The sequence below is a fragment of the uncultured Agrobacterium sp. genome (assembly GCF_913777885.1).
Lineage (GTDB): Bacteria > Pseudomonadota > Alphaproteobacteria > Rhizobiales > Rhizobiaceae > Agrobacterium.
The window spans coordinates 1-43,795 of record NZ_CAJYTV010000004.1; the positions used below are offsets into that span (position 1 = coordinate 1).

Here is a 43,795-nt window from a genome sequence, read left to right on the forward strand (position 1 = left end):
TTTCCTTGTTAAATAGAAACAGTTCTGTTGGTTCAAACGGGATCGACTGATTGTCCGGGCGGCGCGTGCCGTAGCCAACGCATACGGCCAAGCCGTCCGGGCAAGCAGGTGGCCCGTTTCAACCAACCCGAAGGGCCGGTCATCTTTCCGCCAGGCTCAAAGGCGATCGGCTCGACCGTACCTTTGGGTATGCCCTTCGCCAATCGCCTTTGCCCTGACGAAAACCTGCTCCGGCAGAACGTTTCTATTTAACAAGGAAACGCTCTAAGTCGCCTTCCGACAAGCTTCTGGGCTGTAGATCAAGTATCGATCGTTAGCTATGCCTTGGTCGACGATGCCGACTGGTCGTAAGCGTTCGGCTCCCCCAATCGTTGTCTCACGTTACGTAAGGTCATGATGTATAACGATTTTTATTTTTAACGTCTTCGTCGGCGCCCTCCCGGTTAAACTTTTATACATTCGTCGCGGCATATAACGATCATCGGTTTTCGCGCTATGATGGTGCGTCTCATCAAGATCGACGAAGCAATGATCCGCAGCCCAAGGAGGGGTGGCGGCTGGCGGTCGCTATTGTCATCTGCAGCCTGTCTTAAGCGAGGGCATATGTCGTTTTTTGAGAATGCTAAAATTCGGACCAAGATACTGAGTCTCATTCTTCCGGTTTCATTGGTCGGTCTGGGCGGTGTTGGCTTCGTTGCGGTCAACTACAAAAATGCCGATACGACGTACTCCAACATCATTGCAAACAATAGCGCCGCCGCGACCGAGCTATTCCGGGCAAACACATCCCTGGTGGCCTTGGGCTATGACACGACGCTTGGTTTGTTGCGGTCAGAGCAAGGCCTCAAGCCAACCGAAATCCAGGACGAATACAAAAAGGATGTCGCCGCGCTCCTGTCCCGACTTGAGAGTGCGCCGAAACTTCTTCCGGAAATCAGTACCACTCTCTCTGGCATCACCGATCGGGCGAATGCCATCGTCAGGGCCACAGATGAAGTGTGGGTGATGATGAAGAACGGTGATTTTTTGACCGCGCGCCGCAAGCTGACCGAAGTCAACGCGCAAATCGCGTCCTGGCGACTGGATATCCGCGCGTTGAATGAGAAGACGCTGCAGGATGTCGTGGCTAATTCTAATACTCTTTCTGCTACCACCAACTCAACGATACTCTACTCCCTCGCCGCGCTTGGATTACTCTTCGCATCCGCAATAGCCGTTTCATTGCTGGTATCGTCGCGTGGGATCACTGGTCCCATCGACCGGCTGCGCAAGCGGATGGAGACACTGGCTTCGGGCAACGTCACCGACGAGGTTGAGGGTCTTGGCCGTAAGGATGAATTGGGCGAAATGGCGAAAGCGGTCGCGGTTTTCCGCGATAACGCGCTTGAGCGCGTTCGCCTCGAACAGGAAGCAGACGCCAATCGCAGCCTGTCGGAAAAGGAGCGAATTGCGCGCGAGGAGCAGAAGGCCAAGGAAGCGGCGAACACGCAGTTTGCGGTCGATAATCTTGCCAATGCGCTTTCGCGTCTTTCGGAAGGCGATGTGTCCTACCGCATCAGCCAACCTTTCGTCGCGCATCTCGATACCGTTCGCGAGAACTTCAACTCTTCTGCCGAGAAGCTTCAGTCGGCTCTCACCCGTGTCGCGGAAAATGCCCGTGGTATCGATGCCGGTGCCAACGAAATCCGCGCTGCGGCTGACGATCTTGCCAAGCGCACTGAGCAGCAGGCAGCCTCGGTCGAGGAAACCGCAGCCGCCCTGGAAGAGATTACCACTACGGTGAAGGACTCGACCCGTCGCGCTCAGGAGGCCGGTCAACTGGTCGCCAAGGCGCGCACCGGCGCGGAACAGTCCGGTGATGTCGTTCGCAAGGCCGTGGTTGCCATGGAGCGTATCGAGAAGTCTTCCGGTGAGATTTCCAATATCATCAGTGTTATCGACGAGATCGCATTCCAGACCAACCTTCTGGCTCTCAATGCCGGCGTCGAAGCGGCACGCGCAGGCGAGGCGGGCAAGGGGTTTGCCGTTGTTGCCCAGGAAGTGCGCGAACTGGCTCAGCGTTCCGCCAGCGCTGCCAAGGATATCAAGGGCCTGATCTCCACCTCGAACAATCAGGTTCAGGAAGGCGTCGAGCTTGTTGGCGAGACGGGCCGGGCGCTGGAGACGATCGTGTCGGAAGTGCAGGAGATCAATCGCCACGTGATGGCGATTGTGGAGGCGGCACAGGAACAGTCTTCCGGTCTGCAGCAGATCAATACCGCTGTGAACCAGATGGACCAGGACACGCAGAAGAATGCGGCGATGGTGGAGGAGACGACGGCTGCGAGCCATGGTCTTGCTCGCGAAGCTTCGTCGCTGAACCAGCTTCTCGGACAATTCAAGCTCTCGGATACGTTCGAAGCTCCGGTTCGGCCTGCAACCTCCGCCGAACGTCCGGCTGCGTCGCCGGCTCGCGCTCTTGGTCGCAAGATCGCTACGGCCTTCAGTGGTAACGCTGCCGTCAAGCAGGACTGGGAAGAGTTCTGATAGGACTTTGAGCCATCGCTAGACTAAAAAAGCCGGGCGCCCAAATCGTCCGGCTTTTTTTGTGCGGCGACATCGCGCGGTTTTCGTTCCTCTCGAGTGTCGCGTCACATTGTCTTGCGAAACCGATTCCGCTGATCACGCCAAGTCCATGAAGATGCTTTACAACATTGCGAGCGAGGTCTTCCTGGTTGGCGGAGGAAACGCGGCGTCGAGAACCGCCCAATCGTCGTCGCTGATTTCCAGATCGGTGGTGCCTCGGTTTTCTTCGACCCGTTCGGGTCGGGCGCTTTTGGGAATTGCGAGCAAGCCGTCTCGCTCAAGCAGGAACGCGAGTGCAACCTGTGCCGGGGTGGCCTGATAGGCTTTGGCGATCTTGATCAGATCATGATTGCCCAAGATCCGTCCCTGTTCGATCGGTGAGTAGGCCATGATCGGGATTCCCTTATCCTGGCACCAGGGCAGAAGGTCAAATTCTATTCCGCGCCGGGACAAATTGTAGAGCACCTGGTTTGCAGCGCAATTGGTGCCATTCTCGATTGCAAACAGTTCCTCCATATCCTCGGTATCAAAATTCGAGACACCCCAATCGATGATCTTGCCGGACCGCTTCAGCGTTTCGAAGGCCGCTACAGTTTCTTCCAGCGGATGAGAACCGCGCCAGTGCAGGAGATAGAGGTCCAGTTGTTCTACGCCGAGGCGCGAAAGGCTGCGCTCGCACGCCTCGATGGTGCCTTTTGAGCTGGCGTTGAATGGGTAGACCTTGCTAACAAGAAACACGTCCTGGCGTAGATCGCGAATTGCCTTCCCCACAACGTCTTCGGAGCGCCCGTCAGCGTACATTTCCGCCGTGTCGACGACTGTCATTCCTAGTTCGACTGCCTTGCGGATGCTTGCGATCTCCTCAGCCTCGTTTGTCTGCCTTTCGCCCATGTTCCAGGTGCCTATGCCTAGTGCTGGGATGTTTTTTCCCGAAGGAAGAGTGAGGGTTGGTATCTCGTCATACATGGAGGTCTCCTCAGACTGATATCCGTCAGTAAACCGAAAGGTTCGCCTCCCGATCCATCAAAAATTCTGTGCCATCCCATTCTTGGCGCTTGCTGGTTCTAGATGCGGCCAACGCTTAAATTGGTGCGCAAGGGGACCTTCATGACAATAGAGACTTTTATCGCACTTCTGCTCTTCGCCTTCACGACATCGATAACGCCAGGGCCGAACAATATGATGCTGTTTGCCTCAGGGGTAAATTTCGGGTTTCAACGGACGATCCCACATATGTTCGGTATCGCTGCAGGCTTCTTCTCGCTTTTGATCGGCGTCGGGTTAGGGCTTGGCGCGCTACTGCACGCCGTTCCCTTATTATACACTGTGCTTAAATTTGCAGGCGGCGCCTATCTCATATGGATCGCGTGGAAAATCGGAACGTCGCGAACCTTGAGCGAAGGTGAGGCCGTTGGCGAACCGATGACATTCCTGGCGGCAGCCGCGTTCCAGTGGGTCAACCCAAAAGCGTGGGTGATGGCGGTTACGGCAATGGCGACCTATACCGATGACAACGCTTATACAACGACGGTTGTCCTTGTCGGCATCGCTTTTGCAGCCGTCAATCTTCCGAGCGTTTCGACATGGGCAGCGTTTGGCTCTGCGCTACGCGAATGGCTGTCCGTTCCGGTGAGGCTCAAATGGTTCAACATCACCATGGCGGTGTTGCTCGTCGTCAGCCTCTGGCCGATGCTGAAGTGAAAACCTCCCGTGAGGAAAGCTTTAGCCGAGGCCGAACGGGATGTCGGGCTTCGTCAGCATCAGCCAGATAATGGCGATGACGGCGAAGAAGGCTGGAAAACCGCAGGCAAACCAGATGCGATACAGACTGAACCATCGCGGCGGAAGGGGGGAGCCGGCGGCAGCGGAAGCCCTGGCGATATCGCGCAGCTTCATCTGTATCCAGACGACGGGAAGCCAGAAAAGGCCGACAATAACGTAGAGCAGAAGTGAGACCCACACCCACCCTTGCGTCAACGGCCAACCAATAATGCGTGCGAGAATGTATCCTGTTATCGGCTGAAAGATCGCGGCGGTTGCGGTGAAAACCGTATCCGCGATCACCACTGTTTCCGCAACATGGGCGATGAGGCTTGGATTTTCGGTCCGGCGCGCCATGACCATGAAGAAAGCAATGCCTGCTCCCGTGCCCAGAAGCACCGTAGCACCGATGACATGGGCCGTACGGATCAATTCCTCCAGCATGGAGCGCTCACCGTTCTTCCAGCGTCGCGATTGCGGCCAGCGTCAGGACGATCGACGGCAACACCTTAAGGAGGGGGCCGAGCGGATCGAGCCAGAGCGAGGGTTCCACAAGCGTGGCGCCGAAGAGGTATGAGGCCGTCACCAGCAGCATGCCCTGCATGGCTTTTCTTGAGAACCGCTTGATGACGACAGCAAGGCCGAGGCCGATGTCGACCGCGCAGGTGACAAGTGTGAGCGCGGTGGCTAAGGGTCCAGACAAAAGTGCAGAGAAATGGCTTGCTGCGTTTTCGACGTTGGCCAGCGGAACGAGGCCCGACAGCAACCAGAACATCGACAGGCATAGGATTATGAGCGGCTTCAAAAGGTAGAGCCGCGCAAACCAGAGATCCTGTACAGCTGAAGGATGACGCGCGAGAGTCTCGGATGCCGTCGCGACTGCAAGCGTATTTGCCTGCGCCTTTGTCGAGACGCCCTCCGACATGACTGCCATGGCGGTGGACCGAAGCGGTGAACGCCATCCCAGATGTCCCGCAAGGTCGGCCATCAGGCTGACGGCTTTCGCAATGGCAGGCGAGAGGGCTACAGACTTCGCAGGAGGGAGACCAAGCCACTGGCGATGCAGTGCTACGAGTTGGCTCAACGTCATGACTTCATCGGCTGCCAGGTGCAGGTCGCTTCCCGGTGCGATATGACCGCTGACAGCGCGCGACACGGCAGAGGCGACATCGTTGACCGAGACAACGCGCACGGGACTGTCTGCATGTGCGAGCGGAACGACGCGGGGAAGACCGGCCAAGGCCCGGATGAGGGCTGTACCCCCATGGGCGTTGCGGCCAATAACGAGGGCGGGGCGGAAGATGACGTGCGGCAATCCACTTGCGGCAAGGGCATCATCGGCACCGCGTTTGGTCGCCAGGAACGGTAAGTCGGCAGCGGTGCCAGAGGTTTGCGCTGAGATTTGAATGACCAGCCTGCCGTGTGCCCGGATGCACGCCTCATAGAGCGCAAGCATCGCATCCAGCTGCGTCGCGGAGAGATTGTCCGCCAGACCATCCTGGAGCGCGCCTGCGCAATTGATGATGACCTCGTGATCCGCAACAAGCTCTGTCCAACTCGCAGCGTCCTTCATCTGCGCCAGATCGCTCTCGATCCAGTTGGCAAGAGGAAATTTTCGGCGGGCGGAAACGGTGTTGCGGGCCAGGCCCGTCACTACATGGCCGTCATTGTGAAGCCTGCGAAGAATATCCGAGCCGATGAAGCCGCTTGCGCCAAGAATCAATATCTTCATGCCTCTATCTAATCAAATGTGACGTTGCATGCCATCGTCTGCCTCCGGCAGTTGCGATTTCCAGTCGCTTTCGCGCGCGACATTCTTCTTTCGTTCTTTTTCTGTTGCGCTTGCCGCTCGAATCCTGCGAAGAGGAAGAATGCAATTTTCTCCGCAACAGGATGAGGCCCTCAAGGCTGTTTCGCGCTGGTTGAAGGAAGGCCGCTCGCCGGTGTTCCGTCTCTTCGGCTATGCAGGCACGGGCAAGACCACACTTGCAAAGCACTTTGCCGAACACGTTGACGGCGAAGTGCTGTTTGCCGCGTTCACCGGCAAGGCCGCGCAGGTTTTACGTTCGCGTGGGGCCTCCAATGCCCGCACCATCCACTCGCTGATCTACCGGCCTCGTGGCGAAGAGGCCGTCGAAGACGAGGAAACCGGCAAGACGTCGATCGCGCCGATGTTCACGATCAATCGGCAAAGTCCGCTTGCCAAGGCAGCGTTGATCATCATCGATGAATGCTCGATGGTGGATGAACAGCTTGGCAAGGACCTGATGAGCTTCGGCACGCCTGTTCTGGTTCTGGGCGATCCAGGCCAGTTGCCGCCTGTTTCGGGCGGCGGTTTCTTCACCGAGCAGGAGCCGGATTATCTTCTGTCGGAAATCCATCGTCAGGCGAAGGACAACCCGATTATCCAGCTTGCCATGGATGTGCGTGAGGGACGCGAGATCATGCGCGGAGACTACGGCACCGCGCAGGTGATCTCCAAGTCGGAAGTGACGCAGTCGCTGGTTCTGGATGCGGATCAGGTTCTGGTTGGCACGAACCGAACGCGCAAGCGCTACAATCAGCGTCTGCGCGAACTGAAAGGATTTTCGGCGGATTACCCGCAATCCGGCGACAAGCTCGTATGTCTGCGCAACGACCCGGCAAAGGGGCTGCTCAACGGCTCGCTCTGGCAGGTGATGAGTTCATCCCGGGAAACGGTCAAACCAGGCATCAATTTGATGATCAGGCCGGAAGACGACGATATGGATCGCGGTGCGGCGAAGATCAAATTATTGAAGGCTGCCTTCGAGGAGAGCGAGACAGAGATACCGTGGTCAACGCGCAAGCGTTACGACGAGTTTGACTATGGCTACGCGCTGACGGTTCATAAGGCGCAGGGTTCGCAATGGAACAATGTCGTGCTTTTTGACGAAAGCTATGCTTTTCGAGATACGCGCGAACGCTGGCTCTACACCGCTGTGACGCGTGCTGCGGAGACACTGACCATCGTTCGATGATGCTCAGGCCTGCATTACGATTGGATGACACCCATGGTCAGAGCTTTTGCGACAACCTGAAATCGGTTGTTGACGCCAAATTTCCCGAGCAGACTTTCCTCCAATAGGTTCAGCTCGTCAGCCGAAATGCCGAGAGTGCGGCTCATACGGGTGGAGGAGTAACCTTCCGACATCAGTTCAAGGCAGGTGGTTTCCTGCTCTGTCAAATCGGCAATCGAGTCCTGGTCGGGATCGCAATCGTGGTCGTCGCTGAAATCCAGAAGGTTGCGGATTTGATCGATCTGGCGATGAACGGAAGACATTTCTATTGCAAGCTCGCCCTTGCGCGTCTCGAGTGCGACCTGGAAGATATCATCAGCTTCCTCCTGTGAGGATGCGTTATCCAGTTGACCCATAATGTCCTGGATGGCTGCGACCGGAACACCGATTTCACGCAGGAGGTTTATAACGGCCATGCGATGTACGTCTTGGTGAGAATATACCCGCATCAGCCCCATTCGACCTGACGACAGGATTTTCTTTTCCTCATAGAAATGCAATGTCCGGTGCGTCACGCCAAAAAGATTTGCCATATCGGCGATGACGACAGGCTCGCTTGGAAGAGAAGACGGAATTTTGACCTCTGGAAGAAAGGCTCTCTGAGCCTTCATAGGCGATGACATGGACGGATTATCGACCTTACTCACGGACTTATCGCTCCATGGTCGGTTTTGGGCTGCAACACCCGGTCGAACCGGGAGATCAGCCACCGCGTTTACATCAATATCATCCAGAAGAACCGCGTCTAAAGTCAAGTCAACGTTAGCATTATCTAATGAAATAGATTGCGTCATATTAGTCCCCATCCAGAACCTGCATAATGCGCTGGATGGATAATGGTTCCATGGAGAGGTAATTTTTTTGGCACTTGCGTGTTGCCGAAATAATTGGGAACAGATGAAGCCTTGAATGGCCATCATCATAAGGTCCGGGATTAGGAAAAATGCCAACGAAATTGTCCGTCAATCTGAATGCCATCGCCATGCTGCGCAATCGCCGCGATCTGCCTTGGCCGGATGTGGCGTCTTTTGGGCGCATTGCTCTTCACGCCGGGGCAAGTGGGCTGACGGTTCATCCTAGACCGGATCAGCGTCACATTCGCTTCTCCGACCTGCCGGTTCTGCGCGCCTTGATCGATGATGAATTTCCGGGGGCGGAGTTCAATATGGAGGGCTATCCGACCGAGGACTTTCTCCTGCTGTGCGAAGAGGCCGAGCCGGAGCAGGTAACCCTGGTGCCGGATGATCCGTCGCAGGCGACATCTGACCACGGTTGGGATTTCCGCGAACACGCAGATTTTTTGAAGACCGTCGTCTCGCGCCTCAAGGCCCGCGGCATGCGCGTTTCGCTGTTTGCGGATGGTGACGGAGACCGGACGGCGCTGGAACTGGCTGCCGCCACAGGTGCCAGCCGTATCGAGCTTTATACCGGGCCCTATGGTGGCTGCTACGATAGTCCCGAGGCTGCCGCCGAGTGGATCGATAAACTCGGACGGACCGCCGATATTGCCACGGAATTAGGACTGGGCGTGAATGCCGGTCATGACCTGACCGTCGCAAACCTGCCCGCGCTGGTAAAGCGTATTCCCGACCTTGCCGAAGTATCCATCGGCCACGGACTTACAGCGGATGCGCTGGAGTTCGGTATGGCCGAAACCGTCCGGCGTTTTTGCCGGGCCTGCGGTCAGGCCATTTCATAACTAATGTCAGTTTTTGCCCTTACAATGAAACCGCGTAGAACCTGCGCGGTTTGATTTTCTCATTGCAGTGAGGGCAAGTGTCATGCAGGAACATCATGTCGTCGTCGTTGGCGGAGGCTTCGGCGGGTTGCAGACGGTTCATGGTCTGAAAGGCGCGCCAGTGCGCATCACCCTGATCGATCGTCGTAATCATCATCTTTTTCAGCCGCTTCTTTATCAGGTCGCAACGACCGCGCTCGCGACATCGGAGATCGCCTGGCCTATCCGCCATCTGTTTCGTGACAGGCCGGAGGTCTCTACTATGCTGGCCGAGGTTTCCGGCGTCGACCGGACGAACCGAACCGTTCATCTGACCAATGGCGATAGGGTCTCGTTTGATACGCTGGTGCTCGCCACCGGTGCGCGCCACGCCTATTTCGGCAATGACGCCTGGGAAAAATATGCGCCCGGCCTCAAGACATTGGAGGATGCCACCACCATCCGTAGGCGACTGCTTCTTGCCTTCGAACGCGCCGAGTTGGAGAAGACGCAGGAGGTGAAGCAGGCTTATCTCACTTTCGTTGTGATCGGCGCCGGCCCGACGGGCGTCGAAATGGCGGGGATGATTGCGGATCTCGCTAAAAAGGTGCTGCCTCCGGAGTTTCGCAATATCGATACGCGCAAGACGCGGGTCATTCTGGTGGAGGCTGGACAGCGCGTGCTGCCTGCCTTTACCGAGGATCTGTCGGAATATAGCAAGCGGGCGCTTGAAGAACTCGGCGTGGAAGTCATGCTCGGCACACCTGTCTCGGATTGTACCGAAGAGGGGGTCAAGATCGGCGATCATTTCATTCCGGCGCGGACCGTTATCTGGGGGGCCGGGGTGCAAGCTTCCCCCGCCGCGCAGTGGCTTGGCGTCACGGCAGATCGGGCTGGTCGTACCGAGGTCGGCCCGCATCTTCATATTGCCGATGACCCGAACGTCTTCGTCATTGGCGATACGGCGCTTGTTCAGCAAGAGGGCGGCAAACCCGTGCCGGGTATCGCGCCCGCCGCCAAGCAGCAGGGCAGCCATGTTGCCAAGGTCATCAAGGCCCGACTGACGGGACGGTCACAGCCAGCGCCGTTCAAATATGTGCATCAGGGAAATCTTGCCACCATAGGCAAGCGGGCGGCCGTCATCGATTTTGGCAAGATCAAGCTGAAGGGCGTTGTTGCCTGGTGGATATGGGGACTTGCCCATATTTACTTCCTGATCGGTACTCGCTCCAGGCTTGCTGTCGCCTGGAGTTGGCTTTGGATTTACCTCAGCGGCCAGCACAGTGCGCGTTTGATTACCCAGCGCGATACACTGAAGGATGAGACGCAGCCTGTCGGGAAGGCGTCTTAACGAGAAGAGGCGGGCACAGCCGGTGCCCGCCTCTCTCTGATCTACCGGTAATCGCGGCGAGTTACGCGTCAAGCGTTGCCATATCGATGACGAAGCGGTAGCGCACGTCGCTCTTCAGCACGCGCTCATAGGCTTCATTGACGTCCTTGATGTCGATCTTCTCGATTTCGGAAACGATATTGTGCTCACCGCAGAAATCCAGCATTTCCTGGGTTTCCTTGATCGAGCCGATCATCGAACCGGACAGGCTCTTGCGGCCTGGGATAAGCGAGAAAGCGTGGACGGGAATCGCGTTTTCAGGTGCGCCGACCACGACCATGGAGCCATTGACCTTGAGCAAGCCAAGATAGGCGTTCCAGTCGATTTCTGCCGAAACGGTGCAGATGATGAGGTCGAAGGTGCCTGCAAGCTTCTCGAAGGTCGAGGCGTCGCTAGTCGCGTAGTAATCCTTCGCACCGAGCTTCATGCCGTCTTCCTTCTTGGAAAGCGACTGCGACAGGACGGTGACATCGGCACCCATGGCCGCGCCGATCTTCACGCCCATATGGCCAAGACCGCCCATACCGACGATAGCGACCTTCTTGCCAGGACCGGCGTTCCAGTGCTTGAGCGGCGAATAGAGGGTGATGCCGGCGCACAGAAGCGGTGCGGACGCGTCGAGTGGCAGGTTCTCCGGAATGGAAAGAACGTAGCCTTCCTTGACGACGATATGGTCCGAATAGCCGCCCTGAGTTGCCGTCTTGCCGTCGCGTTCGACCGAGTTGTAGGTCTGGACGAGGCCTGGCATGTATTGCTCATTATCCACGTCGCGAGTGGCGCAGCCAACGCAGCTATCGACGAAGCATCCGACGCCGACATGGTCTCCGACCTTGAAGCGGGTGACCTTGGAGCCGACGGCGGTGACGATGCCGGCGATTTCGTGGCCGGGGACGATTGGGTAGACCGCATTCTTCCATTCATTCCGGACGGTGTGAATGTCCGAATGGCAGATGCCCGCATATTTGATGTCGATGACGACATCGTCTTCGTTCGGCTCGCGGCGCTCGAAGGTGAAGGGCGTTAGCGGCTTGGACGCGTCTGTTGCAGCATAACCTCTTGCAGTAGCCATCTGAAGTTCCTTTCAGCTGTGGAATGGGATGGTTGATCATGCGCCCCTAACGCGAAAGAGCGGTAGAGCGATCCTCCGAGCTTCTTGCATAATTCTACAAAAGTAAGACGCGCCCTCTTTGCGAGAAGGGCAAGGCATTTTAGATATGTCTCAACGGAACTGCCGTTTGCCTCAAGGTTTTCGCTCGATGACGCTGCCTTTTAGCCCTTACCAGGAAATCGTTTCCATTGCCGCCCGCTACGCGCAGGATGAAGGGGAAGTGACGACCCAAATCGACGCTCTGCGGCTCAGCAAACGTTTCAGCCCGAGTGCGCCCTGCCACGGCAGTTATCATCCCTGTTTCGCCATGGTCATTCAGGGCGCCAAAAGCCTTCAGCTCGGCACCGATACCATTAATTACGGGGCGGGAGATTATCTCCTGACGTCATTCGATCTGCCGGTGGCGTGGCGCGTGGTGGAGGCAAGCCGCGAGGTGCCGCACTTCTGCATATCGATTGCTATCAGCAGTGAGAAGCTTCTGGATGTGATGAGCCGTGCGCAGATTGCGCGCTCGCCAACTGCCGTTCCCAGCCAGCGCGGCATCGTGGTGAATGCCGCAACGCCCGAGCTTCTGGACGCCACGACGCGCCTGTTGCGTTTGCTCGATCGTCCAGCAGAGATCCCTGCCATGGCGCCGCTGATCGAGCAGGAAATCCTTTACCGCATCCTGACTGGACCTGCGGGCGGTCAGCTGATGAATATTCTGGCGGTCGATAGTCACGGAAACCGGATTGCCCGTGCCATCGCGTGGCTGCGAGAAAATTACGCCCGTCCTATCCGCATCGAGGATGTTGCCGAAAGGGTGGGCATGAGCGTGTCGTCCTTCCACCAGCATTTCAAGGCGGTGACCGCGATGACGCCGGTGCAGTATCAAAAGCAGTTGCGCCTGCATGAGGCGCGCCGCCTGATGCTGCTAGAACGGCTGGATGCCGGAACCGCCAGTCATCGAGTGGGCTATCAGAGCCCGTCGCAGTTCAGTCGGGAATATGCCCGAGTCTATGGCATGTCACCAGCGAGAGATGTCGAGGCGTCGCGCGAAAGCATGAGCACTGCTGCGGAGTAGAGTGCGCCTTTCACGCAAAGCTTAAGCTTGTGTCTTCCGCCGTGCTGCTGGAGGCCAGCACGGCGAAAAACGTTCGTTCTTAGCCGGCCAAAGCTGCCTTGTTTGCTTTAAAAAAGTCTTCGGAAGGCTGAGGCTTCTTGCCTGTCAGGGTTTCATAATCATCCGTCAGGATCTCGAAGTTGCCGACGGCAATATTAGCATCGGCGGAAGCCAGCATAGCCGCGACGAAGCCGGGTAGGCCGGCGCCTTCGATGCCCTTTTGCAGATCCTCCGGCGATACCTTGACGACCTCGAGCGGCTTGCCAGCCGCTTCGGATACGAGCGCTGCGATCTGGTCCGCATCCAGAAGTTCGGGTCCTGTCAGCGTGTAGGTCTTGTTTTCGGCCTTGCCCTTGGCCAGCGCCGCTGCCGCAGCGCGAGCGCAGTCGTCGCGCGAGATATTGGAAACCTTGCCGTTGCCCATCGCGGTAAACCACTGGCCACCCGCCAGATTGTGCGGCATCCCGTGCAGGTAGTTGTCGAGATACCAGGCGTTGCGGATGATCGTGTAGGGCAGGCCGCTTGCCTTGACGGCGTCTTCCGTGCCGAGATGATCGGGGGCAAAGGTCACGAGCGACTTGTCCGGGTTTGGCATGGACGTGTAGGCGAGGTGCTTGACACCCGCCCTTGCAGCAGCGGCAACCGCCGCCTTGTGCTGCTTCAGACGTTGACCCGGAACGGCAAGCGCATCGGTGGAAATAATGAGCAGCGTGTCGATGCCTTCGAACGCTTTCTCCAGCGAGGCCATGTCGTCAAAATCGGCTGCGCGCGTCTCGACGCCCTTTGCCGCAAGGCCTGCGAGTTTGGATGTATCGCGGCTGGCGGCGACAACATCGGAGGGCGGGACGTGATAGGTTTCCAGGAGATGACGGATGGCGGCCTGGCCGAGATGACCGGAGGCACCGGTCACGAGAATCTTGCTCATAATATATTTCCTTTGCTGGTCTCGAAAAGAGAGTAGCTCTAAAATAGGAATTGACTGACCGGTGTAAAGAAGGCAGTTCTAGCGCCCTACGTTACCAGAAGGGAACCACCGCCATGGGCGCGACAGTCTCACGCTTGAAACCGGCCGCAACCTCGGGTCCAGCCCAAAGGTCGGCACCCCTGCCGGATTTTGCCAATCTTGATTTCGACAATTGCCCGGTGCGCGATCTACTCAATCACATTGGTGGGAAATGGTCGACGTTGCTGTTGCAGGCGCTCGCGGAGCGCCCCTATCGTTTCGGCGAGTTGCGCCGCATTGTACCCGATATCTCACAACGTATGCTGACCCAGACACTACGCGACCTGCAGCGGGATGGTTATATTCACCGTGAAGTGTTTCCCACCAAGCCGCCCAGCGTCGAGTACAGCATGACGGCGTTGGGGCGGTCCCTTTATATGCCGTTGTCGCAGGTCATCAATTGGGCGCTCGATAACCATGATGCGGTAAAGAAGGCGCGAACAGAGTTCGACGCCACCCCGTAAGTCTCTGTCTTAGCTCGCAATTTGAGCGTGTCTCATATTGCGGCGCATCAATTCGTAATCTTCGATCAAAAATCTTCTTGACCCTGACAAGCGCTCCGCTTAAATGTCGCTCGAACCGTACCGTACGGTACATAATTGAGAGTGGAGTGGACAAGGTGGGGACCGATCCGATCACAGCGCAGGAATTTTCGCCGCGACAGAACGCCGTTCTGGAGCAGGCATTGCGTCTTCTGGTCGAGGGTGGAGAAAAGGCGCTGACGACCTCTGGTCTGGCACGCGCAGCCAACTGTTCCAAGGAAAGCCTCTATAAGTGGTTTGGCGACCGAGATGGTCTGCTGGCGGCGATGATCAGCTTTCAGCAGAGCAAGGTTCGCACCTTCGAGAAAGCGGGCGATCGTGTCACGGCGCCGCAACTCGTCGATCATCTTGAAGTCTTTGCGCATGACCTGCTCGACGTGCTGGCAGGCGATGTGTCGCTGGCGTTGAACCGTCTTGCCATCGGGCAGGCGAGCCGTGAAGGCTCCAAGCTCGGCAATCTGCTTCTGGAGCGGGGGCGTCGTCAGATCGACAAGCGTGCTCGTGGTCTGATAGAGGCCGGGCGCCGTTGCGGTTACCTGCGCTTTGACGATCTGGAAGATGCCTATCGCAGTTTTTACGGCCTGATCGTTACCGATCTGCATGTGCGCATGTTGCTCGGCGAAGCGCAGGCAAAGGATTTTTCCGCTCGGGCGCGCAAGGCGGTTGCTGCCTTCCTGACGCTCTACGGGACGGAAAAGGTACATTCGGAAAAGGGCGGCAAACTCGCCTGAGTTCCGGCTTCAATCATCTGGTTTTGAATAGGGAAGGACCAAGAAATGCGCGTTTATTACGATCGTGATGCCGATCTCAATCTCATCAAGGCGAAGAATGTCGCCATCGTCGGTTACGGTTCGCAGGGCCGCGCGCATGCGCTGAACCTGAAGGACAGCGGCTCCAACAATGTCGTCATCGCTCTGAAGGCCGGTTCGCCGACCATCAAGAAGGCAGAAGCCGATGGCTTCAAGGTCATGACGGTTGCCGAAGCTGCCAAGTGGGCCGACCTGTTGATGATGGCAACGCCTGACGAACTTCAGGCCGACATCTACAAGGCTGAGATTGCCGGCAATATCCGCGACGGCGCTGCCATCGCATTTGCCCACGGCCTCAACGTTCACTTCGGCCTCATCGAGCCGAAGGCTTCGCTCGACGTCGTCATGATCGCACCGAAGGGCCCAGGCCATACGGTTCGCGGCGAATATCAGAAGGGCGGCGGCGTTCCTTGCCTCGTTGCCGTTCACCAGAATGCTTCCGGCAATGCTCTTGAACTCGCACTCTCCTACGCCTGTGGCGTTGGCGGCGGTCGTTCCGGCATCATCGAAACCAACTTCAAGGAAGAGTGCGAAACCGACCTCTTCGGCGAACAGGTCGTTCTGTGCGGCGGTCTCGTAGAGCTGATCCGCGCTGGTTTCGAAACGCTGGTCGAAGGCGGTTACGCGCCTGAAATGGCTTACTTCGAGTGCTTGCACGAAGTGAAGCTGATCGTTGACCTGATCTATGAAGGCGGCATCGCCAACATGAACTACTCGATCTCCAACACGGCTGAGTGGGGCGAATACGTCACCGGTCCGCGCATCATCACTGCTGAAACAAAGGCTGAAATGAAGCGCGTTCTGCACGATATTCAGACCGGCAAGTTCACCTCCGACTGGATGCAGGAATACCGTTCGGGTGCAGCCCGCTTCAAGGGTATCCGCCGCATGAACGACGTTCACCAGATCGAAGAAGTTGGCGCGAAGCTGCGCGGCATGATGCCCTGGATCGGCAAGAACAAGCTGGTCGACAAGGCCGTCAACTAAGACGGTCTGGCGCCTGCGCCGTCAGGCCAAGCAGACGGAAATATGCGAGGGCGCGGAGGGAAACTTCCGCGCCCTTCTTCTTACGGTCGAGAGAGAAAGCTGGTTTCGTTTTTCGGGATTGCAAAGGACGTGATTATGCACGAACACGACACACTATTGCTGACGTCCGAGCTGGATGGCATCCGAAGACTGGAAGAGAGCCTGTGGATCGCTGAGACGCGCTTCAACGTTTCGCTGATGGACGAAGTGTTTTCTCAGGATTTTTTTGAGTTTGGGCGATCCGGGAGAACATATGATCGCGCGGAGATGCTGATCGAAGCTGAACCCGGGCAGGACATAAAATCGACCATCCCGCTTTTGAATTTTCATGCGCGCCATCTCTCTCCAGACGTCGTGCAAGTGACCTATGTGAGCGAAGTGCTCTACGGCGAGAAGATTGAGCGGGCCAATCGCTCTTCCATCTGGAGCCGTCACGGTGATGGCTGGAAACTACGTTTTCATCAGGGGACACCTATTGGCGTCGATCTGGATGACGCGTCCCACCTGCTGTCCAGCAGCGCGAACGGAAAAAAGCTGCGCGAGTCCATCGCGCAGCTTGAGAACGATGACGTGACTGGGCGAGAACTGCCACAGGCTTGATGTGTCACCAAACCGTAACTTTCAGTTCAAGCTGCGTTCACGGTCAAATCATGCCTCAGGATAAATCACGCCCTTGGTCAGGATGAAGCAGCCGTAGAACCGCAGCTCACCTGTGGTGATGATGCAGTAGGCGTCCTTGGCCTTCTCGTAGAACGCAAAGCGCTCGATGCCATACATGGGCGCGGACTTGCCTTCGGCAGCGTCGATTTCGGCCTGAACCTCCTGCTGGACCGGCTCGATCTGGTCCGGTGCGCCCATCACTTCCATGCGGCCGACCGAGGGCTGCAAGGGCGTGTCGAGCGGGAAGACCGAGAGGATGGCCTTGATAGCCTGAGCGGAGGTGAGGTTTTCCATCCGCAGCACCTGACCAACGGCGGTGTGCTGGGCAATGCTGTCCGACGGGAAGTTGGTGTCGGTGATGACGAGCGTGTCTGCATGACCCATGGCGCGAAGCGCGTGCAGCACATCGGCGTTGAGCGCGGGGTGGATATTCTTGAGCATTTTGTCTCCTCCGGACAGCAAATCAGTTGGGCCGCAATCCATCCTTAAATTTGTCGCCCGTCAATCCATCGGCAAGCAGATTGTGAAGTCTTTGAAGAGATTGTATGGGATGTCCGCAACTTGGGAGAGGACGCAAAAAATCTCGAAAAACCGTACCGAAAACTGATAAGTCAGTATTGCTGACCTATCGATGTTTCTGTACCTATTTGCGTCATAAAACGAAATATGAGGAAAAAGACCCATGCTCGATTGGGAACAAATCTTCGCCACGCGGTCATCGCGGATGAAAGCCTCCGAAATCCGTGAGCTCTTGAAGCTTCTGGATCAGCCGGACATCATTTCCTTCGCAGGCGGTATTCCCGATCCGGCGCTGTTCCCCGATGCGGATTTCAAACAGGCCTATGCGGATATCTTCTCTGGCGCCCAGGTCAGCTCCGCTCTGCAATATTCGGTGAGCGAAGGCTACAAGCCACTGCGCGAGTGGATCGTCAAGGACATGGCGAAGATCGGCATCGTCTGCTCGGTCGATAACGTCTTCATCACCTCCGGTTCGCAGCAGGCGCTGGATTATCTCGGCAAGCTGTTCCTGTCGCCGAACGATACGGCACTTGTCACTTGGCCGACCTACCTCGGTGCGCTGTCTGCCTTCAATGCTTATGAGCCGACCTATGACCAGCTCAATCCGGGTGGCAATCGCACACCGGAAACCTATCGCGACAACGCCGCCAAGGCTGGCGGTTCGGTCAAGTTCGCTTATCTCTCTGCCGACTTCTCCAACCCGACGGGTGAGACGGTCGATCTTGCAGGCCGAAAGAAGCTTTTGGAATTGGCTGATGAGCTGGACATTGCGGTTATCGAGGATGGCGCCTATCAGAACCTGCGGTTCGACGGCGAGCCGGTCACGCCGATCCTGGCGCTCGATATCGAGCGCAATGGCGGCATCGAAAAGACCCGCACCATCTATTCCGGCAGCTTCTCCAAGACGCTGGCGCCAGGTCTTCGCGTCGGTTTCGTGGTTGCGGCAATGCCCGTCATCCGCAAGCTGGTGCTGATGAAGCAGGCGGCGGATCTGCATTCCTCGACGATCAATCAGATGGCGATCGAGCATGTCGCATCGCGCGGCTTCGACAAGCAGGTCGCCAAGATCAAGGCGGCCTATAGTGCGCGCCGCGATGCCATGCTGACGGCGCTCGACAACTACATGCCGAAGACTGCACGCTGGACAAAGCCGGAAGGCGGCATGTTCATCTGGGTGACGCTGCCGGAAGGTCTCGATGGCGCGGAGCTTCTGGCGCAATCGCTTGCCAGCGAGCGTGTGGCCTTCGTTCCGGGCAAGGCTTTCTTTGCCGATGGTTCGGGCAGCAACACGCTACGCATCAGCTTCTCCTGCGCCAATGAGCAGATGATCGATGAGGGCATCAAGCGGCTTGGTCGTCTGATCGCCAATGCCGAGACCACCACCAAGGCAACAATGCCGATCGTATAAGGCAAGGGGCGGGCTTGTTGCGCCCTTAACCGACGAGCCTTTGCTGGCCGATTTGAATGCGGCCAGCATTTGACGTGATGCTTTGCTCCGTCATCCACGCGTTACGGCATTGCTGTTACGACGCTTCGCACAGACACAACGCCACCCATTCGAAGGATATGCGCCATGGCGAGAACCTATCCATTTCATCAGGTCGATGTCTTTTCCGCCATGCCTCTGAAGGGCAACCCGCTTGCGGTCGTCTGCGACGCGCATGACTGGTCCGATGAGGAGATGGCGGCTTTCGCCAACTGGACCAATCTCAGCGAGACGACCTTTCTGATGAAGCCGACGGTGGCGGGAGCGGATTACCGGGTGCGTATCTTCACGCCCACTGGCGAGTTGCCCTTTGCCGGTCACCCCACACTCGGCACCTGCCATGTCTATCTTGCGCATTCCGGGCAGACAGGCAAAGACGAGATCGTCCAGCAATGTGCGGCCGGGCTGATCAAGATCAGGGTCACCGGCGAAAGCTTGGCTTTTGCAGCGCCTCCACTGCGCAAGTCCGGTCCGGTCGATCCGACCTCTGTTTCGCAGATCGCGGCGGCACTGGCGCTGGCACCAGAGGTGATCCTGGATGCAAGCTGGACGGATAATGGTCCAGGGTGGGTATCGCTGCTTCTCAGAAGTCGCGCTGATGTTATCGGCATCGAGCCGGACTTCGCGGCGCTCGGCGGGTTCAAGGTGGGCGTGGTTGCGCAATGCCAGCCGGAAGATGGGATCGATGCCGATTTCGAAGTGCGCGCTTTCTTCGAAGGTGGTGAAGACCCCGTGACGGGAAGCCTCAATGCGGGCGTTGCACAGTGGCTGATCGGTGCTGGCGTGGCTCCAGAACGCTATGTCGCCAGCCAGGGTACGGTTCTTGGCCGGGCAGGGCGTGTCAGCGTCGACAAGATCGGTGACGATATCTGGATCGGCGGGCAGGTCACCTCCTTGATTGAGGGAAAGATCACGCTTTAACGGCGAATGTGACAGACAAATCCTGTCTGTCACATACATGTTATGCAGGTATGTTTTAGCGGTCCCAACTCCAAACAGGGACTGGATTCATGAAAACGCTTCTTTCCGCCTTCACCGCCATCGTGTCGCTCGGCTTTTTGATGAGCGCCGCGAATGCCGCAGATCTGGTGCTTTACACCAGCCAGCCGAATGAGGATGCCCAGGCGACTGTCGACGGCTTCAAGTCTGCCAATCCCGGTATCGACATCGAGTGGGTTCGTGACGGAACGCCGAAGATCATGGCCAAGCTGATGGCCGAGATCGAGGCGGGAAATCCGGTTGCCGACGTTCTTCTGATTGCCGATACGGTGACGCTGGAACGCATGAAGCAAGCCGGTCAGTTGATGGCCTACAAGTCGCCGGAGGCCGCCCATTACGATGCCTCGCTCTACGATGCGGATGGCTATTACTATTCCACCAAGCTCATCACCACCGGCATCATGTATAACACGCAGGCCGCGATGAAGCCGACGAGCTGGAAGGATCTGGAGAAGCCGGAAGCCAAGGGGCTGGTGACCATGCCAAGCCCGCTGACCTCGGGTGCGGCTTTGATCCACGCGCAGACGATTGCCGCTGTTCCAAGTCTAAGTTGGGATTACTACAAGGCACTGAAGGACAATGGCGCGATTGCCGCCGGTGGTAACGGTGCTGTGCTGAAATCCGTCGCTTCCGGTGAGAAGGCTTACGGCGTGGTTGTCGATTACATGCCGATCCGCGAGAAGGCAAAGGGCGCTCCGGTCGAGTTCGTCTTCCCGACAGAAGGCGTGTCCGCCGTCACCGAGCCCGTCGGCATTCTGGCCCACACCAAGCATGCCGATGCCGCCAAGAAGTTCGTGGATTATGTGCTCTCCACCAAGGGTCAGGAAGGCTTCGTCAAGCTCGGCTATATTCCGGCGCGCAACGATGTTGCCCTGCCAGCTGGCTTCCCGTCGCGCGACCAGATCAAGGTGCTGCCACTGAACCCGACCGAAGCGCTGAAGAATTCCGAAAAGGACCTCAAGACCTTCTCCGATATCTTTGGCGGCTCCAAGGGCTGATCCTTTTTCATGCCAGTCATATCAGCCAAGGGAAGCAGCCAGCCGCGCTGGCTGTTTCCATTTGTCATTATCGTCGTCTTCATGCTCAGCGCGTTGCCGCTGGGACGGTTGGCCTATACCGGCATCCTTTCGTCACTGAAGGGTGACATGTGGCCGCTTCTCAGCGATCCGGCGCTGTGGCAGGCCGCGGTCAACACGCTCTCCACCTCGTTTTTCGGCATGCTGATTTCGCTTGCGATCGGCGGTGTTTTTGCGCTGGCGCTGACGCTCTGCAATATTCGCGGCAAGTCGATTTTAAGCTTTCTCTTCATGCTGCCAATGATGATCCCGCCGCAGGTGACGGCGCTTTCCTGGATCGGCATGACCGGACCGTCCAGCACGTTGTTGAAGGCCATCGGGATGGCGCCGGCGCTTGGCTCTGCCCAGCCGCTTTACTCGATCTTCGGGATTTCGCTGCTTCTCGGCGTCCATCATGCGCCGCTCGTCTATCTGTCGTTGCGTTCAGGGCTGCTGGCGCTTCCGCAGGACGGGATCGAGGCGGCGAAGCTTTCGGGTGCATCCTCTTGGCAGGTGCTGAAAGATATCATCCTGCCGCTCTCCATGCCGGGGCTGATTGCAGGCGCAGCCATCGCCTTCGTTTCGGGTGTGGGCAATTTCGGCATTCCCGCCATTCTCGGCATCCCGGCCTCCATCTTCACCCTGCCGACGCTGATCTACAGCCGCTTCTCCAGCTTCGGCAGCAGTACCTTTGGCGACATCGCCATGCTGTCGGGCATGATTGCCATCATCTCCGTTCTCGGCCTTGCCATTCAGGAACGGGCGATGAAGGGGCGAGACTACCGCATCATCGGTCTTTCCGGCAAGGCTGCGACCTTCCAGCTCGGCGGCTGGCGCTTGATTGTCGAGGCGTTTCTGTGGCTCGCGATCCTCATTATTCTCGTCGCGCCGCTGGCCGCGCTGGTGGCAAGCTCGCTCGCGCCCGCCTATGGCGTGCCGCTGACGTTGAAGACGGCGACCATTCATGCCTATGAGGAAATCCTGTTTCGTCAGTCGGTGACGCGCACGGCTTTCGTCAACTCGCTGTTTCTGGCGACGGCCACATCCTTATGTCTCCTACTGGTGACTGTGCTGACCGCTTATTTTCTTGTGATGGGCAAAAGCCGGTTCATGTTCCTGCTGTCGGCGCTGGTCGATATTCCCTATGCGCTGCCCGGCGTGGTGATTTCCGTCTCCTATGTGTTGCTCTTCGCTGCACCCATCCCGCTTGTCGGCATCACGCTTTACGGCACGCTCTGTATCATCCTTCTTGCCTATTTCTCCTCCTTCTTCGCCGTTAGCCTGAAACCTATGGCCAGCGCCTTTACCCAGTTCGATCCGGTGCTGGAGGAAGCGGCGCGGCTTTCCGGTGCCGGGTTCTGGCGAAGGATGAAGGATATCATTCTGCCGCTCGTCGGCCCCGCAGCGGGTGCCTCCGTCATTCTGGTCTTTCTGATTGCCTGCAATGAACTGACGGTCTCTGCCTTGCTCTGGTCGGCAGGCACCCAGACGCTCGGTGTTGTGATCTATAATCTCGATGATAGCGGCAGCTTCGATCTTGCCTCGGCACTTTCCGTGCTGGTGGTGGCGATGGTGATCGTGCTGATGCTCTTGCTCGAACTGCTCGGCCGCAAGCTGCCGAAGGGAGTTGTGCCTTGGCGAAACTGATCCTCAATCGCCTTTCGAAGAGCTTTGGCGGCGGCAAACCCGCCGTCAACGATGTGTCGATGACGATCCGCGATGGCGGCTTTCTCGCTCTGCTCGGCCCGTCCGGCTGCGGCAAGACCACGGTTCTGCGGATGATCGCAGGCTTCGAGCAGCCAAGCGACGGCGCGATCCTTCTTGGCGAAAGGGTGCTGGCTGATGCTGGCAGCATGGTGCCACCGGAACGGCGCAATATGGCAATGGTTTTCCAGTCCTACGCGCTCTGGCCGCACATGACGGTGGCGGAGAATACCGGTTATCCGTTGAAGGTGAGGGGCATTTCCGGCGAACGTTATCGCCGCAAGGTGATGGATGCGCTATCGACCGTGCGGCTCGATGCCTATGCCGATCGCCGCCCTTCGGATCTTTCCGGCGGTCAGCGTCAGCGTGTGGCGCTGGCCCGCTGCCTGGTCACGGAGCCGGACGTGGTGCTTCTGGACGAGCCGCTTGCCAATCTTGACCGGCATCTGCGCCAGGAGATGGAGGAGACCTTTCGCGAATTCCATGCGACCTCCGGCGCGACCATGGTTTATGTCACGCATGATCAGGCCGAAGCCATGGCGCTTGCAACAGACGTGGCTGTCATGTCGGAAGGCAGGCTGTTGCAGATGGCTGCACCCGCTGAGCTCTACGCAAGGCCGGAAGGCCGGCTTGTCGGTTCGCTGGTGGGGCAGGGCGCCATTATTTCACTCGGTCTGCCGGACGATGCTCCGCGAGCATTGAGCTGGGACATGCTGAAGCCAGCCATGCGGAACGATGCGCCTATGTCCCCAGTGAGGGATATTCTCGTTCGTCCGCAGGATGTGTTGCAGGATGCCGAGGGCATTGTCTGCCGCATCAGCAATATCCTTTACGAGGGAGAACGATACGCCCTGCGCCTGACGCTACCGGATGGACAGGTGCTGCGCGCCTATTCCCGAGAGCCGGCAGCGCTTGGGGCGGCCTATCCCGTCATCGTACGCTCGGCCTGGCGTTTGTAATGTCGGTGACTTGGTTTCCATTTGAAAGCGGCTAAGCTGGACGTTCATACGGGAATGATTCATGTCGCTTCGGCTTGCCACCTTTAATATCGAAAACCTGATGACCCGCTTCGATTTCACCGGGTTTCGCAACCAGACCCGCCGCGACCGCGCTATGCAGCTTTTCGATGTGCGGGATGAAGCCACCTATAATGCGCTGGAAAGCGCGCGAATGCTCGCTTCCACCGATGACACACGCCAGCTTTCGGCACTCGCCATTGCCGATGCGGATGCCGATATTCTGTGCCTGCAGGAAGTCGATAACATGGCGGCCTTGCAAGCCTTCGAATATGGCTATCTCTATCGCATGGTCGGCAATGGTTATCGGCACAAATATCTGCTGGAAGGCAATGACAGCCGCGGTATCGATGTGGCTGTTGTCATGCGCGACGAAACGCGTGACGGCGAGAAGATCGAACTGGTCGATATTCGCAGCCATGCATCGAAAACCTACCGCGACTTCGATCTCTTCAATGACGAACTGAAACTGACCAACGCTATCGATGACAAGATCTTCAAGCGTGACTGTCTCGAGCTTGATCTGAGGATCGGCGGCAAGCCTTTCTCGCTCTTCGTTACCCATCTGAAATCGATGAGCAATGCCCGCGAATCGACTGATGCGAGGCTTGGCACCATGCCGGTGCGTGAGGCGGAGGTGCGCGGCATTCGCCGCATCATCGAGGATCGCTTCGGCGTTGACCAGGCGCGGCATGTGAACTTCGCCATTTGCGGCGATATGAATGATTATCAGGAGCGGGTCGTCATCAAGGGCGACCGCCGGAGCGGCTACAGCTTTACGCCGGTGGCGGAGGCGCGCAGCGCGCTTGACCTGCTGACAAGAGACGACTTTGCCATCAATCCGATGCAACGCCGCGATGTAATGGACCGGTGGACGCTTTATCATTCCCGCGGCCCGCAGGAGCAGCATCTTTGCCAGCTCGATTACATCTTGCTTTCGCAGAGCCTTGCGGAGCGGAATGTGGAGCGCGTGCCGGAAATCATCCGCGCCGGTCAGCCATACCGTACGGTCTTTCCGCCGGGGCAGGAGGTGGAGCGCTATCCACGAACCGGCTGGGACCGGCCCAAGGCATCGGACCATTGCCCGGTGGTAATGACGCTGGATCTGGAATAACCCGACGCCCCAAGCCACTGCGGATACCGCGTGGTTCAGTTCGAAGTCGCACGACCTACGACACCGTGTGTCGAGAGGCGTGTTAAACGCCGTCGAACTTTACGGTTACGCCGCGCTGGCGAAAATAGGCCTGCATCAGCTTACGTCCGGAGCGGTTGTTATGCGAAAGCTTGGACGCGTCGAATGTTGCTTCCTTCAAGCCTTCCCTCTTCAGCGCGGACTTGAGATTGGCGATGTGCAGATCGATATCGGCGTTATCTGCGCGCAAGGATTCGTAGATGCGATCCGTTGCGTCCTTTACCGTCAATTCACTCACCGTCATGCTCCTATTCGTTCAGGCTGATGCTCAGCTCAAGTGCGGTTGTCAGAGCCACACTTTTTCCAGCAGCGCAAGCTTTTTGGCGGTTGGACCCAAAAGGATAGCAAACGCGCAGGAGAACGGAACTGGTGCCGTGCGAAAGCAGCATAGATGTTTTCGAGGAGGAGACTTACAATAGGGAAATATAACTGGTGCCCCCGGCAGGGTTCGAACCCGCGACCCCCTGATTACAAATCAGGTGCTCTACCAACTGAGCTACAAGGGCAATCCAGTGCCGCCGAATTAGCAGATTCCCCCTTCTTGTAAAGGGAAAACTTTTCTGTCGCGTCAAAAAGCAGGTCGGTCGAGCGCGATTGATCTCGTCCAAAGCGTGTATGATGCCTTTTCCCGCGATCATTCATCCGATCGCGGATGAGGAAAGACTGAGAAAGCGCAAGCTCGTCAGCCAGATGCCGACGAACCATAACCGTGAGAGCATCCTTCGCAGGACCGATCTTGCGACGAAAAACCGAGTGGGCGTAGCGGCTCGATGCAACGCAACGTAAAACCTACACGAGATTCAGCGTTCCCGGAGCGGAATGACGTTAAACGACGCCTGAACTGTCAACAGGCGGCTGCATCAGCTCTATGGTAATACCATCCGGGCCGGAGACATACGCGACGATCGTTCCGCATCGAGACCCGGCTGGTATCGGTTGTGGCGAACCCTTCACTGCCCACCCGGCCTTTTGGATCCGAGAGATGGCCTTGTTTATATCCGTAACCGTGAAGGCGATGTGCGCGGCGCCGATCGCGCCGGCGCTACGAGGTGTCTGGCCGAGCGTGGGGCCTGTCGAGTATTCGAGAAGCTCGATAGGGTAGCCATTTGGAGCCGTCACCAGCGCCATTCGGCAGCGCGGGTCGGCAACCCCCGTGGCTTCCCGTAGGAACTCTCCACCCATCTCGCCCCGGCGAGCAAGGTCGAAACCCATCGCCTCAGTCCAGAACTGGATCGCCTCCTCCAACGAAGCGACCGAAAACCCTGTATGATCGACAGCTATCACGCCTGCATCTTCGGCCATTTTTGGGTCCTCTCATATCGGGCAGTTGCGTCACGCTACAGTAAGCCATTCGGCTACAAGTCACAGCACTTTCAATCCCTATAGCAACTTATAGCCTGGGTTCGATCACCTTCAAGGCGGCCAGGGCCGACGATGAATGTGGAATGGATAAGGTTCTCGCTGACTGTGCAGAATAGCTTTCAGGTATGATTTCGTAGCAGCTTTCCACAATTTTGTCCCTCCTTCGCCTATCATGGTCACGCGCTGAACAAATTTGCGGGCGAAGGCGCTTTGGGCGCTTCGTTGGGTCGAGCGGTTTGGCCTTTTACGTTCAAAACTGCGGGCGAGGGGTGCCGTGGCTGGCGAAATTGCGTATGATCCCGCCAGCCTTTGTGCGTGGCATCACCCACAAAGGCGGATTTCGGTAATGCGAGTACAGGTGTTTCGGTGATCGATCCTTATGTTTTGCTGGGTGTTGAGCGCGAGGCGGATGAGGCTGCTATCAAGGCTGCCTATCGCAAGGCGGCGAAGAACGCCCATCCGGACAGCGGCGGCGATGCCGACCAGTTTGCCAAGCTGCAACTGGCCTATGATCTGTTGAAAGACCCGGTGCGCCGCAAGGTGTTCGACGATACCGGTTACGATCCGCAACTGGCCGATCCAAAGGATTTGAAGGGTCTGCTGATGCTGGAAACCCTGGTAAACGAGTTCATTCTGGATGAGCGAGAGCCGGGCAGTTTCGATCCCGTCGCGGCAATGCGGCGCAAGCTGACCGACGATATTCTCAAAAGCCGCTTCCATATTCTGGAGCTGGAGCGCCACCGCACCCGCGTGCGCAAACACATGGACCGGCTGGGCAAAAAGCCGGAAACGGATGTTCTGGGTTCGATGCTGCGCGCCCGCAGCCAGTCGATTGCCGATGCGATCCGCAATGCCGAACACCAGATCGAGGTCATAGAGCAGGCCTATACGATGCTGGAAGGCTATTCCTACGAACTTGAGCGGGTGATGATGGTGGAACCGGCGCTGAAGGGCGAAGCGGCGGAGTAGGGCGCTTATCCAACGGGGGGCTGCTCAAGGCCTTTTACGCTTTTGCCGATCTATGCCCGATGCTTCCACACACTCTTTCTCTCGATGATCGTCGGCGCAGCCACGTCATGCTTTCAGACGCCATCGATTCTCAAGGGCCGTTCACCAGTGCCAGAATGAGTTGGTGAACCGCGCCGCCATCGGTGAGTTCGACCTTGTCGAAATCGCGCCCGCGCTGGCGCTGTTCGTCTGACAATTCCTTCAGTCGCTGCTGCAACACGGCGCGAACCTTCTGGCATTTTGGATCATCTTGCGCCCTTAGACCCACACTATAGGCCTCGATCTTCCTCACCATGTCGAGAATATGCTCGCCATGCACCCGTTCGTGCTTTTCCACGCCAGCAATGAAGCGTTGCCAGCTCGCAGCGACCTCCGGCGACAGTTTGGCGGGCGCCTTCGGCCATGTGTAGATGATCGTGAGATTGGGTCGCGCCGTCGCCAGGACGCAGGCACCATCTGCCTGCGGGCGATAATCCCGCCGCCAGGTGAGCTTGAACGTGGTGTGCGCCACAGCCTGGACACCGGCCTGTGGCCCGCGCTCGCCGATGGAACGATAAAGCTCGATGCCGGAATTGCCGGAAATCGCATAGGTTTTGATCTGTTCGGAGGGCTTCCAGCTACCACTTTGAGCTTGGGCGGCAATGGGTGTCAGAAAAGCGGTGACAAGACCGGCCACGGCAGCGGTGAAGCGGAAGGTGAGCAACGCAAAAGTCCTCTTTGATCATGCGCCGGACGATAAGCGAACTGGAGTATGGCGGGCAAGCGGCCTTTTGGATCTCGCAAGGTCTGGGTGGCGACGAAGAACTCACTGCTTCTTACCACGCTCGGGCGGTGTCGCTACTGCCCGTTTAGGCTAGGCGGGTCGCAACGGACAAATGCCGTTGTCGATCTATCGGCCGAAACTGAGAAAGCACAAGAAAAAGGCCCCTGCGCATGAAACGCAGGGGCCTTTGATCGACCGCCCGAGGGCACGTGCGATCAATCAATCGTCAAGCTTGTCATAATCCAGCTTCGGAGCGTTCTGAAGCGCTTCCTTGGTGGTATCGACGTGAGCCTTCCACGTGCCATTGTCGTTGTTGATGGCAACGGAGGTCGGGTCGAGAACGACATAGCTCTCATTGATGCCGAGGAAGCCGCCGACGCTTGCGACGATGCCGATGACAGCCTTGCCGTCGCCGATGACGACGTCTTCGATTTCGCCGATCTCTTCGTTCTGGGCATTGTAGATGTTCATGCCTTCGAGCTGATCAGCTGTCAGGTCGGTCTTCTGCACGTTGACGAACTTCAGCGGGCCAGCCGGCTTGGTGCCCATGGTGAAGCCTGGACCAGACATCATCGCATCAGAGCCAGCAGCGGCTGGTGCAGGTGCTGCCGGAGCGGCAGGTGCAGCCGTCTGGGCGAAAGCGACGGAGGAGGTCAGGGCTGCAACGGCGGCCAGTGCGAAAACCTTGTTTTTCATGAATGTTTCTTCCCTTTTGTATGCTGAACATTTTGTTCGGGGGAAGAACGGGTGGGGGTGGATTTGGTTCCCGGTCGCTTATTACCTTCTTTTACGCCAAAACTATTTTTGGCTGATCCTTTATTAGAACTTGCTTGATTTCCTGTGGCATGATTTCAAACTAGGGTTGTTTAATCGCGCCTTACAATTCGGAGGAAAGCATGGGGCAGCCCTTAACTCTTTATCTGTGCACTAATGAGGTGCAGGCTCCTTCGGACGTATTATCTAAGAAACTAACCCAGCAAATATCGGACCATGTAGTTTTTTGGAGTAGAAAGGAAATCGACGAATTTGAAGATGTTCAACTTTTGAAATTAAGAAAAATTAAAAAAAGCCCAAAGTGGACGGAATTCGTTGAAAATTATTTTCCTGAAGTCGAGGACATTGAGAATACTCTGAACGGCGTCATCCTTTACATAAAATATAAGGGACGTCATTTCGTCGTGCCATTTGGGACGGGAGCCTTCGGAATAAATGATCAAATGGTTGAGGCAGATTTCGGTCTCATGGTCACGGTGAATGAGATCGAGGAATCAAGTCTCAGGTTTATTGATTCAAACAATCCTTCGGCTGGGATGAAGTCGCGCTTTCAGGCGGATCGCTTATCTGCGATGACTATGTTCGATATAGACACTGCATTGACATTCATTAAGCGTTTGGGCGGGAAATCAGAAGGGAATTTGGGGAAGTCATTGTCCGGTTCTTCGGGCTTTAAATTTTCTGGCCCAGACGACCTATCGCTTTTACCTACTATCCTCGACACTGTTTTACTTCAATATGAGGCAGAGGCATACAAGACCAAAGGGCTTGAATTCATACGGTCAATGAAGCCCATTAAAAAGCCAAAGCTGGTGAGGACGCTTGATGGGCTCATGTTAGATAACATCCTTGGCGACAGCCCAGATTTCTTGCTGTGTTCTCCAGATATTGTTGAGTGGGATCAGTTTGGTGTTTTCTCTTACAAGGGGCTTAGAAGTAAAAAAACTTATGAGGAGCTCAATATTGAAGACTACATCGATCAACTTAAAACCGCATTTGATGACTTAAATGATCAAAGAGAACTTATACTAAAAAACATAAAGAATAATCACACTGTCAAAGTGATAGATGCGGCTTCTGATGTCCCAAAAAAAATGTGGAAAGTATATAGGTGCTTACAGGGGTCGGTAGAGCATGACGGGATGCTGTACACTCTCGACGATGGTAAATGGTTCAACGTTGCAGATCAGTTTCGAACCGCTATCCAAGAAACATTTACATCTGTGCGATCTGGCGTGAACGACGGCGAACTTCCGGCGGCGAAAATCATTGAACAAGAAGAAGCGGGAAAAGTTAAGAAAGGTTTAGAGCCCGAAGGCGAATATAATCAGCGCGTGGCGCTGGATCTAGGTCTTATTTATCTGGATAAGGAAACCGGCTCAGCTCCCGGTATCGCCAATCAAAGAAACGAGTTATGCGATCTCCTTATACCCGGCGAAACTCCCCGTCTACTCCACGTAAAAAAGGGGTCGAGAACATCAGGTCCGCTGCACCATTTGTTTCGTCAGGGGGCTACCGCGTCTCGCATGTTACGTGACCCAAAGTTTCTTGAATCGATTTCTGTTAAGCTCAACGCGACGAACCGTGAAAAAGACGCTCTATCTGTGAGCAACTTGGGCAAGGGAACTAATACAATTGAATTTAGGATCATCGATAAGCCACGAAAAAACGGCGACTTTGACATTCCCTTTTTTGCGAAGGTCGCGCTGCATTATGCGGTCAGAGAAATACATGTGTCTGGAGCAAACGTCGCCTTAGGTTTCATAACACAGGAAGATTAGACGCCACATTCAGAGATCCCCATGCACCTATGTCCTGCAAATCGCTGTGGGCAAAGAGTACGATTCATCTCCACTCCCCGTCCACAAACTTCAACGCATCGACAATCGACACCTTCCACAGCGACCAAACGTGATCGCCATCGGTAATGCGCAATTCCGATTTGCGGTTGTCGGCCTGTAGCGTTTCATGCAGCGCAACGGCGCCGCGCCAGAGGAAGAAGCCGTCGTGGTCTCCGACGGTCAGGTAGGTGGCGGGGAGGTCCTGGGATTCGGCGACGTGCTGGGCGACGAGGGTGAAGATGTTCTTTTCGTTGAAGAGCCTTGCATCGAAGGGCGTGCCGAAAGCGCCGGAGAAGTGGTCGCCGGTGGAGGGCAGGACGATGCCGCTGGTGACGGTGGTGCGGTCGACGCGGTGGAAGAAGGCGCTGTCCTGAATGAGTTTCAACTCCGCCGGGGTCTTGTCGAGATCGGAGGCGGGAACATTCTGCCATATGGCGCCCGACAGGCTGGCGACTGCAGCGTAGAGGTCTTCGTGGGCGTAGGCCAGGTGCAGCGCGCCGAAGCCACCCATGGAAAGGCCGGCAATGGCGCGGCCTTGCCTGTCCTTGCGCACCGGTAACCTACTTTCGACATGGACGCGCAGATCGCCGGTGAGAGCGGTTTCGTAATCGCCGGGGCCATCAACGGCGGCGGAATCGACATACCAGCTGTTCTTTACGCCCGGCATGACGACGACCAGTGGGCGTATCGTGCCGGCGGCGATCATTCCGTCCAGCGTCTTTTCGATATTGCCAAGATCGCGCCAGCTGTTCTGGTCGCCATCATGGCCGTGCAGCAAATAAAGAACCGGCCAGCCATTTTCTGGCGGCTCGCCATCCGGGCGGTAGATAATCACCGGCAAATCGGCGTTTAGCGCATTGCTGTGGAACGTGGCGTCGCTGAGGGTGCCGGACAGGGCGGGCGAAGTGAGGCAGGCGAATGCCAGTGCCGAAAGAGCAAGTGTGTGCAACCGCATAGCGCTTCTCCTTCCGGTTCATTGCGCGCAACGGCAATGTCGTTGCGCGCCTGAATGTTCCCGCGAGACGTTCATCTGCGCGCGGGCTACCGTCCCGGACGGCCCGTTTTGCCTTTCGTGCGGCCCTTTCGCTTCTGTTCGCCGGGATCCTCATAGGAGCCGACGCCGACCTTGCCACGCTTCAACGGGCGAGGATCGTCCTTGCCGCCATTGGCGGGTTCGGGCAGCCCTTCCAGAAGGGGGGAGACTCGCTTGCCGGTTTGGGTCGCAGGCTTTTCCGGCGCTGCGCCGCGGACGGGTTTTTCCGTGCGGCCAACGGTCATTTCGTCCAGCGTGTTCTTGCGGAAGAGAGGCTTGGCCGTGTCGGTGCCAGGGCCCATGTCGTCCAGCGAGGGTTTTGCGAAGAGGGATTTGCCGTTGGCTTCTGAGGACGGGGCGTCCCCCTCCGGTCCCGTCTTTCTGGCTTTGCCCGAGGTGTCTTTCCCCCGTACGCCTTCTGCATTCGACGCCTCTTGCTTGGCGATCGGGTCATCCATTGCCGCAAGCTCGACGGCTTTGAGGCGCTTGATTTCGTCGCGCAGGCGGGCAGCCTTTTCGAAGTCGAGATCGGCTGCGGCGTCGCGCATCTGTTTTTCCATGGCGTTGAGATGCGCCTGAAGATTGTTGCCGACGAGGTGGCCGCCATCCGCAAAGCCCTTGCCGGAAACGCCGGAAATATCGGCCCTTACGTGGTCGCGTTCATAAACTGAATCAAGAATGTCGGAGATCTTGGCCTTGACCGATTCCGGCGTGATGCCGTGCTCTTCATTATAGGCCATCTGCTTTTCGCGACGGCGGGTGGTTTCCTCCATCGCCCGCTTCATGGAGCCCGTCACCTTGTCCGCATAGAGGATGACCTTGCCATCGACGTTACGCGCAGCGCGACCGATGGTCTGGATGAGCGAGGTTTCGGAGCGCAGGAAGCCTTCCTTGTCCGCATCCAGAATCGCGACGAAGCCGCATTCGGGAATGTCGAGACCTTCGCGCAGCAGATTGATGCCCACCAGCACGTCGAAAGCGCCGAGGCGCAGATCGCGAATGATTTCGATGCGCTCCAGCGTGTCGATATCCGAGTGCATGTAGCGCACGCGAACGCCTTGTTCATGCAGATATTCTGTCAGGTCTTCGGCCATGCGCTTGGTCAGCACGGTGCAGAGCGTGCGATAGCCCTTGGCCGCAGTCTCGCGGATTTCCCCCAGGACGTCGTCCACCTGGGATCGTGCGGAGCGCACTTCCACTGGCGGATCGATAAGGCCCGTCGGGCGAATGACCTGTTCGGCGAAGACGCCGCCCGCCTGTTCCATTTCCCAGCCGCCGGGTGTCGCCGACACGGCCACGGTTTGCGGACGCATGGCGTCCCACTCCTCGAAGCGCAGCGGGCGGTTGTCCATGCACGAGGGCAGGCGGAAGCCATATTCGGCCAGCGTTGCCTTACGGCGAAAGTCGCCGCGATACATGCCGCCGATCTGCGGAATGGTGACGTGGGATTCGTCAATGAAGATCAGCGCGTTGTCCGGAATATATTCGAACAGCGTCGGCGGCGGCTCGCCGGGCGTGCGCCCCGTCAGGTATCGAGAGTAGTTTTCAATGCCGTTGCAGGAGCCGGTGGCTTCCATCATTTCTATGTCATAGCGGGTGCGCTGCTCCAGGCGCTGGGCTTCCAGCAGGCGGCCAGCCTTTTCCAGTTCCGCCAGACGATGTTTCAGCTCTTCCTTGATCGCCTTGATGGCGCCGTTCAGCGTGGGGCGCGGCGTCACATAGTGCGAGTTGGCGTAGATCTTGACCGATTGCAGATCGCCGGTCTTCTGTCCGGTCAGCGGGTCGAATTCGGTGATGCTTTCAATCTCGTCTCCCCACATGGAAATGCGCCAGGCGGCATCTTCCAAGTGGGCCGGGAAAAGCTCGATCGTATCGCCGCGCACGCGGAAGGAGCCGCGCTGAAAATCCATGTCGCGCCGCTTATATTGCTGCGCCACGAGGTCAGCCAGCAGCTGGCGCTGATCCAATTTGTCGCCGACCTGCATCTGGAAGGTCATGGCGGTGTAGGTTTCCACCGAGCCGATACCGTAAATGCAGGAGACGGAGGCGATGATGATGCAGTCGTCACGCTCCAGAATGGCACGGGTGGCGGCGTGGCGCATCCGGTCGATCTGCTCGTTGATCGAGGATTCCTTCTCGATGAATGTATCCGAGCGCGGCACATAGGCTTCCGGCTGGTAGTAGTCGTAGTAAGAAACGAAATACTCGACCGCGTTGTTGGGGAAGAAGTTCTTGAACTCGGAATAGAGCTGCGCTGCAAGCGTCTTGTTAGGAGCCAGAATGACCGCCGGGCGATTGGTGGCCTCGATAACTTTCGCCATGGTAAAGGTCTTGCCCGAGCCGGTGACGCCGAGAAGCACCTGGGAGCGATCACCGGAATTGATGCCTTCCACCAGATCGGCAATCGCCGTCGGCTGGTCGCCGGAGGGCTTGTAGTCCGTCACCATTTCAATGGCGATGCCGCCCTCGGACTTCGGCGGCCGCGCAGGCCGGTGGGGCGTCCACAGCTTGCCATCCTTGAAGAGCGGGTTGCCGCTTTCGATGAGCTTGGAAAGTGCATCCACCGTGGCGGTTACCGCACCGGGCGCCAGGGATGCGGCATCTTCCAGCGATATGTCCATGCCCGCGACCGGATTGAGGCCCGCGGCGGCACGGGTCTTCGGATCGGACGAGCCGCCAATGGAAACGCCGCGTGACGTCTTGGAGGCTGTCGGCGTCTTGCTGGCCTTTGCGGCTGCTTTTTCCGCTTCCTTGCGCGCTTCGATCTCGATCTTCTTGCGGTGCTTGCCCGCCTTGGAGGCGACTTCGCGCTGGGTTTCGACGGAGGTCGCTTCGGCTTCCGCTTCCAGCTGCTTCACCCAATCGGCAACAGAGCCGGAGAGGGGAGCGCCTTCGAAGGACGCCTGCGGCATCTCTTCAAAACCATTGGAGGGGGAGCTTTCGGAGGGTTTTTTGGGTGATCTGGCCATGCGAGGAATATGGAGAGCTTGATGCGCAAAGGGAAGAGGCGAGCGCTAAAAAACGAGTACAAAAAGGCAACGGTTTTATTGGAACAAGAGGCTATCCGCCGCGTTCTTATCGTCGTTTTTTAGCCCGCTTCGAAAAGCGTTTCTGGTCGCGGTCAAATGCTTCGAGTGTGGGTTACGCGGCAGGAGACAAAACGATATTGGTTCTCGTCATCGCCGCTGGACGGCGGATCGAGGTCCGGCTTGAACCTTGCAGACAAGAGGTAGTGTCACGATTACGCGCCCCGCAACAGAAGAAGACGCGCAAGGTATGGCTGCAGTGCAGAACGAAATCTTTGCGGCGGGGCTGCGAAACAGCTCCACGGATGTTGAGACTGTCACGACTAACTATATCTCGGATCCGGCCCGAATCGCCTGCACGGTTGCCGTCGATGAGGATGGGCGCATTCTTGGCTTTCAGGCGCTGAAGCTCGCCACCGCTGCTGGCAATCCTTACGGTGTAGCTGAAGGTTGGGGCATCATCGGCACGCATGTCAGCCCCTTCGCTGCGCGACGCGGTGTTGGCAAGGCGCTGTTAAAGGTGACACTCAAAGCAGCCGAGGCTTTTGGCCTAAAGGATATCGACGCCAGTATTGGCGCCGATAATGACATGGGGCAGGCTTATTACGAAGCCATCGGGTTCCGAACCTATCGTACGACGGACGATCGTGTCTGCAAGGCCTATCGACTCGGTTGACGCTGATCGGTCGTCATCCGAGCCGGGATCGCTCAGTTCATAAAGCGGTCTTGTGCTTTTGCCCGACCTTCTGGACCACCAGATCGAGAATCAGCATGACGATCAGGCTTGCGCCGACCAAGGGAAAGATGATCCCACCCACGGCCAGGATTGCGGCTAGTCCGTAAAGCGTACGCTTGCTCTGAGGCATGGGCGGAACGCCGAGCGAGCCTTTCGGACGACGCTTCCACCACATGACGCCGCCGGACACGGCAAGCAGGATGATGGCGAGGCACGCCAGTGCCAGCACGATCTGGTTGGCAAGCCCGAATTGCTGGCCCATATGCACGTTGATGCCCCATTCCAGTCCGCGACCAAGCGGGCCGTAATCGGCGTAGCTCATGTCGATCAGCGGCTTGCCGGTATATTGATCCAGATGGATGACCCGCTGTTTGGAAAGATCGTCCGGGTAAATGGAGCCGCTATAGACGCCCTGCGGTTTGGTCGGCAGCGCCACTGCATAACCGGCTGAGAGGCCGAGTTCATCGAAGCGAGCGATCGCCTTATCGATGCCGATGGGGGCCGGCATCTCATCGCCATGGTCGTGGTTCATCGCCATATGATCCGTAGGCATTGAGGGTGCGGTCTCCACGTGCTGCCCATGATCGTGACCCTCTGACGTCGGTATCTTTGCCTGCTCCAGCGACCAAGAGGTTTTCGAGACATTGTCGAGCCGTTCACCAGACATGGGGATATCGACGCGCACGCCTGCCGGATAACCGAAATTGTTGCCGTTGGCCCATTCATTGACCTTCCCACCCCACACGCCCGACCATGGCATGCCGGTGATGGCGAGGAAGACGATGAAGCCGCCGACGAAGATGCCGGTAACGGCGTGCATATCCCGCCAGAAGACGCGCTTCTTGGGCGTACCGCGAACGGAAACCACGCCGCCGGTCTGGTTACGCGGCCACCAGAGATAGATGCCGGTCGCCACCAGCAGGATCGACCAGCCCGCGGCGATCTCGATGAGGTAGCGGGCGTAGGTGCCGAAGTATTTGAGGCTATGGAGCGTACGGATAGTCCACATGACGGTGCCGCGATCCGGCAGGGAGCCGAGTACTTGTCCGGTGTAGCCATTCACATAGACGGCGCGCTTACCCTCCGGTGTGCTCACGGTGACTTCCGTTGATGCGCCGGGATCGGCGGGTTGAGTGAGTTTGACGGCAGTGCCTGGGAAAGCTGCGACGGCGTTGGCGACGATTGTCGACGGTAGGACAGCGGCGGTTTCTGTCACCTCGATCCGCTTCAGGTTGGAATGGAAAGCATTGTCCAACTCATCCCTGAAGAGATAGAGCCCGCCGGTGATGGCCAGCGTTATCATGAAGGGAAGGACGAAGAGACCGGCGTAAAAATGCCAGCGCCAGACGGCGCGATAGAGATTGAGCGATGACGGCGCGCTCACGCGTTCACCCACGGAAGTGGTGCTGATCGACATTATTGACTCCGCAAAAGGGTGCAGGCAGTCGGTGACATGCCCGCTGGAGATTTCAACGCAGGTCGGACAGTAGAATCGCCGTCGGGAATCGAGGCGATCTACGCGACATATGTCCGTAACCAGCGCCGAGGCTGATTGTTATCGACGCGTTCTCCGTTTCAGAGATGCGCCTCGGATCATGCGTGAAAAGGAGTGGGAGGGCCGCGGGGCTGCTGCTCGTGCGTGGGCGGCGCAGGAATCCTGCTTTCACTCCAACGCCAAAGCGTGACGTGGACATGCGGCACGATACGCCCGGCAATTTCGCTCGGACTTGCCAGCAAAGCAGTGAAGGATGCAGAAGCGAGGCGGCAGAGTGTGCCACAGCAGCTATTGGCGAGCTTCTCGGCAGGCGATTGTTTTTGAACGCTGCCATCCGGTAGATGAGCCGCACAGATGATATCATCAGCCGCAAGTGCGGTGGCCGCCATGCTGCCGTGCGCCACGCCATTGGCAAGACCTTGCAGCAGAAACAGCAGCAGGGCCAGCACTGCGACAGCGCCAGCCGAACTGCGATCCTGCATGATCCTGCGAATAAGCTTCATGGCATATGCAGTGGCACATTTTCGCCATCATGTCACTGCGGCAAAGGTGACACGGTAAACACCACCGCGGTGGGTTACAAATTGTCCATGTCGGCAAAATGCCGCAGTTCTGCAGCTTTTCTGCCGGATTTGGCTGGGATTCTCTTGCCATTGACAGTTGGCAGGAGTGGCAAACATGGCTCCGTTTTCTCCAACGATAGCGGCGATCCGCTATGGTTACGGTCTTGCACCGGACCAGATACTCAGCCGGAACAGGGACGATCTACTGGTCCAACTGGTAGATGCGCCGCTAAAGGAAAGCTTCTTTCCCATAGGCGGTGCCTTTGATGCGCGGCAGCGGGCCGATGACCTCGCCAAGGGGTTTGAGGCTCTGAAGATTGCCAAGAAAGACGCCGAGAACGATCGCGCGGCGCGCCAGCAATTGCAACGCAAGGCAGAGCAAAGTTTCCAGCGCGATAGCCTTGCACGCGTGCTTCAGGCGACATTCTCGCCCTATGGCTTTCATGAGCGGCTGGCGGCTTTCTGGTTCGACCACTTCTCGGTCAATGCGCATAAATCTTTTCCAATGCGCATGATCACGCCGCTCTATGAGGTCGAGGCCATTCGTCCGCACCTTGCAGGATCGTTCCGCGACCTGTTGCAGGCGGCGGTTCTCCATCCCGCCATGCTGATCTATCTCGATCAGGCGCAATCGACCGGACCACAGTCTGCTGCGGCGCAGAACCGCAAGAAGGGCCTGAATGAGAATCTTGGTCGGGAACTGATCGAGTTGCACACGATGGGCGCGGGCAGCGGCTATACGCAGGCCGATGTGCGATCCGCGGCGCTGGTGCTGACCGGCATGACGGTGGACGATCATTACGAGATGCTGTTTCGCCCGCGCATGGCGGAACCCGGTGAGATCAAGGTCCTGGGCGTCAAATACGGTGGGGACCCGCGCTCGGCCGATGACTGTCTCGTCATGCTGGACGATCTGGCGAGCAGAACCGAGACGGCGCAGCATATCTGCCGCAAACTCGTGACCCACTTCATTTCCGACGATCCGCCCCCGGATGTCGTCACTGCGATGGTACAAGAGTGGAAGGCGAGCGACGGGCATCTGGCCAAGGTCTATGCCGCAATGCTCAATCACGCGCGCGCGTGGCAGGAGCCCGGCGCCAAGATGAAACTGCCATTCGACTATGTTGTCTCCGGACTTCGGGCTTTCGGAATTACCCGTAAAAACTGGCGAGAGCGCATGTCTCCGGATGGTGATGACAGCTACACGCCGTTTGATACGCCGATCGCAGCCGCGGCACAGCAGGCGCTGAAGAGCAGCGGTGAGGAGATGGCGCCGGCGATGCCTGGCGATGCCGGACAGATGGCGATGGACAAGCCTGCTGCGGATATGAAGGCCGTGATGCCATCCGATCCAGCGCAACTGCCAAAGCCGAAAGCAAGCCTTGCCCGGACGCTGACGGTCGCAGCACTTCGCCGCATGGGCCAGCCGGTTTGGCAACCGCCAAGCCCAGCCGGATTCGAGGAGGGCGTCGCATCCTGGCTTTCGCCAAGCCAGATGAGCGAGCGCATTCTCTGGGCGCGTAAAGCAGCCGGCACGCTCGGCAAGGACATGGAACCTAAAAAGCTTCTCGAAGTGTCGCTGGCCGATCAGGCGCGCGACGACACGATCCGTGTGGTGGGACAGGCGCCGAACCGTGTCAGCGGTCTGACGCTCGCGTTGTCTTCCCCCGAATTCAACAGGAGATAGGACATGGCCTTCTCTCAGGATATGATTTTGAGCCGCCGCAGCTTCCTGATGACTGCTTGTTGTGCGGCGGCGGTGCCGGTTTTTTCCCCGGTCAGCTTTGCCGCGATGCCGGGCGAGAACCGTTTCGTCACGATTGTTCTACGCGGTGCTATGGACGGGCTCGATCTGGTGCAGCCCTATGGCGATCCCGCCTTCGCTCAGTTTCGTCCGACATTGGCGCTGAAGCCAGACGACGGCCTGATCGATCTTGATGGACATTTTGGCCTGAACCCTGCGGCTGATGCTCTGATGCCCATGTGGCATTCGAAGGAGTTGGCCTTCGTCCATGCGGTTTCAACGCCTTATCGCGACCAGCGGAGCCATTTCGATGGTCAGGACATGCTAGAGAGCGGTGCGCAGGCTGTGCATGGCGAGCGCACTGGCTGGCTGAACCGGGCGCTTTCCGCCATTCCGCGGTCGGAGGATCGCAAGGCCATCGATATCAACACATCGATGGAGCTTATTCTATCAGGGCCGAATGAGGCGGATGTCTGGGCTTCGAGTTCCAATATGACGATGGCAGCGGATGAAGTCGGTTTCTTCAAGCGGCTCTATGCCAATGATGCCGAGTTTAGCCGGGTGCTTGCCGAAGCCTTGCGCACCGACATCGCGGCCGAGCAGCTTTTTCAGGATGAAAAGCGCGGGCAGGGCATTCGCGACATTGCGAAACTTGCGGGCGGCATGCTGCGCGAGGATTACCGCATCGCCAGCTTCTCCGTCGATGGTTGGGATACGCATGCGGGCCAGAAGGCGCAGTTCGCCCGCACGGTAAAGGACTTGACCATCGCACTGACCACGCTGAAAGATGCGTTGGGACCCGATGTTTGGAAGACGACCATGGTTCTGGCGATGACCGAGTTCGGCCGCACCGTGCGGGAAAATGGTACTGGCGGCACGGATCATGGTACGGGCGGCGTTGCCATTCTCGCAGGTGGAGGTATCCAGGGTGGTAGGGTGCTGGGCAAATGGCCGGAGTTGGGCGAGGGCAAGTTGCTGGACGACCGGGATCTGATGCCGACCGGCGACGTGCGCGAGCTGGCCGCCGCCATGCTCTACCGCCAATTCGATGTCGGTAGCGAAGCTCTGACCAATGGCATTTTTCCGGGACTGTCCTTTGACAGATCGTCGGCCTATCTCAAGATATGACAAGAGCATGCCGCGATCTTCTTGATCAGCTTCTCACGCTTCAGTGTTGAGTCTGAACGCATGTCGTGACAGCGGCCGCTCAGACGTCGATCGTCTCGACGGGGATTTGCGGGGGAAGCGGTGCCGGCTTGCCGTTCTCATCCATGGCAACCATGATGAAGGTGCCCGCCGTGACCTTCTCCAGCTTGTCGTAGCGCGACCGTTGTGCCCACGCTTCGACGCAAAGGGTGATAGATGTGCGGCCCGTGCGTGTGATGTCGGTGTAGATGGAGAGCGTATCGCCGATCTTGACTGGAAGCTCGAAAGCCATTTCCTTCACCGCTGCCGTCACCACGCGACAGCGCGCCCGTTCGGCGGCACGAATGCCGCTCGCCAAGTCCATCTGAGACATGACCCAGCCCCCGAAAATATCGCCCGCCGGGTTGGCATCGGCCGGCATGGCCAGCGTGCGAAGCGTCAGTTCGCCGGTGGGCTTGGGGGCTTGGTTCATGGGGCTGTCTCTCCAGGGCTGTTTTAAGTCTTACGATTGCGGCGGTGTCTGTCCTTTGCGTGCCTTACGCCTTCGCCAGAAACTGCTGCGTTGCATACAGTGCGATGGCGGCTGCATTCGAGACATTGAGTGACTTGATTTCGCCCGGCATGTCGAGGCGCGCCAAATGCGTCACCGTTTCGCGTGTCTTCTGGCGCAGGCCCTTGCCTTCGGCACCAAGGACGAGCGCGATCTTGTTGCCGCTGAAGGTTTGCTCGATGGGGGCGGGGCCTTCTGAATCGAGGCCGATGGAAGTGAAGCCGAGCTTGTGGAGTTCGGAGAGAGCATCGGCAAGATTGGTGATCTGGATGTAGGGGATCATTTCCAGCGCGCCGGAGGCTGATTTAGCCAAGACGCCGGATTCGGTCGGGCTGTGGCGCATGGTGGTGATCAGCGCGCCGGCGTTGAAGGCGACCGCCGAGCGCATGATGGCGCCGACATTGTGCGGATCGGTCACCTGATCGAGAACCAGGATCAGCGGGCTTTCCTTCAAGGCCGAAAGCTTGCGCACCGGCAGCGGCCGGGTTTCCAGCATCGCGCCCTGATGAATAGCGTCGGGCCCGAGAACCTTGTCGATCTCCTGCGGCGCGACCATCTCGACGGGGAAGGGCTGGGCGCTTGCTTCACCGATTTCAAGGCGCGCGAAAGCGTTTTGGGTGACGGACAGCTTGATGAGTTGCCGTTCTTCGTTGGCGAGTGCCGCGCGCACCGTATGCAGGCCGTAGAGGTAGACCTGATCCGCGCCAAGCTGCGGCGGTTTCCAGTCGTCAGCGCCTCTGTTGCGGCGCTTCTGTTGTGGCGGTGTGGGGATTTCTCCGCGTTCGCGCTTACCGTCGCGCACAGCGCGTCGAAGGTTGGCATAGTGCGTGTCGCGGGTGGTTTTGTCTTTGGGATCGTCTTTGCTCATGTCGCCTTATATCGTTGCCGCATCATCCGCACCAGTCCCCCCACTGTTGCGCAGGGCATCGACCAACGCCATCCACAGGGCTTTGACACTGTTGGAATTTTTTCCTGAAATTTCGTCACTGATCGTGTTGACAGAACGATGAAGGGCCGTCATATACGCGGCCACAGACGACGAACGGCGCAGCGCCGAACGGACATCTGGACTAAGCTTGGTCGCTTGATCCTCGCAGAATACTGGAGGGATGCCCGAGTGGTTAAAGGGGACGGACTGTAAATCCGTTGGCTCAGCCTACGTTGGTTCAAATCCAACTCCCTCCACCATTCTGCACGGATCGAAATCACCGCCGCGGGTATAGCTCAATGGTAGAGCAGCAGCCTTCCAAGCTGAATACGCGGGTTCGATTCCCGCTACCCGCTCCAATTTTCCCGCTTTTTTAATTTGATGTTGTTGAGCGATCACCGGTCGCTGTCGCTCTTTGCGACGCCCACCTTCGGCAACGTGATTCCATTCCGTCAGCAGAATCAGAGTGAGTATGGCTGCGGCCTTATCGCCTGCACTTCGTATTGTCCAAACCCAGGCGCGGTATTGCCAATTTGGATTCGCAGCGCTGTTTTGCGGGTCTGGTCGGGGCATCGGCAGTGACGTAAATGGTTGAGGCCAAATGCGTCTGCTTTACGTCTGTGCTGTCGCTACAGGTCGTCAGAACTCAGGATGGTCAGCTCGTTGCGGTATAAAGTAACTGCACGACCAGTAAGGCCAGCAGGATGAAGGTGAGTGCTGCGCCGATCTTTAACTGTCGAAAGCGCCGTGTGCGGCCGCCGGACCAGTCATAAGCCATTGATTCAGGCATCCTTCTGATTATTTTTTACATCTAAAGTAATGATCTTTTATGCTTGCGCGAAGCTGACGGAAATTATCAGATCGGATAGGCAAATTCATTGGCTTGCCTCTTGCCAAGCGATAGTCGCTCGTAAGAAGAATCAATAGTAATAAACGCGCACGCAGGCGATGCATCCGAAGCCGGAATGAAAAGCCCGAAATACGGTATTCGGGCTCTCCAATATGAGAGCGATCGCTTCTCGCGTCAGCTGAAGTAAGGCTGTAGGTAAGGCCAGACTTCCAATCCGCCATGGTACAGCATGTTCGCTGCTACATAGACGATGACAGCGAGGCCGACATAGGAAATCCAGCGATAACGGTGGAGCAGCTTAGCGACGAGGTTGGCGGCAAGGCCCATGAGTGCGATCGACACGACGAGCCCGATAATGAGAACCGTCACGTGGTCCTGCGCAGCACCGGCAACGGCCAGAACATTGTCTAGCGACATGGATACGTCAGCAATGACGATCTGGGTGGCCGCCTGGAAGAAGGTCTTGTGACCCTTGGTCAGATCGGCCTCCTCATCGGTAACCGTGTCTGCGCCCGAGGAATTTTGTTCGCGCAGTTCGCTCCACATCTTCCAGCACACCCAAACGAGCAGGAGGCCGCCGAAAAGCTGAAGGCCGACGATGGCGAGGAGCTGCACGGTCAATGCCGCGAAGGCGATGCGTAATACGGTGGCGGCAATAATGCCGACAAGGATGGCCTTGCGGCGCAGATGAGCGGGGAGGCCTGCTGCGGCAAGGCCGATGACGATGGCGTTGTCGCCCGCGAGAACCAAGTCTATGGCAATGACCTGTAGAAAGGCTGTGAAGCCTGCTGCTGTGAAGATTTCCATTCTATATCCCGAAGCGTATGCTCGAGGGCCGCGCAAGACGCGACGCCGAAAGAGGTGTTGAGATTGCGAGAGTCCTTTTCAAATCGCCGTTTCCCCCTGGCGACTTCGTTTTGCAATATGACATGAATCGTAGGAGCGTAAAGAGTAAGTGCCGCTGCGGCGCTCCGCTCGCCATTAAAGTGGTTGATAACGCGGATGAAGATCCCCATATGGCGCCAATCCTGCCGCTTTCGGCTGTGGATTCGGTGCCTTGACAATTAAGTCTTGCGCATTCGGTTACAAAGCCTTAAACGGCGACACCAAACCGGTTCGCCGGGGAAACTACTTCACGTTCACAGGAAGCAATTCACATGGCAAAGAGCAAGTTTGAGCGGACGAAGCCGCACGTCAACATCGGCACGATCGGTCACGTTGACCACGGCAAGACGTCTCTGACGGCAGCGATCACGAAGTTCTTCGGCGAGTTCAAGGCGTATG

The 43,795-nt window shown here is 57.6% G+C and carries 41 protein-coding genes and 3 tRNA genes; 24 read left to right on the forward strand and 20 right to left on the reverse strand.

Annotated features, from left to right (window positions below):
* Positions 1-603 precede the first annotated feature (603 nt).
* Positions 604-2,526 (forward strand): methyl-accepting chemotaxis protein, encoded by a 1,923-nt coding sequence (locus tag QZ869_RS04010; protein ID WP_296102588.1) that lies wholly within the window; start codon positions 604-606, stop codon positions 2,524-2,526.
* A gap of 159 nt (positions 2,527-2,685) precedes the next feature.
* Here the strand turns inward: QZ869_RS04010 and QZ869_RS04015 are convergent, their stop codons facing one another.
* Positions 2,686-3,531, reverse strand: a complete 846-nt coding sequence (locus QZ869_RS04015; protein WP_296102591.1) for an aldo/keto reductase — start codon at positions 3,529-3,531, stop codon at positions 2,686-2,688.
* A gap of 141 nt (positions 3,532-3,672) precedes the next feature.
* Between QZ869_RS04015 and QZ869_RS04020 the strand changes: the two genes are divergently transcribed.
* Positions 3,673-4,266 carry a LysE family translocator gene (locus QZ869_RS04020; protein WP_296014862.1) on the forward strand — a complete coding sequence of 198 codons (594 nt, stop codon included), beginning with the start codon at positions 3,673-3,675 and terminating at the stop codon, positions 4,264-4,266.
* 21 nt (positions 4,267-4,287) lie between these two features.
* On the opposite strand, the gene QZ869_RS04025 is transcribed toward QZ869_RS04020, so the two are convergent.
* Both QZ869_RS04025 and QZ869_RS04030 read right to left on the reverse strand, forming a co-directional pair.
* On the reverse strand, positions 4,288-4,770 hold the full coding sequence (locus QZ869_RS04025) for a DUF2269 domain-containing protein (protein ID WP_296102594.1): 483 nt from the start codon (positions 4,768-4,770) through the stop codon (positions 4,288-4,290).
* Between the two features lie 7 nt (positions 4,771-4,777).
* Positions 4,778-6,058, reverse strand: coding sequence for an SDR family oxidoreductase (locus tag QZ869_RS04030; protein ID WP_296102597.1), 1,281 nt, complete (start codon positions 6,056-6,058; stop codon positions 4,778-4,780).
* Between the two features lie 139 nt (positions 6,059-6,197).
* Between QZ869_RS04030 and QZ869_RS04035 the strand changes: the two genes are divergently transcribed.
* Positions 6,198-7,325, forward strand: coding sequence for an ATP-dependent RecD-like DNA helicase (locus QZ869_RS04035; RefSeq protein WP_296014833.1), 1,128 nt, complete (start codon positions 6,198-6,200; stop codon positions 7,323-7,325).
* A gap of 14 nt (positions 7,326-7,339) precedes the next feature.
* Here the strand turns inward: QZ869_RS04035 and QZ869_RS04040 are convergent, their stop codons facing one another.
* Positions 7,340-8,284, reverse strand: coding sequence for a MerR family transcriptional regulator (locus QZ869_RS04040; protein WP_296102600.1), 945 nt, complete (start codon positions 8,282-8,284; stop codon positions 7,340-7,342).
* Positions 8,285-8,307: 23 nt separating this feature from the next.
* Between QZ869_RS04040 and QZ869_RS04045 the strand changes: the two genes are divergently transcribed.
* Both QZ869_RS04045 and QZ869_RS04050 read left to right on the forward strand, forming a co-directional pair.
* The gene (locus QZ869_RS04045) at positions 8,308-9,063 is read left to right on the forward strand and encodes a pyridoxine 5'-phosphate synthase (RefSeq protein ID WP_296102603.1); all 756 of its coding nucleotides are present in this window, start codon (positions 8,308-8,310) and stop codon (positions 9,061-9,063) included.
* 82 nt (positions 9,064-9,145) lie between these two features.
* The gene (locus tag QZ869_RS04050) at positions 9,146-10,432 is read left to right on the forward strand and encodes an NAD(P)/FAD-dependent oxidoreductase (RefSeq protein ID WP_296102605.1); all 1,287 of its coding nucleotides are present in this window, start codon (positions 9,146-9,148) and stop codon (positions 10,430-10,432) included.
* A 61-nt stretch (positions 10,433-10,493) separates the two neighbouring features.
* On the opposite strand, the gene QZ869_RS04055 is transcribed toward QZ869_RS04050, so the two are convergent.
* The gene (locus tag QZ869_RS04055; protein WP_296102608.1) at positions 10,494-11,540 is read right to left on the reverse strand and encodes an NAD(P)-dependent alcohol dehydrogenase; all 1,047 of its coding nucleotides are present in this window, start codon (positions 11,538-11,540) and stop codon (positions 10,494-10,496) included.
* A gap of 187 nt (positions 11,541-11,727) precedes the next feature.
* Between QZ869_RS04055 and QZ869_RS04060 the strand changes: the two genes are divergently transcribed.
* Entirely contained in the window at positions 11,728-12,642 is a 915-nt protein-coding gene (locus QZ869_RS04060; protein WP_296102610.1) for an AraC family transcriptional regulator, read from the forward strand.
* A gap of 79 nt (positions 12,643-12,721) precedes the next feature.
* Here QZ869_RS04060 and QZ869_RS04065 read toward each other — a convergent pair whose 3' ends face one another.
* Positions 12,722-13,609, reverse strand: a complete 888-nt coding sequence (locus QZ869_RS04065) for an SDR family oxidoreductase (RefSeq protein ID WP_296102652.1) — start codon at positions 13,607-13,609, stop codon at positions 12,722-12,724.
* Positions 13,610-13,719: 110 nt separating this feature from the next.
* Here QZ869_RS04065 and QZ869_RS04070 point away from each other — a divergent pair, with 110 nt between their 5' ends.
* The 4 genes from QZ869_RS04070 (at position 13,720) to QZ869_RS04085 (ending at position 16,661) form a co-directional block, all read left to right on the forward strand.
* Positions 13,720-14,148, forward strand: a complete 429-nt coding sequence (locus QZ869_RS04070; RefSeq protein ID WP_296102613.1) for a helix-turn-helix domain-containing protein — start codon at positions 13,720-13,722, stop codon at positions 14,146-14,148.
* A 155-nt stretch (positions 14,149-14,303) separates the two neighbouring features.
* On the forward strand, positions 14,304-14,957 hold the full coding sequence (locus tag QZ869_RS04075) for a TetR/AcrR family transcriptional regulator (protein WP_296014909.1): 654 nt from the start codon (positions 14,304-14,306) through the stop codon (positions 14,955-14,957).
* 45 nt (positions 14,958-15,002) lie between these two features.
* Positions 15,003-16,022, forward strand: a complete 1,020-nt coding sequence (gene ilvC, locus QZ869_RS04080; RefSeq protein WP_296014809.1) for a ketol-acid reductoisomerase — start codon at positions 15,003-15,005, stop codon at positions 16,020-16,022.
* Between the two features lie 135 nt (positions 16,023-16,157).
* The gene (locus QZ869_RS04085; RefSeq protein ID WP_296102615.1) at positions 16,158-16,661 is read left to right on the forward strand and encodes a nuclear transport factor 2 family protein; all 504 of its coding nucleotides are present in this window, start codon (positions 16,158-16,160) and stop codon (positions 16,659-16,661) included.
* A 48-nt stretch (positions 16,662-16,709) separates the two neighbouring features.
* On the opposite strand, the gene QZ869_RS04090 is transcribed toward QZ869_RS04085, so the two are convergent.
* The gene (locus tag QZ869_RS04090; protein ID WP_296076909.1) at positions 16,710-17,162 is read right to left on the reverse strand and encodes an RbsD/FucU family protein; all 453 of its coding nucleotides are present in this window, start codon (positions 17,160-17,162) and stop codon (positions 16,710-16,712) included.
* A gap of 241 nt (positions 17,163-17,403) precedes the next feature.
* Here QZ869_RS04090 and QZ869_RS04095 point away from each other — a divergent pair, with 241 nt between their 5' ends.
* The 6 genes from QZ869_RS04095 to QZ869_RS04120 all read left to right on the forward strand — a co-directional run bounded on the left by QZ869_RS04095 (position 17,404) and on the right by QZ869_RS04120 (position 24,614).
* Positions 17,404-18,648, forward strand: coding sequence for a PLP-dependent aminotransferase family protein (locus tag QZ869_RS04095; RefSeq protein WP_296102617.1), 1,245 nt, complete (start codon positions 17,404-17,406; stop codon positions 18,646-18,648).
* Positions 18,649-18,813: 165 nt separating this feature from the next.
* Positions 18,814-19,647, forward strand: a complete 834-nt coding sequence (locus QZ869_RS04100) for a PhzF family phenazine biosynthesis protein (protein WP_296102620.1) — start codon at positions 18,814-18,816, stop codon at positions 19,645-19,647.
* Positions 19,648-19,736: 89 nt separating this feature from the next.
* A complete protein-coding gene (locus QZ869_RS04105; RefSeq protein ID WP_296102622.1) occupies positions 19,737-20,723 on the forward strand; it encodes an ABC transporter substrate-binding protein in 987 nt (328 codons plus the stop codon).
* Positions 20,724-20,732: 9 nt separating this feature from the next.
* Entirely contained in the window at positions 20,733-22,427 is a 1,695-nt protein-coding gene (locus QZ869_RS04110; RefSeq protein WP_296102625.1) for an iron ABC transporter permease, read from the forward strand.
* The gene (locus tag QZ869_RS04115) at positions 22,415-23,443 is read left to right on the forward strand and encodes an ABC transporter ATP-binding protein (RefSeq protein ID WP_296084983.1); all 1,029 of its coding nucleotides are present in this window, start codon (positions 22,415-22,417) and stop codon (positions 23,441-23,443) included. The genes QZ869_RS04110 and QZ869_RS04115 overlap by 13 nt, the downstream gene beginning before the upstream one ends.
* 61 nt (positions 23,444-23,504) lie before the next feature.
* On the forward strand, positions 23,505-24,614 hold the full coding sequence (locus tag QZ869_RS04120) for an endonuclease/exonuclease/phosphatase family protein (protein WP_296102628.1): 1,110 nt from the start codon (positions 23,505-23,507) through the stop codon (positions 24,612-24,614).
* An 82-nt stretch (positions 24,615-24,696) separates the two neighbouring features.
* Here the strand turns inward: QZ869_RS04120 and QZ869_RS04125 are convergent, their stop codons facing one another.
* The 3 genes from QZ869_RS04125 to QZ869_RS04135 form a co-directional block, all read right to left on the reverse strand.
* Positions 24,697-24,936, reverse strand: a complete 240-nt coding sequence (locus QZ869_RS04125; RefSeq protein ID WP_296102631.1) for a hypothetical protein — start codon at positions 24,934-24,936, stop codon at positions 24,697-24,699.
* Positions 24,937-25,122: 186 nt separating this feature from the next.
* Positions 25,123-25,198 (reverse strand) — tRNA-Thr (locus tag QZ869_RS04130).
* Positions 25,199-25,517: 319 nt separating this feature from the next.
* On the reverse strand, positions 25,518-25,994 hold the full coding sequence (locus tag QZ869_RS04135) for a VOC family protein (protein ID WP_296102632.1): 477 nt from the start codon (positions 25,992-25,994) through the stop codon (positions 25,518-25,520).
* Between the two features lie 426 nt (positions 25,995-26,420).
* Here QZ869_RS04135 and QZ869_RS04140 point away from each other — a divergent pair, with 426 nt between their 5' ends.
* Positions 26,421-27,023, forward strand: a complete 603-nt coding sequence (locus tag QZ869_RS04140; protein ID WP_296014901.1) for a J domain-containing protein — start codon at positions 26,421-26,423, stop codon at positions 27,021-27,023.
* Between the two features lie 130 nt (positions 27,024-27,153).
* Here the strand turns inward: QZ869_RS04140 and QZ869_RS04145 are convergent, their stop codons facing one another.
* Both QZ869_RS04145 and QZ869_RS04150 read right to left on the reverse strand, forming a co-directional pair.
* Positions 27,154-27,738, reverse strand: coding sequence for a DUF922 domain-containing Zn-dependent protease (locus QZ869_RS04145; protein WP_296036480.1), 585 nt, complete (start codon positions 27,736-27,738; stop codon positions 27,154-27,156).
* Between the two features lie 306 nt (positions 27,739-28,044).
* Positions 28,045-28,521, reverse strand: coding sequence for a PRC-barrel domain-containing protein (locus QZ869_RS04150; protein ID WP_296085261.1), 477 nt, complete (start codon positions 28,519-28,521; stop codon positions 28,045-28,047).
* Positions 28,522-28,721: 200 nt separating this feature from the next.
* Here QZ869_RS04150 and QZ869_RS04155 point away from each other — a divergent pair, with 200 nt between their 5' ends.
* Complete coding sequence (locus QZ869_RS04155) at positions 28,722-30,380, forward strand: DUF6119 family protein (RefSeq protein ID WP_296102635.1); 1,659 nt, start codon at positions 28,722-28,724, stop codon at positions 30,378-30,380.
* A gap of 64 nt (positions 30,381-30,444) precedes the next feature.
* On the opposite strand, the gene QZ869_RS04160 is transcribed toward QZ869_RS04155, so the two are convergent.
* Entirely contained in the window at positions 30,445-31,395 is a 951-nt protein-coding gene (locus QZ869_RS04160) for an alpha/beta hydrolase family protein (protein WP_296102638.1), read from the reverse strand.
* Positions 31,396-31,481: 86 nt separating this feature from the next.
* The gene (gene uvrB, locus QZ869_RS04165; RefSeq protein WP_296102639.1) at positions 31,482-34,442 is read right to left on the reverse strand and encodes an excinuclease ABC subunit UvrB; all 2,961 of its coding nucleotides are present in this window, start codon (positions 34,440-34,442) and stop codon (positions 31,482-31,484) included.
* A gap of 307 nt (positions 34,443-34,749) precedes the next feature.
* Here uvrB and QZ869_RS04170 point away from each other — a divergent pair, with 307 nt between their 5' ends.
* A complete protein-coding gene (locus tag QZ869_RS04170; RefSeq protein WP_296102641.1) occupies positions 34,750-35,175 on the forward strand; it encodes a GNAT family N-acetyltransferase in 426 nt (141 codons plus the stop codon).
* A gap of 37 nt (positions 35,176-35,212) precedes the next feature.
* On the opposite strand, the gene QZ869_RS04175 is transcribed toward QZ869_RS04170, so the two are convergent.
* Entirely contained in the window at positions 35,213-36,652 is a 1,440-nt protein-coding gene (locus QZ869_RS04175; protein ID WP_296102643.1) for a PepSY domain-containing protein, read from the reverse strand.
* 176 nt (positions 36,653-36,828) lie between these two features.
* Entirely contained in the window at positions 36,829-37,233 is a 405-nt protein-coding gene (locus QZ869_RS04180) for a DUF2946 domain-containing protein (protein ID WP_296085273.1), read from the reverse strand.
* A gap of 175 nt (positions 37,234-37,408) precedes the next feature.
* Between QZ869_RS04180 and QZ869_RS04185 the strand changes: the two genes are divergently transcribed.
* Positions 37,409-38,980 (forward strand): DUF1800 domain-containing protein, encoded by a 1,572-nt coding sequence (locus QZ869_RS04185; RefSeq protein ID WP_296102645.1) that lies wholly within the window; start codon positions 37,409-37,411, stop codon positions 38,978-38,980.
* 3 nt (positions 38,981-38,983) lie between these two features.
* Positions 38,984-40,165, forward strand: coding sequence for a DUF1501 domain-containing protein (locus QZ869_RS04190; protein WP_296102648.1), 1,182 nt, complete (start codon positions 38,984-38,986; stop codon positions 40,163-40,165).
* A 79-nt stretch (positions 40,166-40,244) separates the two neighbouring features.
* On the opposite strand, the gene QZ869_RS04195 is transcribed toward QZ869_RS04190, so the two are convergent.
* Both QZ869_RS04195 and QZ869_RS04200 read right to left on the reverse strand, forming a co-directional pair.
* Entirely contained in the window at positions 40,245-40,655 is a 411-nt protein-coding gene (locus tag QZ869_RS04195) for an acyl-CoA thioesterase (protein ID WP_296085279.1), read from the reverse strand.
* Positions 40,656-40,719: 64 nt separating this feature from the next.
* Positions 40,720-41,601, reverse strand: a complete 882-nt coding sequence (locus tag QZ869_RS04200) for an RNA methyltransferase (RefSeq protein WP_296102650.1) — start codon at positions 41,599-41,601, stop codon at positions 40,720-40,722.
* 235 nt (positions 41,602-41,836) lie between these two features.
* On the opposite strand from QZ869_RS04200, the gene QZ869_RS04205 reads away from it, so the two are divergent.
* Positions 41,837-41,921 (forward strand) — tRNA-Tyr (locus QZ869_RS04205).
* A 25-nt stretch (positions 41,922-41,946) separates the two neighbouring features.
* Positions 41,947-42,020, forward strand: a tRNA-Gly gene (locus tag QZ869_RS04210).
* 296 nt (positions 42,021-42,316) lie between these two features.
* Here the strand turns inward: QZ869_RS04210 and QZ869_RS04215 are convergent.
* The gene (locus QZ869_RS04215) at positions 42,317-42,439 is read right to left on the reverse strand and encodes a hypothetical protein (RefSeq protein ID WP_296017134.1); all 123 of its coding nucleotides are present in this window, start codon (positions 42,437-42,439) and stop codon (positions 42,317-42,319) included.
* 246 nt (positions 42,440-42,685) lie between these two features.
* Positions 42,686-43,318: a TerC family protein gene (locus tag QZ869_RS04220; RefSeq protein ID WP_296036475.1), complete on the reverse strand. Its 633-nt coding sequence runs from the start codon at positions 43,316-43,318 to the stop codon at positions 42,686-42,688.
* Positions 43,319-43,668: 350 nt separating this feature from the next.
* On the opposite strand from QZ869_RS04220, the gene QZ869_RS04225 reads away from it, so the two are divergent.
* A partial coding sequence (locus tag QZ869_RS04225; RefSeq protein ID WP_244455647.1) for a GTP-binding protein occupies positions 43,669-43,795 on the forward strand: 127 nt, incomplete at its 3' end.

What these genes read in the sequence shown, in the direction of transcription:
- QZ869_RS04010 (WP_296102588.1), top strand. Translation starts at nt 604, where the DNA reads ATGTCGTTTTTTGAGAATGCTAAAATTCGGACCAAGATACTGAGTCTC.
- QZ869_RS04015 (WP_296102591.1), bottom strand. Translation starts at nt 3,531, where the DNA reads ATGTATGACGAGATACCAACCCTCACTCTTCCTTCGGGAAAAAACATC.
- QZ869_RS04020 (WP_296014862.1), top strand. Translation starts at nt 3,673, where the DNA reads ATGACAATAGAGACTTTTATCGCACTTCTGCTCTTCGCCTTCACGACA.
- QZ869_RS04025 (WP_296102594.1), bottom strand. Translation starts at nt 4,770, where the DNA reads ATGCTGGAGGAATTGATCCGTACGGCCCATGTCATCGGTGCTACGGTG.
- QZ869_RS04030 (WP_296102597.1), bottom strand. Translation starts at nt 6,058, where the DNA reads ATGAAGATATTGATTCTTGGCGCAAGCGGCTTCATCGGCTCGGATATT.
- QZ869_RS04035 (WP_296014833.1), top strand. Translation starts at nt 6,198, where the DNA reads ATGCAATTTTCTCCGCAACAGGATGAGGCCCTCAAGGCTGTTTCGCGC.
- QZ869_RS04040 (WP_296102600.1), bottom strand. Translation starts at nt 8,284, where the DNA reads ATGATGGCCATTCAAGGCTTCATCTGTTCCCAATTATTTCGGCAACAC.
- QZ869_RS04045 (WP_296102603.1), top strand. Translation starts at nt 8,308, where the DNA reads ATGCCAACGAAATTGTCCGTCAATCTGAATGCCATCGCCATGCTGCGC.
- QZ869_RS04050 (WP_296102605.1), top strand. Translation starts at nt 9,146, where the DNA reads ATGCAGGAACATCATGTCGTCGTCGTTGGCGGAGGCTTCGGCGGGTTG.
- QZ869_RS04055 (WP_296102608.1), bottom strand. Translation starts at nt 11,540, where the DNA reads ATGGCTACTGCAAGAGGTTATGCTGCAACAGACGCGTCCAAGCCGCTA.
- QZ869_RS04060 (WP_296102610.1), top strand. Translation starts at nt 11,728, where the DNA reads ATGACGCTGCCTTTTAGCCCTTACCAGGAAATCGTTTCCATTGCCGCC.
- QZ869_RS04070 (WP_296102613.1), top strand. Translation starts at nt 13,720, where the DNA reads ATGGGCGCGACAGTCTCACGCTTGAAACCGGCCGCAACCTCGGGTCCA.
- ilvC (WP_296014809.1), top strand. Translation starts at nt 15,003, where the DNA reads ATGCGCGTTTATTACGATCGTGATGCCGATCTCAATCTCATCAAGGCG.
- QZ869_RS04085 (WP_296102615.1), top strand. Translation starts at nt 16,158, where the DNA reads ATGCACGAACACGACACACTATTGCTGACGTCCGAGCTGGATGGCATC.
- QZ869_RS04090 (WP_296076909.1), bottom strand. Translation starts at nt 17,162, where the DNA reads ATGCTCAAGAATATCCACCCCGCGCTCAACGCCGATGTGCTGCACGCG.
- QZ869_RS04095 (WP_296102617.1), top strand. Translation starts at nt 17,404, where the DNA reads ATGCTCGATTGGGAACAAATCTTCGCCACGCGGTCATCGCGGATGAAA.
- QZ869_RS04100 (WP_296102620.1), top strand. Translation starts at nt 18,814, where the DNA reads ATGGCGAGAACCTATCCATTTCATCAGGTCGATGTCTTTTCCGCCATG.
- QZ869_RS04105 (WP_296102622.1), top strand. Translation starts at nt 19,737, where the DNA reads ATGAAAACGCTTCTTTCCGCCTTCACCGCCATCGTGTCGCTCGGCTTT.
- QZ869_RS04110 (WP_296102625.1), top strand. Translation starts at nt 20,733, where the DNA reads ATGCCAGTCATATCAGCCAAGGGAAGCAGCCAGCCGCGCTGGCTGTTT.
- QZ869_RS04120 (WP_296102628.1), top strand. Translation starts at nt 23,505, where the DNA reads ATGTCGCTTCGGCTTGCCACCTTTAATATCGAAAACCTGATGACCCGC.
- QZ869_RS04125 (WP_296102631.1), bottom strand. Translation starts at nt 24,936, where the DNA reads ATGACGGTGAGTGAATTGACGGTAAAGGACGCAACGGATCGCATCTAC.
- QZ869_RS04135 (WP_296102632.1), bottom strand. Translation starts at nt 25,994, where the DNA reads ATGGCCGAAGATGCAGGCGTGATAGCTGTCGATCATACAGGGTTTTCG.
- QZ869_RS04150 (WP_296085261.1), bottom strand. Translation starts at nt 28,521, where the DNA reads ATGAAAAACAAGGTTTTCGCACTGGCCGCCGTTGCAGCCCTGACCTCC.
- QZ869_RS04155 (WP_296102635.1), top strand. Translation starts at nt 28,722, where the DNA reads ATGGGGCAGCCCTTAACTCTTTATCTGTGCACTAATGAGGTGCAGGCT.
- QZ869_RS04160 (WP_296102638.1), bottom strand. Translation starts at nt 31,395, where the DNA reads ATGCGGTTGCACACACTTGCTCTTTCGGCACTGGCATTCGCCTGCCTC.
- uvrB (WP_296102639.1), bottom strand. Translation starts at nt 34,442, where the DNA reads ATGGCCAGATCACCCAAAAAACCCTCCGAAAGCTCCCCCTCCAATGGT.
- QZ869_RS04170 (WP_296102641.1), top strand. Translation starts at nt 34,750, where the DNA reads ATGGCTGCAGTGCAGAACGAAATCTTTGCGGCGGGGCTGCGAAACAGC.
- QZ869_RS04175 (WP_296102643.1), bottom strand. Translation starts at nt 36,652, where the DNA reads ATGTCGATCAGCACCACTTCCGTGGGTGAACGCGTGAGCGCGCCGTCA.
- QZ869_RS04180 (WP_296085273.1), bottom strand. Translation starts at nt 37,233, where the DNA reads ATGAAGCTTATTCGCAGGATCATGCAGGATCGCAGTTCGGCTGGCGCT.
- QZ869_RS04185 (WP_296102645.1), top strand. Translation starts at nt 37,409, where the DNA reads ATGGCTCCGTTTTCTCCAACGATAGCGGCGATCCGCTATGGTTACGGT.
- QZ869_RS04190 (WP_296102648.1), top strand. Translation starts at nt 38,984, where the DNA reads ATGGCCTTCTCTCAGGATATGATTTTGAGCCGCCGCAGCTTCCTGATG.
- QZ869_RS04195 (WP_296085279.1), bottom strand. Translation starts at nt 40,655, where the DNA reads ATGAACCAAGCCCCCAAGCCCACCGGCGAACTGACGCTTCGCACGCTG.
- QZ869_RS04200 (WP_296102650.1), bottom strand. Translation starts at nt 41,601, where the DNA reads ATGAGCAAAGACGATCCCAAAGACAAAACCACCCGCGACACGCACTAT.
- QZ869_RS04215 (WP_296017134.1), bottom strand. Translation starts at nt 42,439, where the DNA reads ATGGCTTATGACTGGTCCGGCGGCCGCACACGGCGCTTTCGACAGTTA.
- QZ869_RS04220 (WP_296036475.1), bottom strand. Translation starts at nt 43,318, where the DNA reads ATGGAAATCTTCACAGCAGCAGGCTTCACAGCCTTTCTACAGGTCATT.